Here is a 57311-nt window from a genome sequence, read left to right as displayed (position 1 = left end):
AAGCCGCCTTGCGTCCACTGGCCCTGCCAGTGCTCGCGGGTGTGGCCCTGCCAGTGCTCGCGGGTGAGGTCGGCGGCCTTCTCCATCTGCTTCAGCGCGGGCCGCGGGCCGACCTGGTGGAAGACGAGCAGGACCGGCGGGTGCGACGCGTCGCCCCACCGGGGATCGCGAGCGGACCATCGGGTGCGCTTCGTGGTGGTCAGCGCTCCCAGTTTTCCTCGCCCCCGGGCCCGACCGTGATCGGCTCGATTCCGTGGCCGATCAGACGCCAGGACACGAACTGCGGGTCCGGGCCCACCCACAGCCCTGCACCGTCTTGAAAGTCGATGACCAAAACACCCCGGTCGCGGACATCGACCGTAACCACTGACTGCCCGAAGAGCGAGAGAACGGGGGCGAGACTCACCCCTGTGCCGGGGTCCAGTTCGTGCCACTCGCCAGAAGCGTCCCGGAACAGAAACGGGGTATCCAAAACCAACTCGGCACCCAGCCGGTACCCCTCGTCCGGGTCCAAGGCACCGAGAATCAGCCGAACCTGCATGGCTCGGCGTCCGGTGGCGCTAATCCCAGCGGCGTGCCTTTGGCGTGCCCGCACATACGAGGACCTGCGGGAAGGCCAGGAGGTCCAGGGTGACCGAGGTGTCCGGGATACGGCACGCGGAATTCATTGCCCTCCGGATCGGCCAGCACGTCCCACGGGACGTCTCCCCGGCCGATGTCGACCCGCGTCGCACCGAGAGTGAGCAGGCGCGCCACCTCGGCCTCCCAGTCCGGCCCTCCAGCCAGGTCGAGGTGGAGTCAGTTCTTGAGCTCTGCCTTCGGTTTCGGAGTCGGCACGAACCGCTACTGCAGGCCGCCCGTCAGGCCCTGCGTCGCGTCCGGCCAGCAGCGGTCCATGCGGGTGAGGTCGTGCACGGCTCGGTGACCGGCGTCGTCCCCGGTCCCGTACTCCTGGACGAGCCCGGCCCCGAAGCACGGGCCCGCGCCGCCGGTCGGCTCGGGCGGCCGGCATCATCAGCCCGTGCCAGCGCGCCTGCTGCACATCCTGCCCGACGACGATCAGCCCGCCTTCGAACAAGTTGTGGCAGCCCCGCTCCTGCAGCGCCGCAAGAGCGCCGGTGCCCGGCCCGGCCCCGCGCACGCTGCTGCCGCTGAGGGCCATCGCAGTGACCGCGCTCGCCTCCCTGGCGCACGGGTGGCAACTGAGCGTCCAGTGCCCCATCCGCCTGACTCCCTGCTGACTCCGGTCGTGGTACCGGCCGCTGGACCTACTGCCTGGCGGTGTCGAGACGGTGATCCCTGCGAGTGGCTCGTTCACAAGATCTCGGCGTCCGGTTTTGGGGGAACGTCTCCCCCTCCGCCTCGGCGAGGTCTTAGGCGGCGGTGCAGGCGACTTCCATCTGGATGGGGAGGGCCAGCATCTGCTTGCCGGGCGTGGGGTGTGCCCCCGCCGGCAGGTTATGCCGACCGCCTATTGAAGATCATTTGCGGGACAGTGGGCCCGTAGCTCGTGGGTCGTTGATTCGTTTGGTGTGACCGGCCGGGGGCCGGCTGGCCACAGACCTGAAACGGTGACCCGCGACGTCCGGGGTCACGTTGCCGCGGCGAATGCGTCGACGCCCGTGAGGTCGGCAGACAGCGCCCACAGGCGCGCGGCCTGCTCGGGGTCGGTCGCGTGGGCGTGCACGCCGCCTTCCGAGCCGTCGCCGGCCGGCTCGGCTATGTCGCAGTCCTCGCAGTACACGCCGCCCTTGCCCGCCAGCTGGGGCGAGGTCGCCGCCCATACCTGCGTCGCCGCGCCCTGCCCGGGCGTCTTGAAGGTGGGATCGGTCGGGTTGCCGTTCTCGTCGATCCAGCCCGCGTCGACCATGTCCGCCTTCGCAAGGTGACGCTGCAGCGGGGTGAGGATGCTGCCCGGATGCACCGCGAACGCTCTGACTCCGGCGTCGCGGCCGAGCGCGTCGAGCTGCACGGCGAACAGCACGTTCGCCGCCTTCGCCTGCCCGTACGCCTGCCACCTGTCGTAGCCACGCTCGAACTGCACGTCGTCCCAGCGCACGCCGGTGATGCCGTGGGCTCCGGAGGACACGGCGACCACGCGCCCGCCACCGCGGGCGATCGCCGACCAGAGAAGGTTGATCAGCGCGTAGTGACCGAGGTGGTTGGTGGCGAACTGCGCCTCCCACCCCGGGCCGACCCGCGTCTCGGGGCAGGCCATGATCCCAGCGTTGTTGATCACGATGTCGATCTTGCGGCCCGAGGCCAGGAACCGCTCGGCGAAACCGCGGACGCTTTCGAGGTCGGACAAGTCGAGGTCGTCGGTCTCGACGCCGTCGATGCCCTCAACCGCCTCCTGAGCGGCCGCCCGTCGGCGGGCGGGCACCACGACGCGGGCTCCGGCGCCCGCCAGCGCGCGGGTTGTCTCCAGACCGAGTCCCGAATAGCCACCAGTGACGATCACAGTGCTGCCGGTCAGATCGATGCCGCTCAGGACATCGTCTGCGGTACTCCTGGCACCGAAACCCGACCCGATCTTGTGCTGAGGTGTCGTCATGACGGAGACGCTAGATGTTGGATCGCGCTCCAAGTCAAGGACCGGTGACGGCGAGCGCCCGGGTCCAGTCGTTGCGTCTGTGCCAGGCAGAGACATCGTCCGCCGATGCCTGGCAGCGACTGTCCTGCGGCGACGGCGCCAAGGGCCCGCGCGTCTACGACTGGGCCGCGGCCGAGCTTCCCGCCAACCTGATCTCGACCCCGAATCCGCCGACTCATCACCCCGTGCCGCGCCGGCTTTGCGGTGCCACTCCTGAGGCGTGTGTACCCGACACGGCGCCGACCGACAGCCGACCGGCCGCGACGACCTCCCGGACTGGCGAGGTCGGCGTACGGATGTTCACCGGGAAGCTTCATGCTTCCGCGCGGGACCTTCACTTGGTTGAAGCCACGTTTCAGCAGGTCACAGCATTCCGTCGATTGCCCACAGGGCCACGTGCGGCGCCAGCGTGCCGGTGATCAGCCGCCGGTCGCTGTCACGGTGAGCGGGACGAGTGCTGGTCCGTTTGTGCAGCCCCCTTGGCGATGTCGTCGGCCTGGGCTGCGAATCCGGCCAGGGAGGCTTGGGCGAGCATCGCCAGAGTGTTGTCCCGATACCAGCCGATGTAGCGGCGGACCTCGTACTGGTCGAGGCGTATTCGTTCTTCGCTGTCCGGAAACCCTCCTCGATCGCCCAGCGCGCACCGGCGATACGGACCAATCGGCCGGCTCGATGCCGACGGGTGCGTGGGCGAGGCAGTAGGCGAATCGGCGCTCGTCACGGTGGCTGCATGCGATGTGCCAACCTGCGGCCGCAAGTCTGGCTCGGCGCTTCAATGCAGCGGTAGGTCAGCAGACACAGGGGCAGCAGCACGGTGAAGAACGCCACTTCGAGCGCGAGGTTGTCCTGCCGCCGTCGGCCGACCGTGCTGTCGATCACCGCCAGCAGCACCGGATGCACCAGATAGACCGAGTAGCTGATCGTCCCCAATCCGGTCAGCATCCGGGGTATGCGCCGGCGACGCGACGCCAGTCCGGCGCCGAAAGTGAGCACAGCCAGCAGGAATGCGACGATCCAGCCGCGCCGCGTGAAGTGGTCACCGTCGCCGTACCGGTACGCACTCCCCACGGCACAGGCGACCACCATGACGGCAGCGCCGGCCGCACAGCGCCAGGTGGTCTGACCGTTCTCGGCGCGGTAGACGGCGGTGCCGAGGAACATCGCGGCGAGGATCACCAGGCCCTCCCACAGCGGGACTGTGCCGTTGAGCGGGATCAGGACGAGCGCCAGCACTCCGCCCAACACACCCCCGAACACCCGGAGCACGGGTGACCTGGCGCTCGCGCAGCAGATGGCGGCCACCATGGCGATCGAGGCAACTGCAATCAGCGGGCCGGTGCCCACCAGGCCGGACAGGGCGGAGGACGGCAGTGCGACCCCTGCCGTCACGCTCACAGCGGCGACCACGGCCAAGAGGACGGCGGTCGCCGCGGACTGCCGGTGAAGACGGACCGTGAACAGAGCGACGACCAGCAGGTAGAAGGACATCTCGTATGAAAGCGTCCACAGGATGAGCAGGAGATTCGGTGTCCCCAGCAACTCCTGGAGCATCATGGCGTGGGCTACAGCCACAGTGACAGCGCTCTGCTGACCGAAGTCACGCATCTCAGCGATACCCAGGAGGCTGAGGGCAAGGAACACCGTGACGACAGCCGCCCACAGCGGGTACACACGGAAGATCCGTCCGATCCAGAACGTCCGGACGCAGCCCCGGCGCTCCAGCGACGCGGGGATGATGTAGCCGCTCACCAGGAAGAACACCATGATGCCGTAGCGGCTGGTGTTGAACTGCGGCATCAACTCCCTCCGGAAGTCCGCCATGAACGTGTACGACGAGTGGTCGAACACCACGACGAGTGCGGCGATGCCGCGCAATGCGTCCAGCCAGCCCAACCGCGACGAACCGGCCACTGTAAAGGCCATCAGTAATCGCGATCTGACCGAGGGTGAATGTGCCGGTGAAGCGGGGAGGAGGGGTGGGGAGTGCATGCGCAGACAAGTCCTCTTCGGTGAGGTGTTGGTCGGGCGTGTCGTGGGGCGAGTGCCGACGTGGTCCGCATGGGGTGGGGGAGATCGCCAGGCCTTCGATCCTGCTGGCGCGCTCGCTGGCCGCCTGCCGGCCGCCGACGATCAGCCGGGGTACCCGCAGAGCGGTCCCCCGCGCCGCTCACATCACCGAGTTCAGCGGCTGGAGCATTGTTCGGCAGTACCGTTCCGGCAGCCTGACAATTGGCTGTCCGCTCTGATGCGGGGGCAGCTGGAGGGGTGAGGGTGTGGCGGGTCGTCGTGAGGTGCCGGTGGATCCGGCGGCGGGTCCGGTGCAGCGGTTTGCGTTCGAGTTACGCAAGCTGCGAGTGGAGGCGGGCGGGATCACCTACCGGGCGCTGGCCCAGCGGGCGGGCTACTCGGTGACCACGCTGTCCCGGGCGGCGGCGGGCGAGCAGCTGCCGACGCTGCCGGTGGCCCTGGCCTATGCGGGGGCGTGCGGGGCAGACCTGGCGGAGTGGGAGGCTCGGTGGAAGGAAGCGGCGGACGAGTCCGCCGGTGACGGCTTTGGGTACGACGACGGATCAGTCGCGCCGTACCGGGGGCTGGCACGGTTCGAGACCGGTGACAGCGCCTTGTTCTTCGGCCGGGAACAGCTCACCGCCGACCTGGCCGACCTGTTGCGCCGACGGCGGTTCGCGGCGGTCTTCGGCCCCTCCGGCAGCGGCAAGTCCTCCCTGCTGCGGGCCGGTCTGATACCCGTCCTCCGGCAGGCCCAGGAGCCGGACCTGCGGCCGGCCGCGATCCGGATCCTGACCCCGGGCGACCGCCCCGCCGGCACGCATGCACCGCTCCTCGCACCCGCGGTTCCCGGCGACGGCAGCGCCGGGCCGGACACGTTCGTGATCGTCGACCAGTTCGAGGAGGTCTTCACCCTCTGCCGCGATGCCGCCGAGCGTGTCCGCTTTATCGACCTGCTGCTGGCCGCCCGAAAGCCCGAGAGCCGCTTACGGGTGCTGTTGGCGGTGCGCGGCGACTTCTACGGCCGCTGCGCCGAGCACCGCGACCTGGCCGACGCACTGCGCGATGCCAACCTCCTGGCCGGTGCGATGAGCCCGGCGGAACTGCGCGACGCCGTCGTCAAACCGGCCACGGCGGCCGGACTGACCGTGGAACGCGCCCTCACCGCCCGCTTGGTCAAGGAGGTCGCCGACGCGCCGGGCGGGCTGCCGCTGTTGTCCCACGCGTTGCTGGAGACCTGGCGTCTCCGCCGCGGCAAGACGCTGACCCTGGCGGGCTACGAGGCGACCGGAGGGCTGGACGGCGCGATCGCCAAGACCGCCGAGAAGGTCTACGGCCGGTTCACCGAAGGCCAGGCGGCTGCCGCCCGCCGGGTGTTGCTGCGGCTGATCGCCCCCGGATGGGGGTCCCCCCGCTCGAGCGAAGTCGAGAGTGGGGGAGGCGCCCCCGACACCCGCCGTCCCGTAGAGCGCGCGGAACTGACCGGCACCGGCCGGGATGACACCGCCCAGGTGGTGGAGGCACTCGCCCGGGCGCGACTGCTCACTTTGGACGGCGACACCGTCGAGATGGCACACGAGGCTCTGATCACGGCCTGGCCCCGCCTACGCGGGTGGATCGAGGAAGACCGCCAACGCCTGCGCGCGCACCGGAACCTGACCGAAGCGGCCCACGCCTGGCAGGAACTGGGCCGCGAGCAGGGCGCCTTGTACCGGGGAAGTCGGCTCGCCGCCGCCCGGGAACACTTCGGCGGCGCACCGCGCGAGGACCTGACCGACTTGGAGCACGCCTTCCTCGACGCCAGCCGCGACCACGAGCAGAAGGGCCGTCGCCGGTACCGGCGGGTGCTCACCGCGGTCACCACCGCTCTGTGCCTCGCCCTCGTCGCCGCCGGCCTCGCCGTGGGGCAGTGGCAGAGCGCGGTGACCGCCCAGCACTTGGCCCAGTCCCGGCAGCTGGCCGCCCAGTCCGGTGCACTGCTGGACTCCGAACCCGACCTCGCCGCACTGCTTGCCGTGCATGCCTACCGCACCAGCCCGACCCGCGAAGCCACCGCAGCCCTGTACGCCGCCGCGGCGCTACCGCTGCGGGGGCGCCTGATCAGCGGTACCGAACCCGTGGATTCCATCGCCCTCAGTCCGGACGGACGCACCGTCGCCGCCAACAGCCGAGATGGCAAGGTGCGGATCTGGAGTCTGCCGGGAGGCCGGCTCCGACACACGTTCACTGGCTACGACAGCGGCGAAGTCGCGGCGTTCAGCCCCGACGGACGTACCCTCGCTGTCGCCGGTGCCCGTGGCGCCGACGGGATGATAGGGCTACTGGATCCGGTCACCGGCAGGAAGCTCAGAACCATCACCGTCCCCGACGGTTCGGTACGCGGGATGGTTTTCAGCCCTGACGGACGTACTGTGGCCGCCTCCTCACCGGCGGCTGTACGGGTGTGGGATGTCGCCACCGGCCGCAAGCAGCGCAGCTTCACCAGCCGGCTCGACCCGCAGGCAGTCGCCTTCGGCCCTGACGGACGTACCGTCGCCGCGGTAAGCCTCAACGGACGGGTGCGGGTGTGGGACGTGGCCACCGGCCGCACCCGGAGCGCCCACGACAGCCGAAGCCAGGGCGGGGCGGTGGTTTTCAGCCCTGACGGCCGGACTTACGCCGATTTCCGCACCGATGGTTCGGTGCAACTGCGGGATACGGCCACTGGCATGGTCCGGCGCACGATCAGGGACGGACCCATCGAGTTGAACGAGGTGGCCTTCTCTCAGGACGGGCGGACCCTCGCCGTTCAGGGCCACGGGGACACGGTGCGGCTGTGGGACACCACCTCCGGCAGGGCGCGGGCCACCGTGACCGCCGGTCATCACGGAAGCGGACTCATGGACGTTGCTCTCAGCGCGGACGGCCACACCCTGGTGACCAGCAGCAACCTGGACCCCACCGTCCGCGTCCACCGCCCCGCCGCCGACCACCCGCGGACCACTCTGCAGGGCCGTACGGGTACGTACATCGCCGACATGGCATTCAGTCCGGACGGACGCGCGGTGGCCACGGTTCACGAAGGGCGGGCCGGCCGTGGGTCGGTACAGCTCTGGGATGCCGGGACCGGTGATCATGAAGCCACTCTGGCGCTCGACACCGACCCGGCACTCCGGGGAAAGCAGCTAGCTTTCCCGGTGCGGCGTCTCGGGGCTGTGGGGTTCAGCCCGACCGGGCGCGCCCTGGCCGCCAGGGCCAAGAGGAACGGAGTGGTGATCGAGATCCGGGATGTCGCCACGGGCCGTCTTCGAAACAGCCGTGCCCTGGGCGCCATCGAGGCGGCCTTCAGTCCCGACGGGACGCGGCTCGCGATCGCCAACGGGAACGGATCGGTGCGGATCTGGCACCTTTCAACCGGCGCACTGCACACCGTCCACACCGGCCACGGCCGATCCGTCAGAACGTTGGCGTTCACCCCGGACGGCCTCACACTTGCCGTCGCGGCGACCGGGGCCGGCGGCGAACAGATCACGCTGCTCGACACCGCAACCGGCCGCACACAGCGCACCATCACGCCGGGCGGAGGCCGGCAGTCCCCCGCATTCAGCCCAGACGGGCATACTCTGGCCACCGCAGGCAGCAGCAACGGATACGTGAAGACCTGGGATGCGCGCACTGGTCGGCTCCAAGACAGCTTCAGAGCCGGCGACAACGTGGCGGCGCCGGCTTTCAGCCCCGATGGGCGCACCCTTGCCATAGGCAGTGCCAGAGGAGTCCAGCTGTGGGACCTCGCCACCAGCCAGAAAAGAATCACCCTGCCGACCCGCTTGCCCTCAGCAGTGGCGTTCAGCCCGGACGGACGAACCCTGGCCATCGGCACGGACAGCTCCGTCGGGCTGTGGAAAGTCGACCTGCCCGACCCAGCCCGCGCTGTCCGCACCATCTGCGAGGCCATCGACACCACTCTCACGCCTCTGGAACGGTCCCGTTACCTGCACGACCCGTCCACTGAAACCGGCTGCCAGTCGGCAGCGCGATAGGACCTCGAGGCGGCGCGATCTGCTGTCGGGCCTGCTTGATGCGCTGACCGTCGGGGGCTGCGGAGCCCCTGCGCACCACCACCGTGCAGTGCGCACCGCCGCCCGATCCGGTGCGCATCGTGGTGGATTCGCCGTATCCCCGGTGCCGATACGGCGAATCGTCGGTGCGCACTGACCGCGCCGGTACGCCTCATCCGGGTGCGCCGGCGCCCTGGCCTGTGCGCGACTGGTGCGGGCGGGTGCGCACTCTGCGGGTCGGTGGGGTTTCCAGTCGCCGACGTTCTGTTCCCCGTTGTTGTAGGCGTTGGCGCACACGTCATACTTGCCGCCGCTGTTCTCCTGGTCGGCGGTCGAAGGCCCGTTGGTGTCGAGGTAGCCGCCGTCACCGCCGTAGAGGTTCCGCAGGCAGACCAGGTCCGGCGACCACGGTTCACAGACACCAGGGCGCACGGAACCCGGCTTCAGGCCGGCGGACCCACAACCCCCTCTGCCCGGGCGGCGGGTGCTGCGGCCGCCGGCCTGCTCGCTATGGGGCTGCGCGGTCATCGGTGGACAGGTCGGTGGTTTGCCCGCCCGGTTCGTCAGTCAGGCTCCCGACGCCGGTTGTCCCTGGCGAGTTCGTCGACACGAGCGCCGGCCGACGGCGGGGTGCGCGATCCCGAACGACGTCGAGCCGGTGCCAGGATCTATCGCGGTGCCGGCGCCTCGCCGGAGACCGCAACGCCCGCCCGGCGGAAATCGTCCAGAGTCGACGCTGTGGTGTCCGGGGCGACGCCGACCGAGTAGTCCAGGAGCACCCGGGCGCGGAACCCGGCCTTGACGGCGTCCAGGGCCGTCGCGCGGACGCAGTGGTCGGTGGCGATGCCTACCACGTCTACCTCTTCCACTCCCCGCGAGCGCAGCCAGTCCGCCAGGGGCGTGCCGTGTTCGTCGGCGCCTTCGAAGCCGCTCTTGGAAGCACTGTGGGCCCCCTTGAAGAAGACGGCATCCACCTTGCCGCTCATGGCTGTGGGTGCGAAGTTCGGGTGGAACTCCCCGCCCTCGTGCCCGGCCACGCAGTGAACGGGGAAGCTGTCCTTGAAGTCGGGGTTCTCGGAGAAGTGGCTCCCCGGGTCGATGTGGTGATCCCGGGTGGCGACGACGTACTGATAATCAGCCCCCGCACTGCGATCCACCAGATCGGCGACGGCAGTCGCGATCCGCGCCCCACCCGAGACCGGAACACTGCCTCCCTCACAGAAGTCGTTCTGCACATCCACGACGATCAGACCTCGGCTCATCACGCACACCCTTCAGCACGACGGAACAACTCCCGCGTTCTATCGGCCCCGCTCGCCCCCTGGTGACGAAAGCGGCTGCTCTCACCCGCACGGACCACGGTTCTTCACCGCAGGAACGATTCGCACCCGTCCTATGGCCATGCGCGTGCGGGGCCGGGCCCCCGCTGACGTCACCGTCCCCGAGCCACGCGACACCGGCCGGCGCACCACGGCGTCGGTCGCCGCGGTGGTCGACGCGCACCGGGAGTGACGGGGAGCAGCTGAGGTCGGCAGTCTCCGACGGAGCCGACGTAGAACACGCCCACGCGCCACATGATCGAGTTGATCGCCTTGGGCATGATCTTCTCGGGTAGCCGCCTCCGTCGACGACCGCCGGACGGTCCTGTCCGCAGACAGCCGACCCACCACCGGCGGCGGCACCGTGGACCGGTCACACCGGCCTCTCGAACCACCCGTACGTCCGCGAGGCGGGCGCGTTCGAGAGGGAGTCGAATCGTGGGAGTGGCTTTGCGATCAGGGTGGGGGCCCGGTCCCCTGTGCGCGGCAGACGGTCAGGCAGGGGCGGTGAGGACGCCGGGAAGGTCACCGGCCTTCACGGCCTCCTGGTCGATGGCCACGCCCGTGTAGGCGCCCACGGCGGTGAACACCAGCTCGGGCAGGCGCTCACCGTGCTCCTCGAAGTACGCGACGACTTCGGCCTCACTGGCCTCGGGCATCGACGGGAACACTGCGCCCGCGGCGCTGAGGGCGGCGTCGAGGGCCGAGCTCTGCCCGGTGTCGGTGCCGAAGTCAGCCCGGTACGCGCAGGCATCGGGCACATGGATGACCACGGCCGGAGGGCTGAAACGGTTGGCGGTCAGGCAGAGGATCTCCTCGCCCTCGCGGGGAAGCATCGACTCGGCCTTGCCTTGGTAGCCGGTCGCCCAGGTCGCCATGCCCCAGTCCTCCAGTACGTAAGTCCACTCACCGCACGTGCCGTACATGGCGCGGTTGAGCTGAGGGGAGGGCCGGCCCGGCTGCCCGACGGGTGCACGCAACTCCCTGCACGGGGTGCGCGCTGCTAGCTCGTCGAGGTCGGCGCCCAGCTTGATGAGGAACTCGTCCGTCTCCACGCCTCGGGCCAGGGTCAGCGAGACGCCGCCCAGCATGCCGGGCACGGCCGTTGGAGGGGTGTGGTGGTGTGCGCCTATCCACGCGACGCCGTCACTCATGCCGGTGAGAGTACCGGCCTGATACCGGCGGCGGTCCTGGTGGTTGCAAGTGCGGGCACGACGAGTGCGGCCGGACGCTGTTCTGCGCATCCTGTGGGAGGGCCGACACGATCAGGTCGTCGGTTGGTCGCGTCGGATGCTAAGTCGATCGTGGTGGCGGCCAGCCCGTTCTTCGTGAGCAGGCGGACATCCTCTCCGCCTCGGGTGCCGCATAGGCGCGAGGCCGCCCATGACGGCGGGTGGGGTCGGAACGGAAGGCGCCGTGCGTGGTCCGGCTCGGCGCCCTCCGCTGTCCCTCGTCGGTCTTTGCGTTATGACCAGGGCAGGACCAGGGCGCCCCAGGCGACGACGGGGCCGAGGGCGACGATTCCGCCCGTGTAGCCGATGACCTGGCGGTAGAAACGGCGGGTGTCCACCCCGCGGGCGTTGCTGAGGACGAGTGCTCCGTTGGTCGAGAAGGGAGAGGTGTCGACGATCGTCGTGGAGACGGCGAGCGCGGCGATCAGTCCGGCGCCGCTGAGGTGGCTGGAGAGCAGCAGCGGTACGGCGATGGGGATGATCGCTGTGAGAATCGCGGTGGAGGAGGCGAAGGCGGAGGTGACGGCCACGGTGAAGCACAGCAGCAGGGCGACGACGAGCGGGGCGCCCAAGTGGGCGGCTCGTTCGGAGATCTCCTCGATGATGCCGGCCTTCTCCAGCATCGCGATGTACGTCATCATGCCCGCGACCAGAAGCAGGGTGGACCAGCTGACGCCGTCCACGGCCTTCTCCTGCCGCTTCATGTCCACCAGGGCCAGCAGGGCTCCGGCGGCGAGTGCAAGGAAGCCGATCTCCAAGTGGAAGCCGAGCGCGCCGATGACGAGGGCGACCAGAGAGGCGAGGGTGAGCCACTGCCGCCAGTCGGGCCTGCCGGTGACGGCGGTGTCCTCGTCGTCGGCTGTCTCCGCGGCACCCTCGACCAGCGGGGCGGGACGCTTGGCGAGCAGGGCGTAGGTGAGGATCGAGAGCACCAGGTTGATCACGAAGCTGGCGCTGAACAGCGCCACTGCGGAGACCTGCAGATCGGTCTTGTCGACGAGGCCGAGCACCAGCGCACCGGAGACGGCCAGCGGGGAGAACGCGCCCGCGTGGCCGCCGCTGATCACCATCATGCCGACGACCAGCGGGTTGAGCTTGTAGCGGTAGGCGAAGTTCATGCCGATCGGCGCGAGGATCGCGACCGCGGCCGGGGTGAACGTACCGAACGCCGTCAGCAGGGCGGCCACCAGGAACAGTACCCAGGGGATGAGTTCGGTCCTGCCGCGCACGAGCCGCACCCCTGCCGCGACGAGCCAGTCGATGGTGCCGTTGCGGCGGGCGACGGAGAACAGGTAGGTGACTCCGACGATGGTGACGAAGAGCTCTGCCGGGAACCCCTCGAAGATCTCGTCCTCGGTGAGGCCGAGCGAGGCGGTGCCGACCGCGAAGGTGGCGACGAAGGCGAGGATGCCGAGGTTGATCGGCAGCATGGTGCCGACCACGAACATCACCAGCAGGGCGCCTATGGAGATCACTTCAGCAGACATCTTTGTCCTTGGTGCGGTGGGACGGGTGGCGCGCCGCGAGGGCGCGAGGGCATCCCGGTGCGGACGGCTGGGAGCCGGCTGGACCGAGGTGATGTTCGTCGTGGCTCAGGCGGCTTGCGGGCTGCCTGCTTCCGGTACGTAGATTCGGGCGTCGGCGAGCAGACGGGCCGCGCGCTGCACGGTGACCCGGTGCGGCAGGCCGTCCCTTACGTCGGTGCAGCGGACCGCGACGACGCCGGCGGGCGTGCCGAGGCGCAACCACTCGTCGGTCGGGCCGCCCGTGGTCCGGGAGACCACGGACCCCTCCAGCAGCCCGGCCGCCGCGACGGCTACGGCGGACGTCAGGCCGATCGCGGGATGCGGGGCGTTCATGGTGAGCATGCGCACCGAGAGGTCGTAGTCGTCGGCACCGATCGGTTCACCGAGGGTGGTGGTGTACGGCACCGGCGGGCCGACCAGGCCCACTTTGGGCACCGCGTCGCCCGGTTCCTCCCCCGGCCAGCGCAGCCCCATCAGGGGTGCGGCGGTATGACGGACGGTGCGCAGCCAGGGGACGTCCGCGCTCATCCGCTCCAGTGACTCGGCACCGGTACGCCCGGCACTGGCGGCGTCGACAAGGACGACCGGAGCTCCTGCGGACACCATGCTCACGCGCAGCGCTTCAGCGGCGCCGACCCGCAGGTCCTGGGCGGCCTGGCCGGTGGGGAGCAGTGAGCCGGTGGTGCCACCGGCCGGGTCGCGGAAGGTGAGGCCGACCGCGACCCCGCCGGCACGGGTGCCGGGTACCGTCTGACGGCCGAAGTGGTGCACCACGCCACCGGGCGTGTCGACGATCCCTTCGAGGACCGCGCCGGTATTGGTGTTGCGCATCACCACGCGCGTCCGGTCGCCGGTGACCGGAACCATTCCTTTGGTCACCGCGTACAGGGCGACGCCGGTGGCGCAGTTGCCGCAGTTGCTCGTCCACTCCACCGAGCCCGTCCCGATGCCGACTTGAGCGAACAGGTAGTCGACGTCGACGCCAGGCTGGGGTGAGGCGCTGACCACGGCCGCTTTCGAGGTGGTGGGGGTCGCCCCGCCCACCCCGTCCAGTTCCACGGGGTCGGTGGCGCCGTACGCGGCGACCAGCAGCCTTTCGAGGTCGCCGCGGTCGGCAGGAACTTCGACCTGGTTGAACAGCCAGCACTTGCTTGTGCCGCCACGCACCAGGGTCGCGGGAATGTGCACGTCTGAGGCTCTTCCTGGGTCAACGGAGGGGATGGAAAAGGGCCGAGGCAGCGGTTGCGAGGGCACTGCCCGCCGGTGAACCGCTCGGCGATTGCGGAGACCTTCGCAGAGGCATGACTTGGGAACAATCGCAGTTCGCTTCACCTGGGTTTAGCTCAGCTAAAGTCGGCGGCATGCTCAACGTGCGCCGTCTGCTGCTGCTCACCGAGGCCACCGAACGCGGTTCACTCACTGCCGCGGCGGAAGCCCTCGGCATGACCACCTCCGCCGCCTCCCAGCAGATGTCCCTGCTGGAGCAGGAGGCAGGGCAGCCCCTCGTCGAGCGGCTGCCACGGGGTATCCGACCCACCCCCGCGGGTGCCGCGCTGGCCGAACGCGGTCAGGCCATCCGCCGGGAACTCCGCGCCGCCCAGGCCGACCTGGACTCCTTCACCGCCCTCGACCAGGGCACCCTGCGGCTCGGTTCCTTCCCTACGGCGAGTGCGTCCCTGCTGCCGCTGGCGCTCACGCGCTTCCGGCGTCGCCACGCCGGCATCCGCATCGAGGTACGCGCGGGAGTCCTCGCGGAGCTCAGGGAGATGCTGCACACCGGCGAGGTGGAGCAGGGGTTGCTCTGGGACTACGAATGGAACCGCCTCGACGATCCGGCGCTCGCCCTCACCCACTTGCTGGACGACCCGACGGTGCTGGTCGTGCCTGCCGACTCGCCCCTGCGCAGCCATCCCTCCGTGCGCCTCGGCGACCTCGCCGACCAGGAGTGGATCATCCGCGCCGACAACCACCCCGTCGCCGATGTCCTGCGCCGAAGCTGTCGCCAGGCGGGATTCGAGCCGCGCATCGCCTATTCATCGCATGACTACCAGGAGGCGCAGGCGATGGTCGCCGCCGGTCTCGGCATCGCGCTCGCACCCCGCCTGGCCCTCACCAGCCGACGCAGCGACGTCCGCCTCCTGCCGTTCGCCTCCGATGTCCCGGCCCCCACCCGCCGCATCCTCCTCGCACGCGCCGTGGCACGCCCCGCCACCCCGCCCGCCCAGGCGATGGCCCGTGTCCTGCGCACGGTGGCGCAGCGATTCACCGCACCGGACCTGCACCGGGCTCAGCTTGGGGCGGTCCGGCGGGGCTGACAGGGTGGGCGATGAGTTTCGATGGAGTCGATCGCAGGGAGTTCAATTCCGATCATCGGAGGACAGGAATCGGAAGACAGGAAAGGGGAAGAGTCGGCCCACTTGGGCAGGCCGACTCTTCCGGTGCCGTTTCGCGCGCCAACGCGTCAGGCTCATTTTCCCTGTTCAATCATGGTTGGAGCCAAGGAAACAGGGCACCGCGCACTGCGTTGCGGTGGTTCGGAAATTGTTGCCTCTGAGCAGAGGGTGTGCAATCAGCGGCGAGCAGAAGTGAATCAACGAGCCCTGAACGGCCATCGATCGCCGTCTGCCGGGGCCGAACCTGCTGGCCAGAGGTTGATTCACAATGTCCCGCTCCAGTTGCGGGTGACTTTGGGGGTGGGACGGTCATGCAACAACTCCCACCTCCATGCGAAGGCCCATAGCTAGATGGCAACATTCTGTGCGCCTTCGCGGGAGCGCCAACTGCCGTGAAGGGACGTTTGGTTGGAGCCGATGGAGAACGGCACGCTGTCGCGTGCCGCGCGAGAGACGAACAGGGACCATGCACAGCACCCATTCATGCCGCAGGAATGGAGTATGACGCGGTGGGACGACCAGAAAAGCCGATTCCGGACCCGCTGAGTCCGCTGGGCAGACTTGCCACTGCCCTGCGCAACGGGCGCCGGGGTATCGGTCTCTCCTACGCCGAACTCTCCGAGCGGACCGGGTTCCACAGCCCCGCGACACTGCAGCGGGCGGCGTCGGGCACCGTCGTTCCCAAGCGGGACGTGGCACGGTCCTTCGCACGTGCCTGCGAGTTGGACGTCGACGCGATCACTCAGCTGTGGATCGCCGCCTATCGCGGGAGCAAGGCCAGTCGTAGGACCGGCGATCGGGTGCGGGAAGGGAGCGCGCCCCGACCTCATCTCATCAAGGACTTCGACAGCCTCTGTCAGGCCCTGAAGCAGTTGCGGCTGCTGAACGGAGCGCCCTCGTTCCAAGTGATGGCCAACAGGGCGCGAGCCGCGCGCAAGGAGCTGTCGCGCAGTACTGCCAACCGGATCTGCGCCGGCCGGCCACCGGCATCCATCGAGTGCCTGGAGGCCTTCCTGATCGCCTGCGAGGTACCGCCGCGCGGCCGTGAGGTGTGGTTCGAAGCCTGGCTCCGGGCGGGGCAGCATGCCGCCGGGGCACGCCAGGGCTACGGCGTGCGTGAGGAGATGAAGCAGCTGGAGGCCGTGGTCGCCGAGAACCTCAGCGGCAAGGTGGCTCAGGAGACCGCCGTGCGGCTGCTGCGGAAGGCCGGCTTCGAGGCCCTGGAACGCTACCGCCGCTTCGAGGCGCCGTGGACCGTGGAATGCCTGCAGTGCGCCACCACGTTCCGGGTCAGGCTGTCTGATGTCGTCATGGGGCGGGCTTCGTGCCTGACGTGCGCAGAGGTCACCGACCACGTACGGGAAGCGTGGGTCGAAATGCTGTCGAACCGAGCAGGCCTGCTCAGCAGTCAACAACTGCGCGCCTTGCGCTCCGTCACGGTGCTGCAGTCCCGCCTGCATCGCGACCACCTGGATGTTCCTGTGTTCGTGACCGACCAGAAGACGGAGTTCGTCCTCCAGTCCACGGCATGGCACCCGGCTCTGAAGGCCGCCCTGCGGCGTCATATCCGGCCCCAGGTCCGCCTGGACGTCCTGATCGTCTGCAAGTACGAGACCAACGGGCAACGGCAGCGCCGGCTCGCCATGGCCGCCGGCCTGGTGGGCGACCCGGTCGAGACAACGGCTTGCCCGCAGCAGCCACACACCACGATCGGCACCGCAGTCGAAGAGCCAACCGCGCGCGGAGCCCAGCAGAACACCTTCGAGGGCTTGCGCAGCACCACTCCAGGAGCGGGGAACACTCCGCGGTCCTGGGAGGCGACCAGCAACAGCGGCCCCTGAGACCGCCCGGCCCCAGACCTACGTGCCCCGGCGGCCCCATCGCCTGCTTCCGACCGGCTGAAGGAGCACCGCTCTCGGGGGCGGTGGAGCACGCGCAGCACTTGACCTTCCGGCCGTGTGCCGACGCCACCGCGTAGTCGAGCCTCAGTGCCCCTCAGGGGCGCCGTCGGCGAGCCCCTCCCCCATCACAAGCCCCTCGAGTCCCAAGGAAAGAACCGATCATGCACTGCTCAGTTTCCCAGCTGACGGAGAACGCGTCTCACTCATGCAGCCGCCTGGTGCTGAGCAGCAGCGACGCCACCCAGGAGACCTTCAGCAGCTCCTGGACATGGGCAGCTGTCATCGGTCTGGCCAGCCTGGCCGTCACCACGTACTTCTCCGTCGTCCAGGTGCGCAAGAGCCACCGCGCCAAGGAGGCAAAGCGCTATCAGGCCGACTACGACCTGCTCGACGAAACCGTGGTCGTGCTCGACAAACTGGCCGGCATCGCTGCGCAGAAGGCGGACATGGTCAAGCTCGGCGAGCTTCTCAGCCGCATCAAGCAGGCCGAACGCCGCTTTCCCGACCTGCCGTTCGGCGGGGTGGTCGCGCACATCGACGCCTACAGGAAGACCCCGCTGCCAGACGACTTCCATCGAAAACTCGGCAACAGAAGGGTCGTCCTGGACAATCTGCTCGATCTGTCACGTCAGCAAGGCGCCGCGATCGCAGATGCCCTGGCAGCCATCCAGACGGTGCAGAGCGAGATCGACCGCCGTACCAACTGATCGGCGATCGGCGTCGCAGCAGCGCATGGGGGTGGACGCACTGCGCATGTGCCGTTGAGTGGGTGTGCTCGGGGCGCCGTTGTCGTGCCACCAGTGGGCATCGCGCGATGACGGAGGCGCCTGTCAGTGGGTGCGTGCATGATCAGGCACATGATTCATGGATCTGACGAAGCTCTGCGTCTCCTCGCTTCCGAGCACCTGCCTCCCGACACAGCCGAGAAGTGGTTGGAGCTGTTGCGACCGTCTGTGCGTCTTCGTGTAGCCGCGGGCTCGGACAGCGTGGCCGGCCGTCTCGGTGGTCGGCCGAAGCTCGCGGCCGGTGTGGACTGGCCCGTGTGGGAGGGACACGGGCCCCTCTCGTTCATCGCGTCGATCGATTGCGCGGCGCTTCCCGCCCGGACACTGGATATCGACCTGCCGAAGTCCGGGTCTCTCTTGTTCTTCTACTTCGACGGTCAGCTCGATGACGGCGATGCTCTTGTGCTGGCAGAGGACCGGGACAGCTGGGCAGGCGCCCGAGTGCTCTACGTACCGGAAGGCGCAGATGTGCCGGAGCGGGAAACGCCGGGGGAACTCCAGCCGTATCCACTCGTGCCGCTTGAGGCTCGAGTGGAGTTCACTGCGGCTGAGCCCTGGCATCCGCGCATCCGGGATGCCTTCGCACCGGGCGCTCCGCTCGGGCACCGCTACGACCATCCCGTATGCACTCAGGAGTTCCTCGACGCGCTGTGGGAGTTCGACGACACAGTGGGCCATCAGGTCGGCGGCTATGCGCACCCGGTTCAGAACCCGGTGGAGATAGAGATCGCAGAGGCTGTGTGGGAAGGAAAGGTGTCCTGGGAGGATCCCCGACTTTCGGAGGAGGCAGGCAGCTGGGTGCTGCTGGCGCAGTTCGACAGTGAGGAGGCCGCGGACATGATGTGGGGTGACTGCGGTGCGTTGTACTGGCTGATCCGTCCGCAGGACCTGGCCGATCGGCGCTTTGACCGGGCGATGTTCACCTGGCAGTGCAGCTGAGAACCGCAACACCACTGTGTCGGACACATGCCGGTCTCGGTGACCTGTCTGAGACGGCCGGAGTGGAGCCGCAGCATCGGAAAGCTCCTTATCAGCGCAGTTGCTCGGCCAGCCCGACGATGATGCCCTCCGGGCCGCGGACGTAGCAGAGCAGATAGCTGTCCTCGAACCGGGCGATCTCGCCGACGAGTTCGGCGCCGTGAGGGCGCAGGCGGGCAATGGTGTCCTCGAGGTCGTCGACGGCGAACATGACGCGGTGCGTGCCCAGAACGTTGTGCGGCCGGTTGCGCGGCCCGGCGCTGATGGCCGCGGGGCTGCGGTACTTCGCCAGCTCGAGCCGGCTGTGCCCGTCCGGGGTGCGGAGCATCGCGATGTCGCAGCGGACGCCGTCGAGTCCGGTGCACTGGTCGGCGACGAGGCCCTCGACCTGCGCCCTGCCCTCCAGCTCCATGCCCAGTTCCACGAAGAACGCGATGGCGGCATCCAGGTCCTCGACCACGATGCCGACGTTGTCCATCCGCTGAATCGCCATGCTGGCTTCTCCTTCTTCCTCGTGCTGCTTCCTCGTACGGCCGGTGGTGGCCGCCGATGTCCCTGGGACGGAGCCGGTGGCACGTTCTCGACATCCTCAGTGCACCGAATTCCGAAGTCTGGAGAAGGACGGCTACCGAGGCCAGCGCGCCGGGTACGCCGGTGGCCGGATGCTACTGCGTGACCGGCGGGGCTGGACGGCGAGCCGGTGGTGTGGGAGCGGGACCGGCCGGCCGCACGAGCGGTGGCACGCGGCGCTTGGGACGCCTCCGGAGAGGCGTGCCACGAGCGCCCGGCGGCACCGAGCAGCCGCCCGCTCACCCCAAAGCAATGGCTCAGGGGGCGGGCGGCACTGACCACCGGGAACTTGACCGGCGACCGCTCGGTGATGCGCGCTCAAGCCGTCACAGGACGTCGGCGAGGCGGTCTACCTGGTCCGGGTCGAGGCCGTAGCAGTAGAGCATCACCTCGTCTGCGCCCAGGTCGGCGAAGTGGGCGATCGCATCGCGGATCTCGGTGGGCGTGGTGAGCGATCCGGCGACCATCCGGTCGGCCATGCCGGTGAAGGCGTAGTACGCGTGCATGTTGGCGCGGGCGTCGTCGATCACGTCTTGAGGGCCGAGGGCGACGTTGACCTGTGCGACGAGGCGTGGTTCGCCGTCGCGGCCGTACTCCTTCCAGAAGGCGCGGACCGTGTCGAACAGACCGCCTGCCCACAAGGGCGCAGCGGCGGCGAGGAAGCCGTCGCCCGAGCGGGCAACACGTTCCAGCGCGACGGGCTTGAATCCACCGAAGAGCACCTCGGGGCCGCCGGGCCGTGCCGGGGACGGGCCGACGGGGCCGACGCCGTCGCCGTACGGCTCGCCGGACCAGAGGCGGCGCATCACGGCCAGCTGCTCGTCGAGGCGTCGGCCTCGGGTGCGCTTGTCGATGCCTGTGACCTGGTGGTCGTCGTCCCGGCCGCCGATGCCCAGCCCGAGGACCAGGCGGCCACCGGTCATCCGGTCCAAGGTGGCGGCCTGCTTGGCGAGGAGGGCGGTGTCGCGCAGCGGGGCGAGCAGCACCTCGGTCTGGACGCGGATGCGGGAGGTCGCGCCCGCAAGGACGGAGAGCGCGACCAGGGGCTCGGGGTTGTGGAAGACGAGCCGGTCCAGCAGGCCGAGTGTGCTGAAGGGCCCGGCGTCGGCGCGCTGGGCCCAGGTGAGCAGGGTGGTCGGGTCGCCGATGGGCAGGCCGATACCGACGTTCATGAAGGAGACCTCCGAGAGGAAGGGTCGACAAAGACAGCTGCCGCCCCTCCGGCACCTCAGCGAGGTGGGACGCTCCCGCTCTGCGGCGTGCTTCTGGGGAACGTCTCGTCGAAGTGGTCTGACCTTAGGACGACCCGTGTTCGCGGAACAAGCCGATTTAGTGGTGCGCGGCCGGCGCGCAGCGGGGCCCGGGGCGCGGAAGTACCGGTGCAGTGCGGGCCGCCAATCGGGGTCCGGACCAAGGCCGGTGAGAATGGCGTGATGACTCACGCCATACCAGTGTCGCTGCCGTCCGCGCTCGTCGATCACCACGCTGTCGACCTGGAACGCAAGTACACCGACGGCTGGGGCGTGAGCGTCGACGACGTCGCCACCGCGCCCTCCGGCGAGATCCGCTGAGCGCTTGAGTTGGCCCTTCGAGGCGTCACGGTGGGCCACAAGCTGCGGTGATCAACGTCCGATTCCCTGCCCTACGCTGACGTGATGGGTGTGGGGATAGAGGTCCTGATTGTGGACTGGCCGCACGTGGAGGCGGCTGCGCCCGGCGACCGGGGAGAGTTGCTGATCGATGCCGCCTTCGGAGAGGTGTACAGCGACGACCTCTTCGAGCATGGCTGGTCGTGGCCCGCTCAGCCGGGTCATGCCTGGTACGGCAGGTACGCCTTTCGGAACTCGCTCGGCTCGTACAAGCCGCACTTTTGGGCCGGTCACCGCTGGGACCACATGCGCGACTTCGTCGAGCCCGCGGTGCGCGACTCTTTGGACCGGTTCAACGACGCGCTGTTCTGGCACGGTCTGGAAGACACCACCGGGGTCCGTTCGGATCTTCCCGAGCAGCCGTGCACCTGGGACGCGGATCTGCTGCTGTGGTGCCCGCCCGATCACGTACCGCTGATCGCCGGATGGTGGCGGCAGGCGGCACCCCACTTGGACGTTCTGCGTGAGCCGTTCAGCCGGCATGCCGCAGATCCTGGCGGCTGGATCACGACCTTCGAATCGTTTGCCGACCTTCTCACCGACTGGGGCAAGGTGGTCACGGAAGCAGAGCGCCGCGGCTGGGGCGTCGTCGGCCTGCGCTGCTGACCGCCACCATGGCCCGCATCCAGCAGCAGCAAGAGACAGACAGGCCGCTGTCCCGCGCCGTGCATTTCCGGCTCTCAGCCGAAGGTGCCCAGGAGGTCCTGCCAGGAGCCGTCGTCGGCGGGCAGGGCCCGCATCGGGCGCGGCTCCGGGTACGGTGCCGCTGCGGCCCTAGCTCGGACGATTTCCGGCCCGCCGCACGCCGCGACCGCCAAGGCGCCGAAAACCTTGGCGAACGCGGCCGGGTCGCGGAGGCAGCAGGTTCACCTTTTCCATCGGCAGTCGCTTGCGCCGGACACGCAGTTCATGCGTCGTCAGCCTCAGCCGCCGCAAGTGGCCCGTGCCTTGGTTCACACGCGTTGCCGCGCTTTCGCCGAGAGGCGACCGCCCTCCGCACGCCACCGCTCGCTGCCCCGGCTGGTCTCCCCCGTCCAGCCGGGGCCTCACGCGTTGTTCGGGCCTCGCCAGATCACCTGGTGTGCCTGGTGACCGGGGTACGCACATCGGGGTTCCGCCGCACGGAGCCGTCCTCTCCAACACTCCCCCTCCCTGACGCACGCGGGGATGGTCCAGAACGGCAAGGGCGGCGTCGTCGCAGCGGCGATACGGGCTAATCCAGGGCGGGCGCGCTGTCAGGGTCTCCTTCGTTTCCGGCCGCGCCGCGGGACTCGGAGAACGTGCGCCTGTAGGCGCTCGGAGAGACGCCGACGATGCGGTGGAAGTTCCGGCGCAGGGTGGTGGCCGTGCCCATGCCGACCTGTTCGGCGATCTGCTCGATGCTGCTGTCGGTCGTCTCCAGCAGTTCCTGCGCGCGGCGGATGCGCTGGGTGAGGAGCCACTGCAGGGGACTGGTGCCGGTGACCGCGATGAAGCGGCGGCTGAAGTGGCGGAGGCTCATGTTCGCCCGGCGGGCGAGCTCTGCGACCGTGACCGGCTCGTGGAGGCGTTCTCTCGTCCGGTCGAGCAGGGCCGGCAGGCCGTACTGGTCACGTCCGGTACCCGAGCCGTGGCCGTCCGGCAGCGGGCTGGCGATGAACTGTGCCTGGCCGCCCGCGCGGTGCGGAGCGACCACGAGCCGCCGGGCCAGCGTGTTGGCCATGGTCGCGCCGAGATCGCTGCGGACCATGTGCAGGCAGAGGTCGATCCCCGCCGCCTGCCCCGCCGAGGTGAGGACGTCCCCGTCGTCGATGTAGAGCACTCCAGGGTCCACGTCGACCTGCGGATAGTCGTCGGCCAGTCGCCGCGTGTACATCCAGTGGGTCGTCGCGCGGCGCCCGTCGAGCAGCCCGGCCGCGGCCAGCACGAACGCGCCGGTGCAGATGGAGGCGGTGCGCGCGCCCCGCTCGTGTGCCGCGCGCACCGCCTCCACCAGGTCGGCGGGCGCCCGCTCCATGGCCTCGTCACAGGCGGGGACGATCACCGTGTCGGCCTTCACCAGGTCGTCCAGCGTGTGCTGGGTCTCCGAGCGCAGCCAGCCTCCGACTTTGGCTCCGGGGGCCCCGCAGACGATCAGTTCGTAACCGGCCCCGGCGGCCTCGGGGTTGCCGGGGCCGAAGATCGTGCAGGGGATGGAGAGCTCGAACAGCGGCATCCCGTCCGTGACGGCCAGGGCGACAAGCGTCATGGCACAAATTGTACGGCGAATGTCGTTTCGGCCGCTTGAGGGGCCTCGCGGGCCGCCGTCAGTGTCGTATGCATGAGCCATTCGACATCGCATACGTCCCGAGAAGGCCCGCGAGGGGAGGCGCGGCTCTCGGGTGCGGGCGGCCGGGCCTGGCCGGCGATCGCTCTGGGGGTGGCCGTCGTGGGCTGGGGGGCGAACCAGTTCGCGCCGCTGTTGCTGATGTACCGCTCGGAGCTGGGCGTCCCGACGACGACGGTGGAGGCGACCTACGCCCTGTACGCGGTGGGGCTGATCCCCGGGCTGTTGCTCGGAGGCCCGTTCTCCGACCGGTACGGCCGCCGTCGGGTGCTGGTGCCCGCGCTGGTCGTCTCCGCGCTCGCCAGCGGGTTGCTCATGCCGGCCGGGTCCGGGACCGGATGGCTGTTCGTCGGCCGGCTGGTCGCCGGTGCCGCCAGTGGAGCGGCGTTCAGCTCGGGCACCGCGTGGATCAAGGAACTCACCGTCAGCGGTTCCGGCCGGGACGAGCACACCGGCGCCCGCCGCGCGACGATCGCCATGACCACGGGCTTCGCGGTGGGCCCGCTGGTCGCGGGCCTGCTGGCGCAGGCGGCACCGGATCCGGTCGTCATCTCCTACGTTCCGCACGTGGTGCTCACCCTGGCGGCGGTGCCGTTCGTGCTGCGCACGCCGGAGACCCACGCGCCCGACGAGGACGCCCCTCTCTGGTCCCGCCTGCGGTTGCCGGAGGAGAGCGGCCGCCGGTTCTGGACGGTCGTCGCGCCGCTGGCGCCCTGGGTGTTCGGCGCGTCCTCGATCGCGCTGGCCTATCTGCCCGGCCTGGTGCTGGACCGGCTCGGTGACGACGCGCTGATGTTCAGCGCGGTCGTGACCATGCTGACCATGGTCGCGGGCATCGTCGTCCAGCCGCTGGCGTGCCGGGTCAGCCGCCCGGACAAGCCGTATCTGATCGCAACCGCCCTGGGCATCGTGGTGGTCGGGCTGGTGCTCGGCGCGGTGGCCGCGGCGGACGCGCACTGGTGGATCGTGGGCGTCGCCGCGCTGGTGCTCGGCGCGGGCTACGGCTGCTGCCTGGTGTGCGGGCTGATGGAGGTGCAGCGCATGGCGAGCCCCGAGAACCTGGGCCGGCTGACCTCGATCTTCCAGGCCTTCGCCTACCTGGGCTTCGGGGCACCGTATCTGCTCGCCCTGGTCGAACACGCGGTGCCGCCGTCGGAGTTGCTGCTGCTGGCCGCCGCGCTGGCGGTGCTGACCCTCGCCTGGGCGACCTACCGGGCCTCGCACAGCCCCGATCCGGCGAAGCAGCCGCCAAAGGCCGCTTCCCGTTCGGTGGTTCGGGGGTAGTGGCACGAGCCGACCGGGCGCCGCCGGCGACGTGAGTTGTGGCGGCGTCCAACGGCCGCTGCTCCCCCGGCGAGCCCTCTGTGGAGCATGCCCCATACGATGGGGGACCTTCCGCCACGCGGCCGGAATTGGCGTAGACCTTTGCGTGAGTACGGGCTAGGCTCTGCCGCGCACATGACGAGAGCGCTCTCAAGCACTGCTGTTCCACCCCCACCCTGTTGGAACAACGAAGGGTCATTCCCTTGAGACGCACGACAACTCTGCGCACCGCACTGTCCGCACTCCTTCTGCTCGGCACCTGGGCGACCGCGAGCGCCCTGCCTGCCTCCGCCGCGGATGCTCCCGCGCGTTCCACCGAAGCACCGGCCTCCCCGGAACTCCTGTCCGCGATGCAGCATGACCTGGCGCTGACGCGGCACGAGGCCGAGGCGCGCCTGGCCGCGGAGAAGACCGCGACGGCCGTCGAACGCAAGGCGCGCAGCGCGGCCGGTTCGGCCTACGGCGGCTCCTGGTTCGACGCCGACAGTGGCCGGCTCACCGTCGCCGTCACCCGCGCCGCGCAGGCCGACGCCGTACGCGCGACCGGAGCGGCCGTACGCCTCGTGCGGTACGACGCGCGGCGGCTCGAGGCGGCGAAGAAGAGCATCGACGCGCTGTCCGCGCCCGCCGGAGTCGCCAGTTGGCACGTGGATCCGAAGGCCAACAAGGTCGTCGTGAACGTCGTCGCCGCGCACCGGGACGACAACGATGTCCGGGACTTTCTCGACCGAGCCCGCGAGGCGGGCCCCGTGACAGTGCGTCAGGCCCCCGCCGTGCCGCGCACCTTCGCCGCCGGCACCGTGGGCGGTGACCCCTACTACACCGGCAACGTCCGCTGCTCCATCGGCTTCTCCGTGCACGGCGGCTTCGTCACCGCCGGGCACTGCGGCCGGCCGAGTGCGGCCGTGTACGGCTGGGACCGGTCCTACATCGGCAATTTCCAGGGGTCGTCGTTCCCGGGTGACGACTACGCCTGGGTGAACGTCGGCAGCGGCTGGTGGACCGTACCGGTGGTGCTCGGCTGGGGCACCGTTCCCGACCAGCTCGTCCGCGGCTCCGCCGAGGCCCCGGTGGGTGCCTCCGTCTGCCGTTCCGGCTCCACCACTCGCTGGCACTGCGGCACCGTGCTGGCGAAGAACGAGACGGTGAACTACAGCCAGGGCGCCGTCCACCAGATGACGAAGACGAGCGTCTGTGCCGAACCCGGCGACTCGGGAGGTTCGTTCATCAGCGGCGACCAGGCTCAGGGCGTCACCTCCGGCGGCTGGGGCAACTGCAGCGGCGGCGGCCAGACCTGGCACCAGCCCGTCAACGAGATCCTCAACCGGTACGGGCTGAGACTGCACACGGCCTGATCCCTCATCAGCGCGGCCGAGCGGGCTCCGTCACGAAAAGTGCCGACGGAGTCCGCTCGAACGTCATCTCCCACACGGACCTGACCGGCTCCGCTGTGTGGGGCGCCGATCAGCAGGCAGAACGCATGCGCTAGATTTTGCCTCTCTTTGACCGCGATCACTCACGATCTCTACCCTTCGGAGTCGGCAACCCCATGAGCGACATCGTCAACGGACTCGGTCGGGCCACTGCGTACGGCGGCCTGGGTCTCGTCCTGTTGGTCCTCGGCATCGTCCTGGTCGACGTCCTGACGCCTGGAAAGCTCGGCCGGCAGATCTGGGAGCAGCGCAATCGCAACGCCGCCATGGTCCTCAGCTCCGCACTGCTCGGTATCGGCGGCATCGTGTTCACGTCCATCTGGACGACGTACGACGACTTCGGCAAGGGGCTGGTCTCGACCGCCGCGTTCGGGCTGCTGGGGCTGGTGATGATGGCCGTGGCGTTCCTGGTGGTGGACCTGATCACGCCGGGGCGCCTGGGTGCGACGCTGGTCGAGGCAGAGCCTCATCCCGCAGTCTGGGTGACGGCGTCCTGCAACCTCGCTGTGTCCGCCGTCATATCGGCCTCCATCGCCTGAACCGCCGAGGTATTGCCCTTCGCGACCACCCGTGCTTAAGGTCACCCCGTTTGTCGAATCGATTCGATTGATCGAGTGATTCGAGGAAAAGGAAGCCGACGGGCCCCAACAGGGCCGGGTGGGGGCGGACATGGTCACGATCAAGGACGTCGCCGAGCGGGCAGGCGTCGCGCCGAGCACCGTGTCGTACGTCCTGAGCGGGTCGCGCAAGATCTCCGAGGACACCCGGCACGCAGTTCAGGCCGCGATCGACGAGCTCGGATACCACCCGCGCGCGAGTGCCCGTACGCTGCGCAGCGCGCGGACCCGGGTGCTCGCGCTGGCCGCGCCGCGCGTGCCCGGGGCGTATCGGTCGATCGACGGGCGGTTCGCGATCGACGTCACCGATGCCGCCCGGGTGCACGGGTACGACGTGCTGCTGATGACGGACAGCGACGGCGTCGGCGGGCTGCGCCGGGTGGCCCGCAGCAGGCTCGCGGACGCCGCGGTGCTGATGGCGGTGGAGGACCGCGACCCCCGTGTCGAGGTCCTGCGCGAACTGGGCTTCCCCGGGGCGCTGCTCGGTCACGACGATCACGCGGCGCTGCCCTGGACCGACCTCGACTGGGAGGCCGCCGTCGCCCTCGCCGTGCGCGAGACCGCCGCTGCCGGCCACCGGCGGATGCTCTTCCTCTCGTCGGCCGAGCACGAGATCGCCGCACGCCGCGGCTATGCCCTGCACGGTCTCGACGGCGCCCGGCGAGCGGCCGTGGAGACCGCGGCCGATGTCCGCGTGATCCCGTCCCACCGTGACGCGGACGCCCTCGCGCGGCGGCTGGGCCAGGCGCTGGCCGCGCGGCCCGTACCGACCGCGCTGGTCGTCCAGCACCTGATCCTCCTCCCCCGTCTGCTGGACGCGGTGGCGGCGGCCGGGTTGCGGATTCCCCACGATCTGGCCGTCGTGCTCGTCGGGAGTCTCCCGGACGAGCTGGGCGTCCGGCATCTGCCGCGGATCGATCTGCCCGTCGCGGAGATGTCCACGGCCGTGGCCCGGCTCGCCATCGACGCGATCGGGCCCGGCCGCGACGACCGGTCACCGACCGCGCGGGAGCCCGTCGCGGCATCTGCTTCGAGCATGCCCTCCGGCGTGCCGCACCACCTGATCCAGCCGCGGATGGCCGGGCCCGTCATCGCTCCGCCGTCGCCCGGCTGAGCACTCGCACCGCCCGTACGGCACGGCCCGCGACGCTCCCTCGCAGGACCACCGCATGTCCAGAGCCGCCCATGTAACGGAGGATCGACCTTGCCGGTCTTAGCAGGACGCATCAGAACAAGACGTGGACGCGTTCCCGCGCTCGCCGCCACCGTTGCCTGTGCCCTGGTCGCGCCGGGGCTGGGCGGCTGTGCCGCGGAGCCCGACCCGGGCACCGTCACCGTGCTCAACTCGGCGACCGACACCGCCGAGCACACCGCCAACCAGCGGTTCTTCGACCGCTGCGGCAAGCCGCTCGGCCTGAAGGTCGAACAGATCAGCGTGCCCGCCGACCAGATCGCCTCCAAGGCGCTCCGGATGGCGTCGTCCGACTCGCTCACGGACATCCTGGAACTCGACGGCTCGGAGCTGCCCCAGTTCGCGCAGACCGAGGGCCTGCGGCCGCTCGACGAGGTCGGGGTCGACACCTCGGGCCTCTCCGCGAGCGCGAAGTCCCTCGGCTCGTACGACGGCACCCAGTACGGCATCGCCCGTTCCGTCAACTCCCTCGCGCTGATCTACAACACCAAGCTCCTGAAGGACGCGGACATCGCCCCGCCCACCACCTGGAAGGAGCTGCGGGCCGCCGCGAAGAAGCTCACCTCGGGCGACACGTACGGGATGGCCTTCAGCGCGAGCCCGAACGCGGACGGCGTCTACCAGTTCCTTCCGTTCTTCTGGTCCGCCGGCGGTGACGAGGCCAGGATCGACAACGGCAAGGGCGAAGCCGCGCTCCAGCTCTGGAAGGACCTGGTCGCCGACCGCTCCGCCTCCAGGTCCGTCGTCAACTGGAACCAGCAGGACGTCAACGACCAGTTCGTCGCGGGACGCGCCGCCATGATGATCAACGGGCCGTGGCAGGTGCCGGTCCTCAGCGCGCAGAAGAAGGTGGACTGGGCGGTCGCGAGCATTCCGGTGCCCGAGGCGGGCAAGCCGGCGGTGCCGCCCATCGGCGGCACCGTCATGGCCGTACCGAAGAACGACGAGGACCGGGCCCGCGAGACGAACGCCGGCAAGGTCCTGAACTGCCTCAACTCCGAGAAGAACCAGCTTGAGTGGGGCGCATCGGTCAACAACGTGCCCACCCGCGCCACGGCCGCACGGACGTACGCGAAGCAGAACCCGAAGCTCGCCGCGTTCGCCGAGCTGGTCACGACCGCCCGCTCGCGTACGGCGAAGGTCGGCACCGGCTGGCCGGTCGTCGGCGACGCCCTCGCGGGCGCCTTCCAGTCCGTGCTGACGGGCCGGACCAGTCCGGAACAGGCCCTGCACCGGGCCCAGCAGCAGGCTTCGGCGGGGAAGTGAGGAACCGGTCATGACCACCACCGTCACCTCCCCGGCGCCCGCCTCGGGCGCCGCCGGAACAAAGTCCGCCGCCGGCCGCGCTCCGCTGCGCCGCGGGCTGCTGCGCTGGCTCTTCGTCGCTCCCGCGCTCGCCTACATGGCCCTCTTCTTCGGCTACCCGCTCGTCCGCAACATCGTGATGAGCTTCCAGCACTACACGCCGAAGACGTACTTCACCGGCGAGGCACCGTTCAACGGCCTCGACAACTGGCGGGCCGTCTTCGCCAATGAGCTGTTCACCGACGCCCTGTGGCACACGGCCCTGTTCACCGTCGGCTCACTGCTCGGCCAGTTCACCCTCGGCCTGGCCCTCGCCGTCTTCTTCTCCCGCCGCTTCCGGCTCTCCGGCTTCGTGCGCGCGATCCTGCTGCTGCCGTGGCTCGTGCCCATGGTCGTCTCCGCCGTCGTCTGGCGGCGCATCCTCGACCAGGACCACGGCATGCTGAACACGGCCCTCCACGCGGTCGGCCTGGTCCCGCAGGACGGTGTGCCGTGGCTGAGCAGCCCCGGTGTGGCCCTGCTGTCGGCCGTCCTGGTCAACATCTGGATCGGCATCCCGTTCAACATGGTCATCCTCTACGGCGGCATCCAGGAGATCCCGCGCGACCTGTACGAGGCCGCGTCGCTCGACGGCTCCGGCCCGTGGCGGACGTTCCGCAGCATCACGCTGCCGATGCTGCGCCCGGTGATCACCGTCGTGCTCGTGCTGGGCTTCATGTCGACGGTGAAGATCCTCGACCTGATCCTGGCGCTGACCTCGGGCGGGCCGGCGGACTCCACACAGACGCTGGGCACGGTCACGTACCAGCTCTCCTTCCTTCAGCTCGACTTCGGCCAGGGCGCCGTGGTGGGCAACGTCCTGATCCTCATCAGCGCGGTCTTCGCCGTGCTGTACCTGCGGGCCAACCGCGCCGACTTCGGCAAGGGGAAGTGACCGGTGACGAACCGACCGATGAAACGACCGGCGAGCCTTCTGCGCGTTCGTTCGGTGTGGAACACCGCCGCCGCGCTGCTGATCCTCGCCGTGCTGCTCTTCCCGGTGTACTGGATGCTCAACACCGCTCTTCAGCCCGAGTCGAGCATCGCCGCCACCGAGTGGCTCCCCCTCTCACCGTCCCTGGAGAACTTCGACACGGCGATCAGCACCCAGGGCGGCTCGCTGCTCACCAGCTTCGTCGTCGCGCTCGGCGCCGTCGTCGTCTGTCTCGCGCTCGCCGCGCCCGCCGCGTACGGGCTCGCCCAGTTCGGGCTCCGGGGCGGGCAGGGCATCGTCTTCGCGACGCTCATCACGCAGATGGTGCCGGGCATCGTCATCGCCAACGCCCTCTACAGCGCCTACGCGCAGCTCGACCTCGTCAACTCCTATCTGGGGCTGATCCTGGCGGACGCCTCGCTCGGCCTGCCGTTCGCGGTCGTACTGCTGCGGGCGTTCATGGTGTCGATCCCGAGCGAGGTCGTCGAGGCCGCGATGGTGGACGGGGCGAACCGGTTCACGGCGTTCGTGCGGATCGTGCTGCCCATGAGCCGCAACGCCCTGATCACGGCGGGGCTGTTCACCTTCCTCTTCGCGTGGTCGGACTTCATGTTCGCGCTGACCCTCAACACCACGGACGACGTCAAGCCCATCACGCTCGGCATCTACCAGTTCGTCGGCGCGCATGTCAGCGACTGGGGCGCGGTCATGGCGACGGCGGTGCTCTCCGCCGTGCCGGCCGCGATCCTGCTCGTCGTCGCCCAGAAGTACATCGCCGCCGGGATCACCGGCGGATCGGTCAAGTAGGCAGGTGCTTCCCGTGAGTTACTCCGAGTCCGTCGAGTTCCCCGAGTTCCCTGCATTCCCCGAGTTCCCGGCCGGCTTCTTCTTCGGTGCCGCCACGGCCAGTTACCAGGTCGAGGGCGCGTACAACGAGGACGGCAGGGGCCCGTCCATCTGGGACACCTTCTGCCGCGAGCCCGGGCGCGTCGCGGACGGGGCCACCGGTGACGTCGCCTGCGACCACTACCACCGCTACCGCGAGGACGTCGCCCTGCTGCGCGAGCTGGGCGTGGACAGCTACCGCTTCTCCGTCGCCTGGCCGCGTGTCCAGCCGGCCGGCTCCGGCCCCGTCAACGCGGCCGGGCTCGACTTCTACGACCGTCTCGTCGACGAGCTGCTGGCCTCCGGCATCTCCCCCGCCGCCACCCTCTACCACTGGGACCTCCCCCAGGCCCTGGAGGACCGGGGCGGCTGGCGGGTGCGCGCGACGGCGGAGCGGTTCGCCGAGTACGCCGGGGTGGTCGCCGCCCGGCTCGGCGACCGGGTGGACCGCTGGATCACGCTCAACGAGCCCTTCTGCAGCGCCTTCGTCGGCTACGCGGCGGGCGCCCACGCCCCGGGCGCCCGTGAGGGACGCGGCGCGCTCGGCGCCGCACACCATCTGCTCGTCGGCCACGGGCTGGCCGTGCGCGCGCTGCGCGCTGCGGGGGCACGGGAGGTCGGGATCACGCTCAACCCCGACCGGCTGCTGCCGGCCACGGACTCCCCCGCCGACCTGGCCGCCGTACGCCGCGTCGAGACGCTCCACAACGACGTGTGGTTCGAACCGCTGTTCGCCGGGCGCTACCCGGAGCGCGAAGCCGAGACCTGGGGCGAGCTGCTGCCCGGCGGCGACGACTCGTACCGCCTCGACGGCGACCTCGATCTCATCAGTGCACCGCTCGACTTCGTTGGCATCAACTACTACCGGCCGATCACCGTCTCCGACGCCCCGTACCGCGACGCCGACCCCGCCACCCGCACCGCGGTCGACGTCCGGGCCGAGGAGACCTGGCGCGACGACGTCCGCCACACCACCATGGGCTGGCCCGTCGTCCCGCACACCTTCACGGATCTGCTGGTCGACCTGGCCGAACGCTACCCCGGGCTGCCGCCGATCCTGATCACCGAGAACGGCTCGGCGGAGGCGGACACCGTCGACGCCGACGGCCGGGTCCGCGACGTGGAGCGGATCGACTACCTCCACAGCCATCTGGACGCGCTCGCCGCCGCCCTGCGCGCGGGCGTCGACGTGCGCGGCTACTACGTGTGGTCGCTGCTGGACAACTTCGAGTGGGCCCGCGGCTACGGCCAGCGCTTCGGCATCGTCCGGGTCGACTACGACACGCACCTACGCACACCCAAGGACAGCTACCGCTGGTACCAGCGGCTGATCGCCGCCCACCGCGCCCGTACCACCCCTGGTGAGGACCCCCGATGAAGTTCACCGACGGCTACTGGATGATGCGTGAAGGCGTCCAGGCCTCGTACGCCGCGGAGGTCGCCGATGTCCGCGTCGACGAGGACCGGTTCACGCTCTACGCGCCCGTGCGCCACGTCACGCGCCGCGGCCAGACCCTCAACAGCCCGCTGCTGACCGTCGAGTGCTGGTCCCCCGCCGAGGGCGTGATCGGTATCCGCTCCACCCATCACGCGGGCGCTGCCGAGCGCGGCCCGGAGTTCGCGCTGCGCACCGAGCCCGGGCACGCGGCAAGGGTCACCCGCGAGGGCTCGCTGCTGGAACTCACGGCCGGGGAGCTGTCCCTGCAAGTGGACACCGCGGCCCCGTGGCGGCTGGACTTCGCCGCGGAGGGTCGCGTCCTCACCTCGGCGAAGGCGCGCGGTACCGGCTTCGCGGTCACGGGCGACGGCAGCCACTACTCGCTGGCGCAACTCGCGCTCGACGTCGGCGAGTTGGTGTACGGGCTCGGCGAACGGTTCACGCCGCTGGTGAAGAACGGCCAGAGCGTGGACATCTGGCAGGCCGACGGCGGCACCGCGAGCGAGCAGGCGTACAAGAACGTCCCCTTCCACCTCACCAACCGCGGCTACGGCGTCTTCGTCAACCACCCCGGCAAGGTGAGCTACGAGGTCGACTCGGAGGCCGTCGGGCAGGTGCAGTTCAGCGTCGAGGACCAGTCGCTGGAGTACTTCGTCGTGTACGGTCCGACGCCCAAGGACGTCCTGGACCGCTACACGGCGCTGACCGGCCGCCCGGCGCTGCCGCCGGCCTGGTCGTTCGGGCTGTGGCTGTCGACGTCGTTCACGACCTCGTACGACGAGGAGACGGTGAACCGGTTCGTGCGCGGGATGGCCGAGCGCGACATCCCGCTGGGCGTCTTCCACTTCGACTGCTTCTGGATGCGCGAGTACCAATGGTGCGACTTCACCTGGGACCCGGAGGTCTTCCCGGACCCGGAGGGCATGCTGCGCCGGCTGAAGGAGGAGCACGGCCTGCGCGTGTCGGTGTGGATCAACCCGTACATCGCGCAGAAGTCCGCGCTGTTCGCTGAGGCCAAGCGGCACGGCTACCTGGTCCGCAAGGCCAACGGCGACGTGTGGCAGTGGGACCTGTGGCAGGCCGGCATGGCCCTGGTCGACTTCACCGATCCGGGCGCACGCCAGTGGTACGCGGGCAAGCTGCGCGCGCTCGCCGCGCAGGGCGTCGACTGCTTCAAGACCGACTTCGGCGAGCGGATCCCCACCGATGTGGTCTGGCACGACGGCTCCGACCCGGAGCGCATGCACAACTACTACACCCAGCTCTACAACGAGACGGTCTTCGAGGTGCTGAGCGAGGCCCGGGGCGCCGGTGAGGCCGTGCTCTTCGCCCGCTCGGCGACGGCGGGCGGACAGCAGTTCCCGGTGCACTGGGGCGGCGACTGCGAGTCGCACTTCGGCGCGATGGCCGAGTCGCTGCGCGGCGGGCTGTCGCTCGGCCTGTCCGGGTTCGGCTTCTGGAGCCATGACATCGGCGGCTTCGAGGGCACGCCGACGCCCGAGGTGTTCAAGCGGTGGGTGCAGTTCGGGCTGCTGTCGTCGCACAGCCGGCTGCACGGCAGCAAGTCGTACCGGGTGCCGTGGGACTACGACGAGGAGGCGGTCGCGGTCACCCGCGACTTCACCCGCCTCAAGCACCGGCTCATGCCCTATCTGTTCCGCGCGGCGCAGCAGGCCGCCGAGCGCGGCACGCCGGTGATGCGGGCGATGGTCCTGGAGTTCCCCGACGACCCGGCCTGCCACACCCTGGACCGGCAGTACATGCTCGGCGACGACCTGCTCGTGGCCCCCGTGTTCTCGGCCGACGGCGTCGTCGACCACTACGTCCCGGACGGCACCTGGACTCATCTGCTGTCGGGCGAACAGGTCCAGGGTCCGGGCTGGCGGCGCGAGCGGTACGGCCACGACAGCCTGCCCCTGCTGGCCCGGCCCGGCTCGGTCATCCCGTACGGCGAGAGCGACGACGCGGCGGAGTACGACTGGGCGCACGGGGTGACGCTGCGGGTCCACGCGCCCGTCGACGGTGCGACGGTCGTGACGCGGATCCCGGCCCCGCGCGCCCGGGACGGGGCGGCGGCCGTCTTCCGGACGACCCGCGACGGCGACACGGTCACGGTCGACGCGGAGGGAGCACCGGGACCGTGGCAGGTGCTCCTGGTCGGAGCGCAGGCGGAACCCGGCGACACGGGATGGCCGGCGTCGGCCGAGCGGACCTCGCTCGGCACTCTTCTCGCCGTGTCCGCGGGCACGGCCCGCCTCACGGCACGGCTCACCGGGAGCTGACGTCCTTCACCGAGGTCGGCCCCAACTGCTTGGCGCTGGCGTACTCCGGCATGGTCATGGGCTTGTCGAACAGGAAGAACGACTGGTTCGTGCCGACCGTGAACTCCATGTACGCGCCCGTCGTGGCGTCGAAACCGTAGTAGGCGTTGCAGGTGGAACCCGACGAGTACGTGCCGTCCATGCCGGGCTGCGCGATGACCGCGACACCGTGGGAGGAGGACTCCGCCTTCTCCGTCGGCGTGAGCATCTTGCAGCGCGGCACCGGCAGGCCCTTCATGACGAAGTACCCGTACTCGCCCTTGGCGTTCTGGATGTAGACGTACGAGAGCTTGCCCCGCTTCCCCCACGTGTTGATCCACTGGTTGATCGCTTCGCGGGTCGGCGAGTACTCCATGCGACCCGCCGGCTGCTGGGCCACGAGGTGGTCGTAGTTCTCCTGCTTGGCCTTGTTCTCCTTGTCCTGGCTGGAGTCCGTGCAGGACGTCAGGGCGAGGCCCACGAGGAGCGCGACGACGGCCAGGGCCGTGCGTGGGAACTTCTTCATGCGGTGTGCCCTTCTTCCCTGGACGAGACGGGGATCAGTTGGTGCACGTCGTGCGCTCGGCCGTGGCATCCAGCCGGTACGGCAGATCCTTGTCACGGAAGGGCGCGCGGTGCTCCTGGGCGGCCTTCGAGTTGTAGGCGTTGACCGACTCGATCCGCGTGGCCTTCAGCGCGGTGATCGACTGGTCGATCTGCGTCGTTCGCGTCTGAGAAGCGGTCTTCCGCTCCTCCTGGAGCGCCTGGATCGTCCCTTCGGCGTTCTGTACGGCCTCGCACAGACCGAAGAACTCCTCGTACGCGGTCTGCCGGAACTGGCCTGAGCCGACAGTGTTCTCGCGCTTGTCCGCCTCACCGCGGAACGGGGCGGTGATCCACCCGGCGCCGCCGAAGACGAACACCCCGATCACGTACACCACGGCCAGGCCGATGACGCCGCCGACGACCCGAGCCCCCAGCCGTGCCCCCTCCCGTACCTGCCCCATGACCATCCCCCTTTGCAGGAATCTCCGGCACACCCCGCATCTGTGATGAAGGAGCCGCAGGCAGCTGCTGCCGTCTGCCGATGCTAGGGACGGGCGTCCGGGACCGGTCCCGTGGACCCGGTTCAGCCGCTGCCCCGTGGCCGGGCGCTTCACCCTGCCGTCGGGTCCGTCGCCCCCGTGGGGAATTCCTCGACACCGATGACCCGCAGCAGCTCCAGCCGCTCGCGGGTCCCGGCGTCCGCAGGGGTGAGCACCACCAGCTGCTGGCCCTGGTCGGGGGTGACCAAGGTTTCGCAGTCCAGCAGCAGGTGGCCGACCCGGGGGTGCAGCAGGGTCTTGCGGTCGGCTCGCCTGACCGCCACCTCGTGCTCGTCCCAGATCCGGCGGAAGTCGGCGCTCGCGGTCTGCAACCGGTCGACGAGTCCGGTGACCACGGAGTCGCCGGTCCGGCGGCCGGCGGCCGCGCGCAGGTCGGCCACGAGCCGGCGGGCGTAGCGTTCTTGCTCCTCGGGCGGGGTGACGGCGCGGGCCGCGGGGTCGGTGAACCAGCGGTATGCGGCGTAGCGGCGGTCGCCGGAGAAGCCCGTGAGGTCGCCAGCGAGCAGGAGGGCGGCCCGGTTCTGGGCGAGGACCTCGCCCAGGTCGGACAGGACCAGGGCCGGGGTGTCGCCGAGCAGGTCGAGCATGCGGATCAGGCCGGCTCGGGCCAGGCGGGCCACCGCGTCGGCGGGTGGGGGCTGGTGGCCGGCCAGGTGGAACAGGTGGTCGCGCTCGTCGTCGGAGAGGCGCAGCGCCCGGGCCAGTGCGCCGAGCAGCTGGACCGAGGGCTGGCTGCTGCGGCCCTGTTCGAGGCGGACGACGTAGTCCACCGACATGCCGGCGAGCGTGGCCACCTCCTCCCGGCGCAGGCCGGAGGTGCGGCGGCGGGGGCCGTCCGCGATGCCGACCTCGGCCGGACGCATCGCCTCACGGCGGCGGCGCAGGAAGTCGGCGAGCTGGTCACGCTGCATGGTCCCCATGGTCTTCATGGTCCTCGCAGCGGCCGGGGCGATCCAGGGAGCGTCTCTCCCAGGACGAACGCTCCGCTCCCGTACGTCGCCGCGCGGGCCCAGGGTGGGTGGCGGACCGACGACGAAGGAGAACGCGATGCAGACACGAACCCTGGGCACCACCGGCCCGGCCGTTTCCGCGCTGGGCCTGGGCGCGATGGGCATGTCGGGCGCCTACGGAAAGGCCGACCGCGCGGAGAGCATCGCCACCGTCCACGCGGCGCTGGAGACCGGCGTCACGCTGATCGACACGGGCGATTTCTACGCCATGGGCCACAACGAGCTGCTGCTCGCCGAGGCGCTGCGTGGCCGGGACCGGGACAGCTACCGGTTGAGCGTCAAGTTCGGCATGCTGCGAGGGCCGGGCCCGGAGTTCGGCGGGATGGACAGCCGTCCCGAGGCGGTGAAGAACTTCCTGGCCTACTCGCTGACCCGCCTGGGCACCGACCACATCGACATCTACCGCCCCGCCCGGCTGGACCCGGCGGTACCGATCGAGGAGACGGTTGGTGCCGTCAAGGAGATGATCGACGCCGGGTACGTCCGGCACCTCGGCCTCTCGGAGGTCGACGCGGCGACGATCCACCGGGCCCATGCCGTGCACCCGGTCGCCGACCTGCAGATCGAGTACTCACTGATCTCCCGTGCCGTGGAAGCGGACGTTCTGCCCACGCTGAGGGAGCTCGGCATCGGCCTGACCGCGTACGGAGTCCTCAGCCGCGGCCTCATCTCCGGGCACTGGTCCGCCGGCCGCACCGCCGGGCCCGGCGACAGCCGCGGCTTCAGCCCGCGCTTCTCCAGCGGGAACGTGGAACACAACCTCGCCCTCGTGGACGCGCTGCGCCGGGTCGCCGACGCGAAGGGGTGCACGGTTGCTCAACTGGCCATCGCCTGGGTGGCCGCACAGGGCGACGACATCGTGCCGCTGGTCGGCGCCCGCACCCGCGAGCGGCTGGCCGAGGCGCTGCCCGCGATGGAGCTGAGCCTCACCGCGGACGACCTCGCCGAGATCGAGAAGGCGGTGCCGCCGGGCGCGGCACGCGGCGACCGATACCCGTCCGCGTTCATGTCCGGCCTCGGCGTCGGCAACTGAGTCCGCCCCTCCAAGCTGGGAGTGCTCGCTTTCGACGAACGCGGGCCGGGGGTTCTGAGCGGACGTCGAGCACGTTCGAAGACGCCCATTCAGCCCTTGACGGCGGAGCTGGCGACGCCTTGGACGAACCACCGCTGGAAGAAGGCGAAGACCACCAGGACGGGCAGGACGAGGAGGACACCGAAGGCGAGGATCTGGCCCCAGTCCGGGGGCTCCTGGCCCTGGAAGACGCTCATCTCCAGCGGCAGCGGGCGCACCGAAGGGTCGGAGACCATGAGCACCGGCCACAGGAACGAGCCCCACTGGATGAGGAAGGTCAGGATCGCCACGGAGGCGAAGGCCGGCTTCGACATGGGGACGATGATCGCGAAGAACGTGCGCCAGGGGCCCGCGCCGTCGATGCGGGCGGCTTCTTCGATGCTCGGCGGGATCGAGCGGAAGAACGTGTGGAACTGGTAGACCGAGAAGGCGTTGGCGATGAACGGCAGCGCCAGGATGGGGAGGGTGTTGCGCTGGTCGTTGAACATGTAGAAGAGCGGCACCGCCACCGACTCGAACGGGACCAGCATCAGCAGCAGGATGAGGGTGAAGACGGCGTTCCGCCCACGCCACTTCAGCCGGGACAGCCCGTAGGCGGCCATCGAGTTGACGAACAGGCCGCCGGTGACGACGACGAACGCCAGCAGCAGTGAGACGCCCATGAAGCGCCAGAAGTAGCCGGTGCTGTCGGAGTCGAGGCTGTCGAGGACGGCGGAGTAGTTGTCGAAGGAGAGGTGGGTGGGGAGGAAGCCGGACAGGCCGTTGAGGACCTCGTCGGACGGCTTGAGGCTGCCCAGGAACAGATAGATCACGGGCAGGATGAAGATGAGGGCCAGCACGCTGAGTACGGCGTAGTCCAGGAAACGGCGCAGGGGCGTAGGGGTCGTGCCCATGGGTCAGTCCTCGATTCCGGGCCGGACGACGCGGCGCTGGATGAGCGTCAGGACGACGACGATCAGGAAGAAGACGACGGTGATCGCGGACGCCTGGCCGATGTTGTTCTGGTCGAAGGCGGTGGTGACGGCCTGGTACATCACGGTGCGGGTGGCGTCCTCGTCCAGGCCGCCGCCGCGGACGAGGACGTACACCTGGTCGAAGACCCGGAAGGACAGCACCGAGGTGAGCATCGCGACGAAGACGAGGGTGCCGTGGATGCCGGGCAGGGTGACGTGGCGGAACTGCTGCCAGCGGGAGGCGCGGTCGAGTGCGGCGGCCTCGTAGAGCTCCCCCGGGATCTGCTGGAGGCCGGCCAGGAGGATGACCATCTGGAAGCCGACGCCCTGCCAGATCGACAGCACGATGAGCGAGGCCATCGCGGTGGCGCCGTCGCCGAGCCAGTCGAAGGCGCCCCAGTTGCCGAGACTCACGGCGTCCAGTGCGGAGTTGAGCATGCCCTGGTCGCTGCGGGCCAGGATGAGGCGCCAGATCACGGCGACCAGCGCCATGGGGAAGACGACCGGCATGAAGAACAGGGACCGGAAGAGGCCGATGGCCTTGAGCTTGCGGTTGAGCAGGATGGCCAGCCCGAGTGCCAGGGCCGTCTGCACCGGGACGACGACCACGGCGAAGGTCAGGTTGTTGAGCAGGGCCCGCAGGAACGGCCCGGACAGGTCGGGGTCGGTGAACAGCCGCCGGTACTGCTCCAGGCCGAAGAAGGTGGGCTCGAGCGGGGAGCCGAGGCGGACGTTGTAGAAGGAGAGCACCACGGCGTAGCCGAACGGCACACCGACGAAGACGATGAGTCCGATCACGGCCGGGGCGGACATGAGCAGCCCGTGCAGCCAGTCGCGGTTCTTGCGGCCCGGACGAGTCGATCGCATCGATCGCTTCGCACGCGCGGGCTTCACGGAGGTCACGGACGGGGCCTGCCCCGGGCCGGGCGGCGGCACGGCGGGCGCGGGTTCCACGGATGTCACGGGAGGGTCCTGTTCCCGGCGGGGCGGGCGCGCGGTGTGCGGCCCGCCCCGGCCGATGGTCCTACGGAATCTTGTAGCCGGCGTTGTCGGAGAAGTCCCGGTCGATGGCGCGGGCGGCCTTCTCCAGGGCGCTCTTGGGGTCGGCGCCGCCGTAGACGGAGTTCAGGGCCTCGCTGAACTTCGCGGTGACGGTCGGGTATCCGGCGGTCACCGGGCGGGTGACGGCGACACAGGACTTGGTGATGTCGCTGTCACCGCAGGGCTTGGCGAGCTGGTCGGCGAAGAGCTGCAGCGGGCCGCCCTGCTTGTACAGGCTGCTCTTGGCGAGCGCGGTCTTGGTGGCGGGCACCGCCCCGTTCGCGGTCGTCATGGCGGTGACGTTGGTGTCGTTCAGGAGGGTGTCCAGGAACGTGCCGGCCGCCTTGGCGTTCTTGGTGTCGGCGCCGATGCCCCAGGCCCAGGAGCCCTGGCCGGTCTTGGGGCCGTTGCCGAAGTCGGGCAGCGGAAAGACGACGAGGTCGTCGCCGAGGGCCTCGCTGTAGGCGGGGTACATCCAGTGGCCGACCCAGCTGAGCGCGACGCGGCCCTTGGCGAAGGCGTTGCCGTCGGTGTTGGGGTCGACGTAGGTCTTCCAGGACTGGAAGGTCTTCAGGGCCGAGGTCACGGCCGGGGTGTCGAGGGCGCCTTCCGCCTTGCCGTCCTTGAGCAGGGAGCCTCCGGCGGACCAGACGATGGGAGCGAAGCCGTAGGTGCCCCACTCCTTGGCGTAGCCGCCGGACTCCTGCAGGTCGACGGTCTTGCCGTCGGGGTCCTTGGCCTTCAGCTTCTTGAGCGCGGCGGTGAACTGCTCCGCCGTCCAGGCGTCGGACAGGCCCTTGGGATACTTCACCCCGGCCGCGTCCAGCATCTTCTTGTTGCCGTAGACACCGAGGCCGGAGTCGAACATGCCCAGGCCGTAGTGCTTGCCGCCGACCTCGCCCTGCGCCTTGCTCGCGTCGGTGGCGTTGTCCAGGGTCTTGGCGGAGACGTACGTGTCGATCGGGGCGAGCTTCTTGTTGTAGACGAAGTTCGCCATGGTCGGGCCGTCGAACTCCAGCACGTCCGGCAGCTCGGCGGCGTCGGTGGCCGTGATGGTCTTGGTGTAGTCGGCCTCGGGTATCAGTTTCAGATCGACCTTGATCTTGTTCTGCGAGGAGTTGAAGGACTTCACCGCGTTCTGCAGCGCGGTGGCCTCGTTCTTCTGGCCCTGATGGGCCCAGACACTGATGGTGCCCTTGCCGCTCCCGGCTTCGGCGGAGGCATCGGTACCACCGCCCCCGCCGCATGCGGCCAGCGCCAGCAAGGGGGCCAGGGCCAGGCCCGTACAGGCGGTGCGGCGGTACTTTCTGCTGGTCGAGCTCATGGCTGTGCCTCCGTGCTGTGGCGAGGGTTCGAAGTGCGGGAGTGCTTCAGGTGCGTGGGGGTGCTTCAGGTGGGTGGGGGTGATTCAGGTGCGTGGGGCTCGGGGAGTTACTGCGGTCCGCGCGGGCGCGGCGGTGCCGTGGTCTCGCGCAGCACGAGGCGGGTGGGCATCTGCACCTGCCCGGCGGGTGGTTCGGCGCCGGGTTCCTCCAACTGCTGCAGCAGCAGCCGGGCGGCCTCGGCGCCCTGCTCGGCGACCGGCTGGGCGACGGTGGTCAGCCCGACCACGTCGGCGAGTTCGTGGTCGTCGAAGCCGACAACGGACACGTCGTCCGGCACCCTCAGCCGGTGGCGGCGCAGCGCGCGCAGGGCGCCCATCGCCATCTCGTCGGACTGCGCGAACACGGCCGTCGGCGGACGTGAGACGGCCAGCAGCTCGGTCATCGCCCGCTCACCGCCCTCGACGGTGTAGTCACCGTCCGCCTCCAGAGCCGCATCGGCTTCGATCCCGGCATCGGCCAGGACGTCGAGATATGCCTGTCTGCGCTCGACGGGAGTGGTCCAGTGCAGCGGACCACTGGACCCCGAGATCATGCCGATGCGGCGGTGGCCGAGGTTCACCAGATGCCGTACGGCGCTCTCGGTGCCGGCCTTGTCGTCGATGCCGACGACGGTGAAGCCGGGCCGGGTGCCGCCGACGGTGGTGGCCAGCGGCACCCCGAGTGAGCGCAGTGCGGCGGTCTCCTCCTCGTCAGGGATGAGCAGCGACAGCACGGCGTCCACCCGCTTGCGGACCGGGAGCCGGGTGAAGAAACGCTTGCGCGTCTCCGGCGAACGCAGGTTGTACAGCAGTACGTCGTACCCGGCGGCACTGAACACCTGCTCGGCGGCGTCCAGTACGGTGCCGAAGAACCAGCGGCCCACGTACGGGACCACGACGCCGATGGTGAAGGTGCGCCCACTGGCCAGGCTCGCCGCCGAACGTGAGGCCGTGTAGCCGAGTTGCGCGGCGACGGCCGTGATCTGCGCCCGCACTTCCTCGGAGACCCCCGGTCGGCCGCGCAGCGCGCGGGACACGGTGGACGCCGAGACGCCGGCGGCGCGGGCGACATCGGTGATGCTGGCCGTCACAACGCATTCCTCCCGTTGTTTTCACGTCGGTGTGATCTGTGGGTGACGTGACCGTAAACCCGCCCACCTTGTTGCGCAAGCGTTTGCGTTCATATTTACTTGGGCCAGTTCTCAGGAGACCTTTTCGTTATCAAGTATCAGCGCACACGTTTGGGCGCTGTCGAGCCGACAGGAACTGTGCATGCGATACGCCCCGCCCGGCCTCTGCGTGAACGACTTCGCCCTCCTGCGCGACGACGACGGCACGTACGCGGTCCTGCACCTGCAGGGCCCCTGGACAACGGAGTTCGACCACCTGCGGATGGAGACCTCCTACGGCCGGGCCACCTCCACCGACCTGGTCCGCTGGGAGCCGCAGGGCACCGCCTTCGGCAACGGCCTGCCCGGCCGTTTCGACGAGCAGGCGGTGTGGACGATGCATCCGATCCGGCACGGCGACGGAATGGCGATGTTCTACACGGGCGTCTGCGGGCTCACGCCGGGCGGCTGGCCGCTCCAGTCGGTGGGGCTGGCGTACTCCGACCGCACGGACGGCACCGCGTGGCGGCGCCATGGGACCGGCCCGGTCGTCGAGGCGGACCCGGGCTGGTACCGCACGGGTGAACACATGGGCTGGCGCGACCCGTTCGTCGTACGCGACGACGAGTCGGACGGCTGGGTCATGGCCGTCTGCGCCAGCGACGCCTCCCTCCCGGTGGAGGTCAGCGGCTGCGTCGCCTGGGCCACCTCCGACGACCTGGAGCACTGGACCGTCCACCCACCGCTCCTCTCCCCCGGTGACGTCAACGAACTGGAGTGCCCGGTCCTGGAACGTCTCGACGACGGCTCCTGGCTGCTGCTCGGCTCCATCGGCGCCACCCGCGGCTTCGAGGCATGGACCGCGCCCCGCCTGCGCGGGCCCTGGACCCGGCGCGGCCCCCTCGGCCCGACCGGCGCCTACGCTCCGCGCGTCATCGCAGCGCCCGACGGCTCCCGCGTCGTACTGCACACCACACCTCGCCGGGTCGGCCTCAGCGACACCGGTGACCGCTGCCGCGGCATGCTCACCCAGCCGAAACTCCTGGTCACGCCCGAGGATGCGGCGCCCCGCCTGGAGTGGTGGCCCGGCCTGAACGCCTGGCTCGGCGAGGAGACGGACCGGCCCGCCCTGCACGCGGTCGGCGACGTCGGCATATCCGGCCCCGTCGAGATCACGCTGCGGACCGACACGACGGACGGCGACCGCCCCGCCCTCGCGGTGGGCTGCGACGGCAAGAACCTCTGGGTCACCGGCCCGGACGGCGCCCGCCTCGGCGAGACCGTCCTGAGCGAACCCGCCACCGCCCTGCGCATCCTCACCGTCGGCGAATACGTCGAGGTCTACGCCGACGGTGTGTTCGCCTTGACCACCTTGTGCTACGCCGGCCGCCCCGCCCCCTGGACGGCCGTCACGGAAGGACGCGAACGCACCATTCCCGTCCGCCCGATCCGGCTGCCCGACCCCCACCGCGACGACGCCTCAGCCATCTGGCCCGGCCCCTCCGCTCCCTGACGGGCGAGAGCCCGCGCGCCCGCTGACCGGCACCCGGCACGACCCAGGAAAGGCCCAGCCATGAACGTCACCGCCGATGGTCTCCGCTTCCCCGACGGCTTCCTGTGGGGTGCCTCCACCGCCGCCCACCAGATCGAGGGCAACAACGTCAACAGCGACTGGTGGCACATGGAACACGGCGGCGGCTCCATCCCCGAGCCCAGCGGCGACGCGGCCGACAGCTACCACCGGTGGCGCGAGGACATGGACCTGCTCGCCGAACTCGGCTTCACGGACTACCGCTTCAGCATCGAATGGGCCCGCATCGAGCCCGTCCCCGGCCACTTCTCCAAGGCCGAGATCGCCCACTACCGGCGCATGGTCGACGGCGCCCTCGCACGCGGTCTGCGCCCGATGGTCACCCTGCACCACTTCACCGTCCCGCGCTGGTTCGCCGAACGCGGAGGCTGGACCGCCGACGGCGCCGCCGACCTCTTCGAGCGGTACGTGCAGGCGACCGCGCCGGTCATCGGCACCGGCGTACGGCACGTGTGCACCATCAACGAACCCAACATGATCGCGGTGGCCGGCGCCGTCCGCGACCTGGGCACCGAAGCACCCCCCACGGCAGGGCTCGTACTGCCCGACAAGGCCACCACCGACGCCCTGATCCAGGCGCACCACCGTGCGACGGCCGCCGTCAAGGCGATCTCCGCCGACATCCAGGCCGGCTGGTCCGTCGCCAACCAGGTCTACCAGGCCCTGCCCGGCGCCGAGGCCGCCACCGCCGCCTACAGCCACCCCCGCGAAGACGTCTTCATCGAAGCCGCCCGCGACGACGACTGGATCGGCGTCCAGTCCTACACCCGCACCAGGATCAGCACGGACGGCCCGCTCCCCGCCCCCGACGACGCCGAACGCACTCTCACCGGCTGGGAGTACTACCCCCGAGCGGTCGGCTACGCCCTGCGCCACACCGCCGAGATCGTCGGCGACGTCCCCCTGATCGTCACCGAGAACGGCATCGCCACCGGCGACGACACACGCCGCATCGCTTACACCACCGGAGCGCTCCAGGAAGTCTCCGCCGCCCTGGAGGACGGCCTCGACGTACGTGGCTACCTCCACTGGAGCGCCCTCGACAACTACGAGTGGGGCTCCTACAAACCCACCTTCGGCCTCATCTCCGTCGATCCCGAGACCTTCGCACGCACCCCCAAGCCCTCCGCGGCCTGGCTCGGCGGACTGGCCCGAACCGGCGTTCTTCCCCGAGCCATCTCCTGAAATTCACCCCAGCCCCGGCAGGCCGCGCAGCTCCTGGATCCGCAGGAGGCGTGCAAGGAGCAGGAACAGCAGGACCATGGCGGTGCCGCCCGCAGCGAGGGAAAGGGCGGGCGTCCAAGAGACTGATGTCAGACTCTGGCTGCAGGAGCGGGCGAGGAGCCACCCGGCAGCACCGGCGGCGGTGGCGGCCGCGGTGAGTTTCGCGTAGGTGCGGCAGATCCGCCGGCCGTCGAGGAGACCCTCCGTGCGTCGCCGCAGGCGCACAGCGGTCAGCAGGAGGCCGACCGCGTAGGACAGAGCGTAGGCGGCGGCCATCCCCGTGACCGCCCAGCGCGGGGACAGCAGGAAGTGGCAGGCCGTGGCGAGCGCGATGTTGATGCCGCTGATCCACAGCGCCATCCGGAAAGGCGTGCGGGTGTCCTCGAAGGCATAGAAGCCGCGCAGCAGGAGGTACTGGGCGGAGAACGGGATCAGTCCCAGTCCGAAGGCCTGCAGCATGTGGCCCAGCGAGACGGTGGCGGCCGCGTCGGCGGTGCCGTGGGCGAACAGCAGTTGAGCGATCTGCGGACCGAAGGCGAGGAAGAAGAAGGCGGCCGGGACGACGATGACACCGCTGATCCGCAGCGCGCGGGACAGGTCGGCGCGCAGATCGTCGACACGGTGCTCCGTCACTGCTCGGCTCATGCGCGGGAGCAGCGCTGTCACGAGGGAGACAGTCACGATCGACTGGGGCAGCATCCAGATCTGCTGGGCGTAGCTGTAGGCGGTGTAGCCGACGCCGTCGTGCGGCAGAGCGGCGTCGGCGGAGGAGGCCAGGCGGGTGACCACGGTGCTCGCCACGAGGTTGGCCAGCACGAACAGCAGCGTCCAGCGGGCCGCGTTCACGCTCTTGCGCAGGCCGGTGCCGCGCCAGTCGAAGCGTGGCCGGAACCGGAAACCGGCCGCGTGGGCGTAGGGGATCAAGGTGAGCGCCTGCAGAGCCAGGGCGAGGGTTGTCCCGATCCCGAGCAGCCTGACCTGGGCGTCGGTGATGTCCGAGACCCGCTCGGGCGCGGTCATCAGGCCGAGGTAGAGGCCGAACATGGCGATCAGGACCAGGTTGTTGAGGACCGGGGTCCACATCATCGCGCCGAACCGGTTCCGGGCATTGAGGACTTGACCGAAGATGCTGAACACGCCGTAGAAGAAGATCTGCGGAAGCAGGAAGCGTGCGAAGGTCACGGTCAGCTCGAACGCGTCGTGCGTGGCGGGTGTGTCCTGCTGGTAGACGCTGATGATCTCAGGGGCGGCCCACGTGGCCAGCGCGGTTCCCACGCCGAGGACGCACAACACCAGGGTGACCAGGCGCTGTTCGAAGGCGGCGCCGCCGTCGGCATCTTCTGCGCGGGCCCGGACGAGTTGGGGGACCAGGACGGAGTTCAGTGCGCCGCCGATCAGCAGGAAGTACAAACTGGTCGGCACGGTGTTGGCCTGGTTGTAGGTGGTGGCCAGCAGCCCGGTGCCCAGCGCGGCGGCCTGCAGCACCTGCCGTATCAGCCCGGTGGCACGCGAGACCACGGTGCCCGCCGCCATCAGCGCCGACGAACGCAGCAGTCCGCCCTCGCCTTTCGCCTTCTTCGGGGCAGCGTGCCTCCGTCTCGTGGACCGCTGTAATCGCTCGGACGACGTTTCCTCGATCATGGGCACAAATCTACGATGCAGAGCTCTCTGTCTGGAGGCGCAGACCTTCTCCTCGGACTTGACCTGCGCGACCGGCGCCGGGCGCCGCAGCACGTCCCTAGTCCCGTCGCCGCGTCCCGTTCGTCCTGGGCGGTGGCGTCACCGCGCCATCGTGTCACGCTGAAGGTCTTCTACGAATTCGCGGAGCTCCGCCGAGTACCAGGGAAGGTGGCATTCGAACTGGCCGCGTATCGACGGACTCGACTGGTACATGGATCGCACCAGTGACTTCCAGGCGATGCGATCCTTCGGCCTCACGTTGCGGGACTGTTCGGCGATCTCCTGGAAGTAGATGCAGTAGAGCTCGGCGAGTGAGGCGATGCGGCTGGCCTCCGGGTGATCAGGCGGAACCGGAGTGTTATCGAAGAAGAAGGGCCGTATGTGCGGGTGCTCGATGAGGGTCAGCTTGATCTGAATTCCGATGTCGTAGGTGGCCCGGCGGGCGGACGAGCGCAGCCCTTCTGTGAGGTGGCGCAGTTGAACGATCACCGTGGCCAGACCGACGAGAGCGGCTGCGCTTCCAACGGCTGCGGCTAGCGCTTCCAACTTGTCCGTCCACGGCACGGTCTTCCTCCTTCGTCGCGCGCCCGTGCACCTTCGATGGCTCCTCAGTGCCCGTCGGTCCAAAACAGGGACTGCACTGTGTTGCGGCGGTGTTGTACTCGATCTGCCGCCAACCGGCGCCCCTGAAACCGGCCTGTTAAAGGCTGTTGGCGGGCGGGACGTGGATCGCCTCGGCGTGGCTGGACCGGCTGGGTGTCCCCGAATTGAGAAGGGCGACGATTTCCCGGGCGCCGTGCGGCGAAGTCGTCAGCCGGGCCCACGAACCATCGCGGAAGGAGACCTTGAAGTCGGACTCGGCCACGCTGAACGGTTTGATCTCCGCGCCGGCGATGTCCTCCCGGGGCACCGACCAGAGGACGGCCTCGGATCCCGGAACCTTCTCGCCGCCGCCCCATGAGACGAACCGATTGCCACGCGCCGTGTTCTCGTACGACAGGACGCGCACCAGCCCTTCCGACTCCGCCAGTTCGATCTCGGTCACCATGCGCCAGGGCCGCCGGGAGGGATCGAGCTGCCAGGGCAGCGTGCGAGCCGTCTCGCCCGCGCCCGCCCACATGACGGGGAAGTCGTCGACCTCGTTCTCACGCTCCTCCAGCTTCCCCCGCTTCTCCGGCGACGCGGGGCTGCCCAGGGCGTCGGCGATGATGTGGAGCGGCAGCATCAGGAGCCCGGTGACGACGGTCTGGACGTGCCGGCCGAGCTTGCCGAAGAACCCCCGCACCGCGAAGGTCCGGCCGGGAGGCCAGCCGGGCAGATCGGGCTCGATGTCATTGCGCTCGCGGTCGCGGAACGAGCGCCGCTTCGCCACCGAGGCGGCGGTACCACTCGCGAACTCGACCCGGTAGCGCTCCGGTTCCTCGTGCATGACCTTCCTTCCCCGCCACTCTGGCGGGGTCCACTATGCCAAGTGAGGGGGCTGGTTTTGTTCCCGTCCTGTGTCGTTGTCGCGGAGGCCCGCGCGTTTGCGTGATCCCCGGCGAGGGCCGTGCCCGGCGTGAGCCGGACAGCCGCCGGGCCGTCCGGGACAGTCCGGAACGCGCAGGTCCCGGGGGTGCTCGGTGTCCGGGACACCCGTGGAGCCGTAGGTGTCTTGCGGCCGACCGGGCGGATGGTCACCATCGGGCTGCGACGTCGCAGTGACTCCCCCGCCCCGCACACTCACGAGAGGCCACGAGATGAGGCAGCACGGTTCGCCCCGCCCCGACGACGTTTCCGACCCCAGGTCCTTCGTCGACCGCATGCGTGCGCTCAAAGCGTGGTCCGGGCTGACGTACCGGGAGATCGCGGCTCGCGCGCACCGGAACGGCAGCGGTACGCCCTCCCCCGGTCGGCCAGTGCTCCGCCGTCAGCAGGGGCTGATCGACGGCTCCCCGTTCCAGCAGGGAGGTGCCCAGGTTTCCGAGCCTGTTGAGCATGACTACTCCTCGGTTGGGTCCGGACCCGACCCGGTGAGCGGGCGGGATGAACGGTGACGAGTCTGGGGAGGAAGTGAGCACCGCTTCAACGGTGGAACAGCGCTCCGATGCATTTCGAATGCGTTCCGAACACATGGGCCCTGGAACGATGAGTTCTCGCGGGCTGCCGGGTCAGTACCTGCATGACTGCACAGAACACGCCGCCTGTCGTCTCCCGTGTGGAGTGGCTGGCCGCGATCGACACCCTTCGTACCCGGGAGAAGGCGCACACCCGGGAGGGCGACGCGATCGCCGCCGCCCGGCGCCGTCTGCCCATGACGGAGGTGGACGCCTCGGCCCCGCTCGTCGGAGGCAAGGGGCCCGTCCCCTTGATCGACGTCTTCGAGGGCCGCACCCAGCTGTTCGTCTCGTACCACATGTGGCATGACGGCCGCCCCGCTGCCGAGCAGTGCGAGGGCTGCACCTTCTTCACCGGCCAGGTCCGCGAACTGTCCTATCTGCACCAGCGTGATGTCACGTTCGCCGTCTTCTGCCAGGGGCCCTACGAGGAGTCGGACCGCTACCGCCGATTCATGGGCTGGGACCTGCCCTGGTACTCCGTACCCGCCGAGTCGCACGAACGGCTCGTCGCAGGCCGACACTTCGGGATGAAGGCGTGCTACCTCCGCGACGGGGACCGTGTCTTCGAGACGTACTGGACCACCGGCCGCGGCGTCGAACCCATGGCGCCGTCGTACGGCATCCTGGACATGACGGTCCACGGGCGGCAGGAGACCTGGGAGGACTGCCCGCCGGGCTGGCCGCAGCCGTACGAGACCCGCGGTCAACAGTTCCGAAAGGACGGGCGGCCGACCGCGCAATGGGCGCGTATCGCCGCCGGGCACGACGACGGCATCCACGACGGACAGGCGGGCACGGGCAGTTCGGGCTGCTGCTCCTGAAGCCGTCGGCGGGGTCGCGGGTGGTGTGGGCTGCGCTCCCGGCGCCCGCCTGGCTGGACGGCCGGCGGGCGGCCGGAGGGCCGGTGGCTTCCAGGTCCTGTCCCCTCATCTTTGCGCCTACGGCACCATCGAGGAGGAAGCGCGGCGCAGCCGGGTCAGGAGGTCAGCTCGACCGGACGCGGACGGTCCGGAGAGGGGCGCAGGATGCCGGCCGCCGCGGCGGCGGTCGCGCAGAACAGGGTGAGCAGCAGGAACGTGTGGTTGAGCGCCATGAGATGGGTCATCCAGCCGATGACGGCGGGGCCTGCGAGCATGCCGATGTAGCCGAGTCCGGCGACCCGGGAGACGTTGGTGCCCGCGGCTGCGGGGTCGGCGTGTCCTGCGGCGCTGAAGAGTTGGGGGATGCACCCGGACAGCCCCAGGCCGAACAGCGCCCAGCCGGTCAGCGCCGCCCAGATCCAGGGCGACAGGGCCACGACCGTGATACCGACGGCGGCCAGGGCCGCGCCGTACCGCAGCACGGCGACCGGCCCGAACCGCGCGGATATCCGGTCCGCCAGGAGCCTGCCGACGGTCATGGTGGCCGCGTAGGTCCCGTAGGCGAAGGCGGCGGTGCTCTCCGGCGCGTCCAGGACGGACTCGAGGTGGAGGACGCTCCAGTCGTTGGCGGCTCCCTCGCACAGCATGACCAGCAGAGCCAGGACGGCCAGGAGCCAGATCCGGGCGGGGACAGCGCGCTTCTTCACCTCAGGCTCCCCCTCGGCATTGGCCACGGGGGTGGCCGGCACGGTGGGCAGGAGGCCGCGAGCGGCCAGCAGGGCGACGATGACGCCGAGGCCTGCGGCGGTGCCCAGTGTCGTGGCCGGGTCCCAGCCGATGTCGATCGCCGCGGCACCGGCGAGCGCGGCCAGGACACCGCCGACGGAGAACGTGGCGTGGAAGGCCGACATGACGGGTCGCCCGTACGCCTTCTCCACCTGCACGGCATGCGCGTTCATGCTGACGTCGAGGGTGCCGTTCCCGAATCCGAAGAGCACGAGAGCCGCTCCGAGGGCCCACGGTTCCCGGGCCAGCCCGGGCAGTAGCAGGGTCGCGCTGCACAGCACTCCGGCCAGGGGGACGACGGCGCGTGTGCCGAGCCGGTCGGACAGTCGCCCGCCGACCTGCATGCCGGCGAAGGCCCCGGCACCCAACAGCACGAGGAACCCGCCCAGGGCAGCGTGGCTGATGCCCACGCGTTCCTCGATGGCCGGGATCTGCACCACCCACATGCCCAGCAACGTGCCATTGAGTACGAAATAGACAAACGTCACGACGCGAGATGCGCGCAGCACTCTTTCCATGCGGACACCTTAACGAACAGATTCATTGTTCGAAACCGCGCACTACGAACAGTTTCACTGTTCGCTCGTAGTGGTGTTGAATCGCGGTATGAGCAGTGAGCGTCACCGACTGATCGCCCAGGCCGTCCAGGAGGCAGGAACGGCCACGGTCACCGAACTCGCCGACCTGACAGGTGCCTCGGAGATGACCGTCCGTCGCGATCTGGACCACCTGGCGTCGCAAGGCGTCCTCGAACGGTTCCGCGGCGGCGCGCGCACCCTGCTCCTGCGCGGAGACGAACCTCCCTTCGCGCTGCGCGCCCACGAAGCCATGGACGCCAAGCGCCGGATCGCGGCGGAGGTGGCTTCACTCATCGCCGACGGCGAGACCGTTCTGCTCGACAGCGGCACGACCTGTCTTGAGGTCGCACGCCTGCTGCACGGACGGCAGGTCACCGTCATGCCGCTGTCGCTGCAGGCGATCGGCATCCTCAGCGACGCCCCCGAACCGACCTCACTCCTGGTCCCCGGGGGCCGGCCTCGCGCCGGCGAGGGGGCCCTCATCGGGCCCCTCACCCTCACCTCGCTGTCGGCGCTGCGCTTCGACACCGCCGTCCTGGGCTGCTGCGGCTTGGCCGCCGGAGACGGCATGACCGCCTACGACCTCGACGAAGCCGCGGTGAAGAAGGCGGTCATCGCCTCAGCACGCCGCATCATCGCCGCTGCCGACGGCAGCAAACTCGGCCGCACCACCCAGGCCTACGTCGGCCCCTCCACCCTGGTGCACATCCTCGTCACCGACACCACCGCGCCCGCCGACGAAACCACCGCACTCGAGAACAACGGCACCGCTGTCACGATCGTCTGAACCGTCCGGCGGTCAGGAGCGGACGTCAGGAGCGGACGTTCGCCCGGACCGCCTCTTCGATGGATGTCTGGCCCGTGTTGAGTTCGAGGATCTGCCGGCCGATCCGGGGCTCGTGGAGCAGTTCGGCGAGGGTGGCGGCGACGTCGTCGCGGGTGATCTCGCCGTGGAGTTCGGCGGGACCGAGGGACACGGTGCCGGTCCCGGGACCGTCGAGAAGGAGTGAGGGGCGCAGGATCAGCCAATTCAGATCACTGCGGCTGAGCTCGACGTCTGCGCCTTTCTTCACGGCGAAGTAGTACTCGACCTCCTCGCCGAGGTCGCGCTCCCGCCATGATTCCGGGAGCACCGACACCAACACGAAGCGTTCCACACCGGCGAGGCGTGCGGCCTTGATCGCTTTGACGACCCCATCGCCGTCGACGGCCTTCGTGACCTCCCTGCTACCGCCGTTCGATCCGGCAGTGAAGACGACCACGTCGACGTCGCCGAATGCTGCGGCCAGTTGTTCGGCGGACATGCTCGAGAGATCGCCGACTCGTGCGTCAACGCCCCGCGTTGCGAGTTCGGCCCGCTGGTCGTCCCGGCGAACGAGCCCGTGGACGGCGTCTCCTCTCTCGCGCAGTTTCCGCGCGAGCAGGCCACCGATACCGCCGGTGATGCCGATGATGAAGACGTCCACGCCGGATACTCCGATCTCTCGATGTAATTGTGGGGCACCGTCGTCGGACCGGTGCCTGAGTGATCAACGATCCCCATCCAGGCGGGTATTCCAGGTAGCAGGGTGACCAGCGAGCCGGGGCCTCTTGTCCGCAGCGGCAATCCGCACAGTCGAGCGATGTGATCACTCGATCGTGAGTTCTTATGTTCTCGTGCCCGGCCTGCCCAATGCTCGGAGGAACGGCGCGTGACCGGCGCCGCCCGGACGTGGGGTGAGTGGGGGAAGAGCATGACGCGAGAAGCGGGACGGTGTGACGGCCTGGACGAGCAGGCGGTGCTGCTGGTGGCCGGGTTGGCCGATCTGACGGTGAGTACGGTGAGTTCGGCGGTGGGGACGCTGCGGGGGTTGCTGCGCCGTTCGGATACCGCAGAGCTGGCGGCGCAGGCCGAGAGCGAGCTGGTGGCGCGTGGGCGCCTGGCGCTGGACCGGTACGCGGCCGTGCCTCCGGCCCACCTGGAGATCCTCGCCCGGCACGTCCAGGCCCGGAAGGCCGCCGATGGCGCCTGACCGGTGGGAGCCGGCCGCGTTCAAGTCCCGTGTCGACGAGGTACTGCACGAGTTCGCCGCCCGGGAGGCCGATCAGTTCGCCGCGATCGATCCGCTCCTGGCCCCGGTGGCCGCGCAGTTGGAGGCGGCGGTGGCGGACGGCAAGCGGCTGCGAGCGGCGTTCTGCTACTGGGGCTGGCGCGCGGCGGGACAGCCGGACAGCGACGCACTGGTGCGGGCCGCGACGTCCATGGAGCTGGTGCACGCCGCTGCGGTCGTGCACGACGATCTCATCGACGACAGCCCGCTGCGGCACGGTCGCCCCACCGCGCACATCGCCCTGCGCGGTGCCGTGCGGCGGCGTCCGCGCGCCGACGCCGCCGCCAGGTCACTGGCGATGCTCGTCGGAGACCTGCTCATGGCGCTGGCCGGGCAGTTGTTCACCACCAGCGGTCTGCCCGCCGCCTATCTCGCCCGGGCCCGCCCCTTGTGGTCGGTGATGGCCCGCGAGCTCATCGCGGGAGAGTGCCTGGAGATCCTGCGCACCGGAGCCGGTCCGGACACCACCGCGTCACTGAAGGTGATCCGCTACAAGACCGCCAAGTACACCGTCGAACAGCCCCTGCTGATCGGCGGCGCTCTGGCCGGGGCGGGCGCGCAGTTGCGCGAGGGCTACTCCGCGTACGGGCTGCCGCTGGGCGAGGCCTTCCAGCTGCGGGACGACCTGCTCGGCTTGTTCGGAGATCCGGAACGCACCGGCAAGGCCGACACCGACGACGTGCGCGGCCACCGGCCCACGGCCCTGCTCGCAGAGACCTGGCGTCTCGCCGGCCACGAGGACCGCGAACGGCTGCGGGTCGTGCTCGGCCGACGCCGCCCGGACACGGACGACCTGGACACGGTGCGCGAGATGATGCGCCGGCTGAAGGCGCCCGATCGCATCGAGAACATGATCGGCGCACGTGTCCGGGAGGCACTCGGCGCTCTCCACGAACTGGACGTTCCGGCGCACGCCTCCAGCGCTCTGACCGCACTGGCGCAGTCCGCGGCGGACCGCCTGTCCTGAACTCTCCCGCGCCCCGGTTCTCACCGCCACCCGCCACGACCGGCCGCCTGCCCGCCCGTCGGCCGCCGGCCGTCGCCGGTCCCAAGACAAGTCGCCGGTCCCGAAGACAAGGAGCCCCGAACCGTGACCTACACCGAGTCGTCCATGGACGCCCTGCGGCACGTCGGCGACGAACTCGCCGACGCCACCGTCGCCGCACTCTTCGAGCGCGGCCAGGTGGGTGTGTTCAACACGCTGATGCGCTACGTCTCCACCGCCGGCGCTCCCCTGCCCGACGGGCTGCCCGATGTCGCCCGGGAGTACCTGGAGGCCACCCGCGTCCCGCCGCCCTGGGTGGACTGGGCGGAGATGGAGAAGGCCCGGCTGTTCTTCCTCGACAACAACGTGCACATCTCCACCGCGCTGTCCTTCGCCTCCATGCCCGCCTGCTACGTCGTCCCCCACGTGGCGAAGCTGTTGTCGGCCACGCACGGGCTGGACTACCCCTCCAAACGGATGGCGGAGACGGGCCAGTTCACCGTCTACCTGATGCAGCCCGACGCCTTCGAGGCCGGCGGCCGCTTCGTCCCCGCCGCGCAGAAGGTGCGCCTGCTGCACGCCTCGATCCGCCACCACCTCCAGCGGGAGAGCATGTGGGACCCCACCGCGCTGGGAACGCCGATCTGCCAGGAGGACATGATCGGCGGGCAGATGTTCTTCTCCCTGCTCGTCCTGGACAGCCTGCACCGCCTCGGCATCCACATGTCCGAGGAAGGCGCCGAGGCCTACTACTACGCCTGGCGCGTCGTCGGCGCGATGCTCGGCGTCGACCAGGACGCCGTCCCCAAGTCCCTCGAGGAGGCCCGCGCCTTCCTCGATCTGTACATGATCCGGCACATGGGGCCCTCGGAGGAGGGCGCCCGCCTGACCCGCCAGCTCATCGACCTCTACGAGGAGGTCGTGCCCGGCACCTTCTTCGACCCGATCGTCTCCGCCCTCATCCGCCACCTCATCGGCAACACCTGCGCCGACTGGCTCCATGTGCCGCAGACCCCGTGGGACACGGTCGTCAAGGCCGTACCCCACCTCCTCGGCATCCTCGAAACCGTCGAAGACCGCTCGCCGCTCGGTGCCTGGGCCCTGGACCGTCTCGGCCACCTGACGACCATTTTCGAGCTGTCCTCCCTCACCCGCGGACGCGTCATGCACTACGCCATCCCCGAACAGCTCAAGAAGGACTACGGCATCTCCCCCACGGTGCCCCGCACCCACCGCTGGAACCCGCCGGCCCCGACGGTCTCCTGATCACCCCGCGTCGAGGTCGTCGCAGGACGTCGTAGGCCAAGTGCGTCGCGGTCGATGTCGAGACCACGCCCCGCTGCCCCAGCGTGCGCGGCGCTCCGCCGGTGAACAGGGGCGTCCCGGCGCCCAGCACGACGGGCGCGAGGCGCAGCGACGATCCGAGTCACGAGGTCGACCGGCTGGCGCTCACGATCTTCCCGGTCTTCCCTCGGCGGCGGACCACGCCTCTTCGACGACGGACTGGCCGCGGGGCAATGGCGCTCGTCAGTCAGCCCGCGGGCGAGCCCGGCACGCCGGCCCTCGTCTATGACCCCGTCCGGTAGGCCGGCCGGTCAGCGGTCAGCGGTCAGCAGCGCTCCGGCCTGGCCGTCGGACCAGGAACCTACACTCGCGGCATGATCCTTCCCTCTCTCGCCGCCGACCTCGCCCCCACCGGTGTCCTGCGCGCCTCCATCAACCTCGGCAATCCCGTCCTCGCCCAAGGGACGCCGCAAGCGCCCAGCGGCATCACCGTCGATCTCGCCCGGGAGATCGCGGCCCGGCTCGGGGTGCCCGTGGAGTTCCTCTGCTTCGACGCGGCGCGCGCCTCGTTCGAGGCGATGGCCGGTGGACGGGCCGATGTCTGCTTCCTCGCGATCGAGCCCGCCCGCGAGACGGAAGTCGCCTTCACCGCCCCGTACGTGCTCATCGAGGGCGTGTACGCCGTGCCCCGGGAGTCCGGTCTGAAGACGCCCGAGGACGTCGACGCGCCGGGCATCCGCATCGGCGTGAAAGCCGGATCCGCTTACGACCTCTACCTCACCCGAACCCTGCGCCACGCCACCCTGGTTCGCGGCGACGAGGGTGTCGACGCCTTCGCCGCGCACCGCCTCGAGGCAGGTGCGGGCATCCGGCAGCCGATGACCGCCTACGCCGAAGCACACCCCGAAGTGCGGCTGATCGAGAAGGAGTTCATGGAGATCCGCCAAGCCGTCGGCACCACCACCACTCGGCGGCCCGAGACCATACGGTTCCTCCGAGAGCTGGTCGAGGAGCTCAAGAGCGACGGCTTCGTCGCCGACTCGCTGCGCCGCGCGGGCCAGCCCGAGAACCTCGCGGCACCGGTCGTGCCGTAGCACCGTCCTCCTCGTGGCGCTCGCCCCCGGCAGGAATGTGGGGCGACGAGGCGGCACTTGGCCTGTGCCGCCTCGTGGAGGCCGTGTCAGTCCACGATCACCTCGGTATTCGCCGCCGGGGCTCGTCCGACGAGTGCGCCGCCGAAGTTCTCCTCGACCTCCGTCTTCTCCGCCGCGTTCGGATACGGGTTCGTGCAGGAGGTGCCCGCGGTGGAACCGGACATGAGGCTCGAGCACGGTCCGGGCTTGCGGTCGGGCAGGCCGAGGATGTGCCCGAGTTCATGGGCGGAGATGCGGATCGTGTTGTAGCCCTGGTCGACGGCCTGGCGCCCGATGTAGACGGTTCCGTTGCCGAGGGTGGTGGGCAGGGCCCGCGGCCAGCCGTTGTCCGCGAGGACGCGGATGTTCGCGCGTTGCCCGGCGGCGGCCGGCCGTAGCTCGACGGCGTCGACACTCTCGTTCCAGATCGCCGCGCCCCGGTCGACGGCGCTCTTGAACTCCGCGGAGCCGCCCGCGTCGTAGAGAAGGACACGGGCGGCCAGGGGGGCATCCTCCGCGTCGGGGGGAGCGGCCACGGCCTGGCCACCCGTCAGGGAAACGGACAGCACCAGGGCAGCGGCCAGGC

Annotated in this window: 49 protein-coding genes and 2 pseudogenes (1 of these 51 only partly in view); 25 read left to right on the top strand and 26 right to left on the bottom strand. The window is 69.9% G+C overall.

Annotated elements, in window-relative coordinates; translation table 11 throughout:
- Positions 1–199 precede the first annotated feature (199 nt).
- The 5 genes and pseudogenes from ACZ3I3_RS33250 to ACZ3I3_RS33230 all read right to left on the bottom strand — a co-directional run bounded on the left by ACZ3I3_RS33250 (position 200) and on the right by ACZ3I3_RS33230 (position 4516).
- Positions 200–541, bottom strand: coding sequence for a DUF6188 family protein (locus ACZ3I3_RS33250; protein ID WP_467371078.1), 342 nt, complete (start codon positions 539–541; stop codon positions 200–202).
- On the bottom strand, positions 526–786 hold the full coding sequence (locus ACZ3I3_RS33245) for a VOC family protein (protein ID WP_467371124.1): 261 nt from the start codon (positions 784–786) through the stop codon (positions 526–528). Before ACZ3I3_RS33245 ends, ACZ3I3_RS33250 begins: the two co-directional genes overlap by 16 nt.
- Before the next feature lie 805 nt (positions 787–1591).
- A complete protein-coding gene (locus ACZ3I3_RS33240) occupies positions 1592–2554 on the bottom strand; it encodes an SDR family NAD(P)-dependent oxidoreductase (RefSeq protein WP_467371076.1) in 963 nt (320 codons plus the stop codon).
- 475 nt (positions 2555–3029) lie between these two features.
- A pseudogene (locus ACZ3I3_RS33235) lies at positions 3030–3297 on the bottom strand (IS701 family transposase); the annotation flags it as partial.
- A 13-nt stretch (positions 3298–3310) separates the two neighbouring features.
- Complete coding sequence (locus tag ACZ3I3_RS33230; RefSeq protein WP_467371122.1) at positions 3311–4516, bottom strand: acyltransferase family protein; 1206 nt, start codon at positions 4514–4516, stop codon at positions 3311–3313.
- 350 nt (positions 4517–4866) lie between these two features.
- On the opposite strand from ACZ3I3_RS33230, the gene ACZ3I3_RS33225 reads away from it, so the two are divergent.
- The gene (locus ACZ3I3_RS33225) at positions 4867–8619 is read left to right on the top strand and encodes an nSTAND1 domain-containing NTPase (RefSeq protein ID WP_467371075.1); all 3753 of its coding nucleotides are present in this window, start codon (positions 4867–4869) and stop codon (positions 8617–8619) included.
- A gap of 686 nt (positions 8620–9305) precedes the next feature.
- Here ACZ3I3_RS33225 and ACZ3I3_RS33220 read toward each other — a convergent pair.
- From ACZ3I3_RS33220 to ACZ3I3_RS33205, 4 genes are all read right to left on the bottom strand, one after another.
- Positions 9306–9899, bottom strand: coding sequence for an isochorismatase family protein (locus tag ACZ3I3_RS33220; protein ID WP_467371073.1), 594 nt, complete (start codon positions 9897–9899; stop codon positions 9306–9308).
- A 551-nt stretch (positions 9900–10450) separates the two neighbouring features.
- Positions 10451–11110 carry a hypothetical protein gene (locus ACZ3I3_RS33215; protein ID WP_467371072.1) on the bottom strand — a complete coding sequence of 220 codons (660 nt, stop codon included), beginning with the start codon at positions 11108–11110 and terminating at the stop codon, positions 10451–10453.
- A gap of 311 nt (positions 11111–11421) precedes the next feature.
- Complete coding sequence (locus tag ACZ3I3_RS33210) at positions 11422–12675, bottom strand: SLC13 family permease (protein WP_467371071.1); 1254 nt, start codon at positions 12673–12675, stop codon at positions 11422–11424.
- 105 nt (positions 12676–12780) lie between these two features.
- On the bottom strand, positions 12781–13902 hold the full coding sequence (locus ACZ3I3_RS33205; RefSeq protein ID WP_467371069.1) for a PrpF domain-containing protein: 1122 nt from the start codon (positions 13900–13902) through the stop codon (positions 12781–12783).
- Between the two features lie 173 nt (positions 13903–14075).
- Here ACZ3I3_RS33205 and ACZ3I3_RS33200 point away from each other — a divergent pair, with 173 nt between their 5' ends.
- The 4 genes from ACZ3I3_RS33200 to ACZ3I3_RS33185 all read left to right on the top strand — a co-directional run bounded on the left by ACZ3I3_RS33200 (position 14076) and on the right by ACZ3I3_RS33185 (position 18732).
- On the top strand, positions 14076–15029 hold the full coding sequence (locus tag ACZ3I3_RS33200; protein WP_467371068.1) for a LysR family transcriptional regulator: 954 nt from the start codon (positions 14076–14078) through the stop codon (positions 15027–15029).
- A 587-nt stretch (positions 15030–15616) separates the two neighbouring features.
- Positions 15617–16948, top strand: coding sequence for a helix-turn-helix domain-containing protein (locus ACZ3I3_RS33195; RefSeq protein ID WP_467371066.1), 1332 nt, complete (start codon positions 15617–15619; stop codon positions 16946–16948).
- A gap of 278 nt (positions 16949–17226) precedes the next feature.
- Positions 17227–17715, top strand: coding sequence for a hypothetical protein (locus ACZ3I3_RS33190; RefSeq protein ID WP_467371065.1), 489 nt, complete (start codon positions 17227–17229; stop codon positions 17713–17715).
- A 150-nt stretch (positions 17716–17865) separates the two neighbouring features.
- Complete coding sequence (locus ACZ3I3_RS33185; protein ID WP_467371064.1) at positions 17866–18732, top strand: YwqG family protein; 867 nt, start codon at positions 17866–17868, stop codon at positions 18730–18732.
- Positions 18733–18823: 91 nt separating this feature from the next.
- On the opposite strand, the gene ACZ3I3_RS33180 is transcribed toward ACZ3I3_RS33185, so the two are convergent.
- A complete protein-coding gene (locus ACZ3I3_RS33180; protein ID WP_467371063.1) occupies positions 18824–19264 on the bottom strand; it encodes a VOC family protein in 441 nt (146 codons plus the stop codon).
- Between the two features lie 403 nt (positions 19265–19667).
- On the bottom strand, positions 19668–20513 hold the full coding sequence (locus ACZ3I3_RS33175; protein WP_467371062.1) for an LLM class flavin-dependent oxidoreductase: 846 nt from the start codon (positions 20511–20513) through the stop codon (positions 19668–19670).
- A gap of 261 nt (positions 20514–20774) precedes the next feature.
- Between ACZ3I3_RS33175 and ACZ3I3_RS33170 the strand changes: the two genes are divergently transcribed.
- Positions 20775–20912 (top strand): hypothetical protein, encoded by a 138-nt coding sequence (locus ACZ3I3_RS33170; protein ID WP_467371060.1) that lies wholly within the window; start codon positions 20775–20777, stop codon positions 20910–20912.
- Positions 20913–20996: 84 nt separating this feature from the next.
- Positions 20997–21596, top strand: coding sequence for a hypothetical protein (locus ACZ3I3_RS33165; protein ID WP_467371058.1), 600 nt, complete (start codon positions 20997–20999; stop codon positions 21594–21596).
- A gap of 607 nt (positions 21597–22203) precedes the next feature.
- Here ACZ3I3_RS33165 and ACZ3I3_RS33160 read toward each other — a convergent pair.
- Positions 22204–23217, bottom strand: coding sequence for a GlxA family transcriptional regulator (locus ACZ3I3_RS33160; RefSeq protein WP_467371056.1), 1014 nt, complete (start codon positions 23215–23217; stop codon positions 22204–22206).
- 72 nt (positions 23218–23289) lie between these two features.
- On the opposite strand from ACZ3I3_RS33160, the gene ACZ3I3_RS33155 reads away from it, so the two are divergent.
- The 9 genes from ACZ3I3_RS33155 to yicI all read left to right on the top strand — a co-directional run bounded on the left by ACZ3I3_RS33155 (position 23290) and on the right by yicI (position 34743).
- Positions 23290–24579, top strand: coding sequence for an MFS transporter (locus ACZ3I3_RS33155; RefSeq protein ID WP_467371054.1), 1290 nt, complete (start codon positions 23290–23292; stop codon positions 24577–24579).
- Positions 24580–24821: 242 nt separating this feature from the next.
- On the top strand, positions 24822–25973 hold the full coding sequence (locus ACZ3I3_RS33150; RefSeq protein WP_467371052.1) for a S1 family peptidase: 1152 nt from the start codon (positions 24822–24824) through the stop codon (positions 25971–25973).
- Positions 25974–26167: 194 nt separating this feature from the next.
- Positions 26168–26590: a DUF350 domain-containing protein gene (locus ACZ3I3_RS33145; protein ID WP_467371051.1), complete on the top strand. Its 423-nt coding sequence runs from the start codon at positions 26168–26170 to the stop codon at positions 26588–26590.
- A 130-nt stretch (positions 26591–26720) separates the two neighbouring features.
- Positions 26721–27782, top strand: coding sequence for a LacI family DNA-binding transcriptional regulator (locus tag ACZ3I3_RS33140; RefSeq protein ID WP_467371050.1), 1062 nt, complete (start codon positions 26721–26723; stop codon positions 27780–27782).
- 90 nt (positions 27783–27872) lie between these two features.
- A complete protein-coding gene (locus ACZ3I3_RS33135; protein ID WP_467371049.1) occupies positions 27873–29126 on the top strand; it encodes a sugar ABC transporter substrate-binding protein in 1254 nt (417 codons plus the stop codon).
- Positions 29127–29136: 10 nt separating this feature from the next.
- Complete coding sequence (locus tag ACZ3I3_RS33130) at positions 29137–30099, top strand: carbohydrate ABC transporter permease (protein ID WP_467371048.1); 963 nt, start codon at positions 29137–29139, stop codon at positions 30097–30099.
- A gap of 18 nt (positions 30100–30117) precedes the next feature.
- Positions 30118–30945, top strand: coding sequence for a carbohydrate ABC transporter permease (locus tag ACZ3I3_RS33125; RefSeq protein WP_467371046.1), 828 nt, complete (start codon positions 30118–30120; stop codon positions 30943–30945).
- Between the two features lie 13 nt (positions 30946–30958).
- On the top strand, positions 30959–32401 hold the full coding sequence (locus tag ACZ3I3_RS33120) for a GH1 family beta-glucosidase (protein ID WP_467371045.1): 1443 nt from the start codon (positions 30959–30961) through the stop codon (positions 32399–32401).
- Complete coding sequence (gene yicI / locus ACZ3I3_RS33115; RefSeq protein ID WP_467371043.1) at positions 32398–34743, top strand: alpha-xylosidase; 2346 nt, start codon at positions 32398–32400, stop codon at positions 34741–34743. Before ACZ3I3_RS33120 ends, yicI begins: the two co-directional genes overlap by 4 nt.
- On the opposite strand, the gene ACZ3I3_RS33110 is transcribed toward yicI, so the two are convergent.
- The 3 genes from ACZ3I3_RS33110 to ACZ3I3_RS33100 all read right to left on the bottom strand — a co-directional run bounded on the left by ACZ3I3_RS33110 (position 34730) and on the right by ACZ3I3_RS33100 (position 36778).
- Positions 34730–35287 carry a hypothetical protein gene (locus ACZ3I3_RS33110; protein WP_467371042.1) on the bottom strand — a complete coding sequence of 186 codons (558 nt, stop codon included), beginning with the start codon at positions 35285–35287 and terminating at the stop codon, positions 34730–34732. The two genes, yicI and ACZ3I3_RS33110, sit on opposite strands and share 14 nt — an antisense overlap.
- Positions 35288–35321: 34 nt before the next feature.
- Entirely contained in the window at positions 35322–35768 is a 447-nt protein-coding gene (locus tag ACZ3I3_RS33105; protein WP_467371040.1) for a hypothetical protein, read from the bottom strand.
- Between the two features lie 149 nt (positions 35769–35917).
- Positions 35918–36778, bottom strand: a complete 861-nt coding sequence (locus ACZ3I3_RS33100; protein ID WP_467371120.1) for a helix-turn-helix transcriptional regulator — start codon at positions 36776–36778, stop codon at positions 35918–35920.
- A 136-nt stretch (positions 36779–36914) separates the two neighbouring features.
- Between ACZ3I3_RS33100 and ACZ3I3_RS33095 the strand changes: the two genes are divergently transcribed.
- Positions 36915–37910 (top strand): aldo/keto reductase, encoded by a 996-nt coding sequence (locus tag ACZ3I3_RS33095; protein ID WP_467371039.1) that lies wholly within the window; start codon positions 36915–36917, stop codon positions 37908–37910.
- 89 nt (positions 37911–37999) lie between these two features.
- On the opposite strand, the gene ACZ3I3_RS33090 is transcribed toward ACZ3I3_RS33095, so the two are convergent.
- The 4 genes from ACZ3I3_RS33090 to ACZ3I3_RS33075 form a co-directional block, all read right to left on the bottom strand.
- Complete coding sequence (locus ACZ3I3_RS33090) at positions 38000–38842, bottom strand: carbohydrate ABC transporter permease (RefSeq protein ID WP_467371037.1); 843 nt, start codon at positions 38840–38842, stop codon at positions 38000–38002.
- A gap of 3 nt (positions 38843–38845) precedes the next feature.
- On the bottom strand, positions 38846–39865 hold the full coding sequence (locus tag ACZ3I3_RS33085; protein ID WP_467371035.1) for a carbohydrate ABC transporter permease: 1020 nt from the start codon (positions 39863–39865) through the stop codon (positions 38846–38848).
- 61 nt (positions 39866–39926) lie between these two features.
- On the bottom strand, positions 39927–41267 hold the full coding sequence (locus tag ACZ3I3_RS33080; RefSeq protein ID WP_467371034.1) for an ABC transporter substrate-binding protein: 1341 nt from the start codon (positions 41265–41267) through the stop codon (positions 39927–39929).
- Between the two features lie 107 nt (positions 41268–41374).
- Entirely contained in the window at positions 41375–42397 is a 1023-nt protein-coding gene (locus ACZ3I3_RS33075; protein WP_467371032.1) for a LacI family DNA-binding transcriptional regulator, read from the bottom strand.
- Positions 42398–42578: 181 nt separating this feature from the next.
- Between ACZ3I3_RS33075 and ACZ3I3_RS33070 the strand changes: the two genes are divergently transcribed.
- On the top strand, positions 42579–43928 hold the full coding sequence (locus ACZ3I3_RS33070; protein ID WP_467371031.1) for a glycoside hydrolase family protein: 1350 nt from the start codon (positions 42579–42581) through the stop codon (positions 43926–43928).
- 60 nt (positions 43929–43988) lie between these two features.
- Entirely contained in the window at positions 43989–45191 is a 1203-nt protein-coding gene (locus ACZ3I3_RS33065) for a glycoside hydrolase family 1 protein (RefSeq protein WP_467371030.1), read from the top strand.
- Between the two features lie 3 nt (positions 45192–45194).
- Here ACZ3I3_RS33065 and murJ read toward each other — a convergent pair whose 3' ends face one another.
- From murJ to ACZ3I3_RS33050, 3 genes are all read right to left on the bottom strand, one after another.
- Positions 45195–46871 carry a murein biosynthesis integral membrane protein MurJ gene (gene murJ, locus ACZ3I3_RS33060; protein ID WP_467371028.1) on the bottom strand — a complete coding sequence of 559 codons (1677 nt, stop codon included), beginning with the start codon at positions 46869–46871 and terminating at the stop codon, positions 45195–45197.
- A gap of 138 nt (positions 46872–47009) precedes the next feature.
- Positions 47010–47474 carry a hypothetical protein gene (locus ACZ3I3_RS33055; RefSeq protein WP_467371026.1) on the bottom strand — a complete coding sequence of 155 codons (465 nt, stop codon included), beginning with the start codon at positions 47472–47474 and terminating at the stop codon, positions 47010–47012.
- A 136-nt stretch (positions 47475–47610) separates the two neighbouring features.
- On the bottom strand, positions 47611–48339 hold the full coding sequence (locus ACZ3I3_RS33050) for a hypothetical protein (protein WP_467371025.1): 729 nt from the start codon (positions 48337–48339) through the stop codon (positions 47611–47613).
- Between the two features lie 732 nt (positions 48340–49071).
- On the opposite strand from ACZ3I3_RS33050, the gene ACZ3I3_RS33045 reads away from it, so the two are divergent.
- Positions 49072–49830, top strand: a complete 759-nt coding sequence (locus ACZ3I3_RS33045) for a DUF899 family protein (protein ID WP_467371023.1) — start codon at positions 49072–49074, stop codon at positions 49828–49830.
- Positions 49831–49985: 155 nt separating this feature from the next.
- On the opposite strand, the gene ACZ3I3_RS33040 is transcribed toward ACZ3I3_RS33045, so the two are convergent.
- Entirely contained in the window at positions 49986–51173 is a 1188-nt protein-coding gene (locus ACZ3I3_RS33040; protein ID WP_467371021.1) for an MFS transporter, read from the bottom strand.
- A gap of 88 nt (positions 51174–51261) precedes the next feature.
- Between ACZ3I3_RS33040 and ACZ3I3_RS33035 the strand changes: the two genes are divergently transcribed.
- A complete protein-coding gene (locus ACZ3I3_RS33035; protein WP_467371020.1) occupies positions 51262–52020 on the top strand; it encodes a DeoR/GlpR family DNA-binding transcription regulator in 759 nt (252 codons plus the stop codon).
- Positions 52021–52045: 25 nt separating this feature from the next.
- Here the strand turns inward: ACZ3I3_RS33035 and ACZ3I3_RS33030 are convergent, their stop codons facing one another.
- Positions 52046–52699, bottom strand: coding sequence for an NAD(P)H-binding protein (locus ACZ3I3_RS33030; protein WP_467371019.1), 654 nt, complete (start codon positions 52697–52699; stop codon positions 52046–52048).
- Positions 52700–52966: 267 nt separating this feature from the next.
- Here ACZ3I3_RS33030 and ACZ3I3_RS33025 point away from each other — a divergent pair, with 267 nt between their 5' ends.
- The 3 genes from ACZ3I3_RS33025 (at position 52967) to ACZ3I3_RS33015 (ending at position 55574) form a co-directional block, all read left to right on the top strand.
- Positions 52967–53245, top strand: coding sequence for a polyprenyl synthetase (locus ACZ3I3_RS33025; protein ID WP_467371017.1), 279 nt, complete (start codon positions 52967–52969; stop codon positions 53243–53245).
- The gene (locus ACZ3I3_RS33020; protein ID WP_467371016.1) at positions 53235–54290 is read left to right on the top strand and encodes a polyprenyl synthetase family protein; all 1056 of its coding nucleotides are present in this window, start codon (positions 53235–53237) and stop codon (positions 54288–54290) included. Before ACZ3I3_RS33025 ends, ACZ3I3_RS33020 begins: the two co-directional genes overlap by 11 nt.
- 123 nt (positions 54291–54413) lie before the next feature.
- The gene (locus ACZ3I3_RS33015) at positions 54414–55574 is read left to right on the top strand and encodes an oxygenase MpaB family protein (protein ID WP_467371014.1); all 1161 of its coding nucleotides are present in this window, start codon (positions 54414–54416) and stop codon (positions 55572–55574) included.
- Between the two features lie 22 nt (positions 55575–55596).
- Here the strand turns inward: ACZ3I3_RS33015 and ACZ3I3_RS33010 are convergent.
- Positions 55597–55725 (bottom strand): annotated as a pseudogene (locus ACZ3I3_RS33010) (dihydrofolate reductase family protein); the annotation flags it as partial.
- 241 nt (positions 55726–55966) lie between these two features.
- Between ACZ3I3_RS33010 and ACZ3I3_RS33005 the strand changes: the two are divergent.
- A complete protein-coding gene (locus ACZ3I3_RS33005; RefSeq protein WP_467371013.1) occupies positions 55967–56686 on the top strand; it encodes a transporter substrate-binding domain-containing protein in 720 nt (239 codons plus the stop codon).
- 86 nt (positions 56687–56772) lie between these two features.
- Here the strand turns inward: ACZ3I3_RS33005 and ACZ3I3_RS33000 are convergent, their stop codons facing one another.
- Positions 56773–57311, bottom strand: the 3' portion of a protein-coding gene (locus ACZ3I3_RS33000) for a snapalysin family zinc-dependent metalloprotease (protein ID WP_467371011.1). The gene runs 25 nt beyond the window's last position; the window shows 539 of its 564 coding nt (coding positions 26–564); its start codon lies off the right edge, out of view — the gene reads right to left on this strand; the stop codon is at positions 56773–56775.

It is taken from the genome of Streptomyces sp. NPDC016851 (assembly GCF_055562795.1).
This window is presented reverse-complemented; position numbering and strand designations above follow the sequence as displayed.

Bases quoted from the DNA above. Each gene is read 5' to 3' on its own strand.
- ACZ3I3_RS33250 (WP_467371078.1), bottom strand. From the start codon at position 541: ATGCAGGTTCGGCTGATTCTCGGTGCCTTGGACCCGGACGAGGGGTAC.
- ACZ3I3_RS33240 (WP_467371076.1), bottom strand. From the start codon at position 2,554: ATGACGACACCTCAGCACAAGATCGGGTCGGGTTTCGGTGCCAGGAGT.
- ACZ3I3_RS33230 (WP_467371122.1), bottom strand. From the start codon at position 4,516: ATGGCCTTTACAGTGGCCGGTTCGTCGCGGTTGGGCTGGCTGGACGCA.
- ACZ3I3_RS33220 (WP_467371073.1), bottom strand. From the start codon at position 9,899: ATGAGCCGAGGTCTGATCGTCGTGGATGTGCAGAACGACTTCTGTGAG.
- ACZ3I3_RS33215 (WP_467371072.1), bottom strand. From the start codon at position 11,110: ATGAGTGACGGCGTCGCGTGGATAGGCGCACACCACCACACCCCTCCA.
- ACZ3I3_RS33210 (WP_467371071.1), bottom strand. From the start codon at position 12,675: ATGTCTGCTGAAGTGATCTCCATAGGCGCCCTGCTGGTGATGTTCGTG.
- ACZ3I3_RS33200 (WP_467371068.1), top strand. From the start codon at position 14,076: ATGCTCAACGTGCGCCGTCTGCTGCTGCTCACCGAGGCCACCGAACGC.
- ACZ3I3_RS33185 (WP_467371064.1), top strand. From the start codon at position 17,866: ATGATTCATGGATCTGACGAAGCTCTGCGTCTCCTCGCTTCCGAGCAC.
- ACZ3I3_RS33180 (WP_467371063.1), bottom strand. From the start codon at position 19,264: ATGGCGATTCAGCGGATGGACAACGTCGGCATCGTGGTCGAGGACCTG.
- ACZ3I3_RS33175 (WP_467371062.1), bottom strand. From the start codon at position 20,513: ATGAACGTCGGTATCGGCCTGCCCATCGGCGACCCGACCACCCTGCTC.
- ACZ3I3_RS33170 (WP_467371060.1), top strand. From the start codon at position 20,775: ATGACTCACGCCATACCAGTGTCGCTGCCGTCCGCGCTCGTCGATCAC.
- ACZ3I3_RS33165 (WP_467371058.1), top strand. From the start codon at position 20,997: ATGGGTGTGGGGATAGAGGTCCTGATTGTGGACTGGCCGCACGTGGAG.
- ACZ3I3_RS33160 (WP_467371056.1), bottom strand. From the start codon at position 23,217: ATGACGCTTGTCGCCCTGGCCGTCACGGACGGGATGCCGCTGTTCGAG.
- ACZ3I3_RS33155 (WP_467371054.1), top strand. From the start codon at position 23,290: ATGAGCCATTCGACATCGCATACGTCCCGAGAAGGCCCGCGAGGGGAG.
- ACZ3I3_RS33145 (WP_467371051.1), top strand. From the start codon at position 26,168: ATGAGCGACATCGTCAACGGACTCGGTCGGGCCACTGCGTACGGCGGC.
- ACZ3I3_RS33140 (WP_467371050.1), top strand. From the start codon at position 26,721: ATGGTCACGATCAAGGACGTCGCCGAGCGGGCAGGCGTCGCGCCGAGC.
- ACZ3I3_RS33130 (WP_467371048.1), top strand. From the start codon at position 29,137: ATGACCACCACCGTCACCTCCCCGGCGCCCGCCTCGGGCGCCGCCGGA.
- ACZ3I3_RS33125 (WP_467371046.1), top strand. From the start codon at position 30,118: ATGAAACGACCGGCGAGCCTTCTGCGCGTTCGTTCGGTGTGGAACACC.
- yicI (WP_467371043.1), top strand. From the start codon at position 32,398: ATGAAGTTCACCGACGGCTACTGGATGATGCGTGAAGGCGTCCAGGCC.
- ACZ3I3_RS33110 (WP_467371042.1), bottom strand. From the start codon at position 35,287: ATGAAGAAGTTCCCACGCACGGCCCTGGCCGTCGTCGCGCTCCTCGTG.
- ACZ3I3_RS33105 (WP_467371040.1), bottom strand. From the start codon at position 35,768: ATGGGGCAGGTACGGGAGGGGGCACGGCTGGGGGCTCGGGTCGTCGGC.
- ACZ3I3_RS33100 (WP_467371120.1), bottom strand. From the start codon at position 36,778: ATGCAGCGTGACCAGCTCGCCGACTTCCTGCGCCGCCGCCGTGAGGCG.
- ACZ3I3_RS33095 (WP_467371039.1), top strand. From the start codon at position 36,915: ATGCAGACACGAACCCTGGGCACCACCGGCCCGGCCGTTTCCGCGCTG.
- ACZ3I3_RS33090 (WP_467371037.1), bottom strand. From the start codon at position 38,842: ATGGGCACGACCCCTACGCCCCTGCGCCGTTTCCTGGACTACGCCGTA.
- ACZ3I3_RS33080 (WP_467371034.1), bottom strand. From the start codon at position 41,267: ATGAGCTCGACCAGCAGAAAGTACCGCCGCACCGCCTGTACGGGCCTG.
- ACZ3I3_RS33070 (WP_467371031.1), top strand. From the start codon at position 42,579: ATGCGATACGCCCCGCCCGGCCTCTGCGTGAACGACTTCGCCCTCCTG.
- ACZ3I3_RS33065 (WP_467371030.1), top strand. From the start codon at position 43,989: ATGAACGTCACCGCCGATGGTCTCCGCTTCCCCGACGGCTTCCTGTGG.
- murJ (WP_467371028.1), bottom strand. From the start codon at position 46,871: ATGATCGAGGAAACGTCGTCCGAGCGATTACAGCGGTCCACGAGACGG.
- ACZ3I3_RS33050 (WP_467371025.1), bottom strand. From the start codon at position 48,339: ATGCACGAGGAACCGGAGCGCTACCGGGTCGAGTTCGCGAGTGGTACC.
- ACZ3I3_RS33045 (WP_467371023.1), top strand. From the start codon at position 49,072: ATGACTGCACAGAACACGCCGCCTGTCGTCTCCCGTGTGGAGTGGCTG.
- ACZ3I3_RS33040 (WP_467371021.1), bottom strand. From the start codon at position 51,173: ATGGAAAGAGTGCTGCGCGCATCTCGCGTCGTGACGTTTGTCTATTTC.
- ACZ3I3_RS33035 (WP_467371020.1), top strand. From the start codon at position 51,262: ATGAGCAGTGAGCGTCACCGACTGATCGCCCAGGCCGTCCAGGAGGCA.
- ACZ3I3_RS33025 (WP_467371017.1), top strand. From the start codon at position 52,967: ATGACGCGAGAAGCGGGACGGTGTGACGGCCTGGACGAGCAGGCGGTG.
- ACZ3I3_RS33020 (WP_467371016.1), top strand. From the start codon at position 53,235: ATGGCGCCTGACCGGTGGGAGCCGGCCGCGTTCAAGTCCCGTGTCGAC.
- ACZ3I3_RS33005 (WP_467371013.1), top strand. From the start codon at position 55,967: ATGATCCTTCCCTCTCTCGCCGCCGACCTCGCCCCCACCGGTGTCCTG.